The organism is Marinococcus luteus, assembly GCF_034497705.1.
Classification (GTDB): Bacteria; Bacillota; Bacilli; order Bacillales; family Marinococcaceae; genus Marinococcus; species Marinococcus luteus_A.
Genome location: NZ_JAXRUV010000003.1, coordinates 55,934 through 113,604 on the forward strand (window position 1 = coordinate 55,934; position 57,671 = coordinate 113,604).

The 57,671-nt window shown below is 47.6% G+C and carries 56 protein-coding genes, 1 other RNA gene and 1 other annotated feature (2 of these 58 running past the window's edge); of the genes, 41 read left to right on the plus strand and 16 right to left on the minus strand.

Going from position 1 to position 57,671, the window contains the following annotated elements:
- The 6 genes from recJ to aspS all read left to right on the plus strand — a co-directional run.
- Positions 1 to 1,900: the 3' portion of a single-stranded-DNA-specific exonuclease RecJ gene (gene recJ / locus Q9M42_RS06535; RefSeq protein ID WP_322525707.1), read on the plus strand. It extends 464 nt beyond the left edge of the window; 1,900 of the gene's 2,364 nt are visible here — the last part of the coding sequence; its start codon lies off the left edge, out of view; it ends in the stop codon at positions 1,898 to 1,900.
- Complete coding sequence (locus Q9M42_RS06540; RefSeq protein WP_322525708.1) at positions 1,890 to 2,411, plus strand: adenine phosphoribosyltransferase; 522 nt, start codon at positions 1,890 to 1,892, stop codon at positions 2,409 to 2,411. Before recJ ends, Q9M42_RS06540 begins: the two co-directional genes overlap by 11 nt.
- Positions 2,412 to 2,611: 200 nt before the next feature.
- Positions 2,612 to 4,792 (plus strand): RelA/SpoT family protein, encoded by a 2,181-nt coding sequence (locus Q9M42_RS06545; protein WP_322525709.1) that lies wholly within the window; start codon positions 2,612 to 2,614, stop codon positions 4,790 to 4,792.
- 30 nt (positions 4,793 to 4,822) lie between these two features.
- Positions 4,823 to 5,281: a D-aminoacyl-tRNA deacylase gene (gene dtd / locus Q9M42_RS06550; RefSeq protein WP_322525710.1), complete on the plus strand. Its 459-nt coding sequence runs from the start codon at positions 4,823 to 4,825 to the stop codon at positions 5,279 to 5,281.
- A 43-nt stretch (positions 5,282 to 5,324) separates the two neighbouring features.
- Positions 5,325 to 5,550, plus strand: a binding site (T-box leader).
- Positions 5,551 to 5,610: 60 nt separating this feature from the next.
- Positions 5,611 to 6,894: a histidine--tRNA ligase gene (hisS, locus tag Q9M42_RS06555; RefSeq protein WP_322525711.1), complete on the plus strand. Its 1,284-nt coding sequence runs from the start codon at positions 5,611 to 5,613 to the stop codon at positions 6,892 to 6,894.
- Positions 6,891 to 8,678: an aspartate--tRNA ligase gene (aspS, locus tag Q9M42_RS06560; RefSeq protein ID WP_322525712.1), complete on the plus strand. Its 1,788-nt coding sequence runs from the start codon at positions 6,891 to 6,893 to the stop codon at positions 8,676 to 8,678. The genes hisS and aspS overlap by 4 nt, the downstream gene beginning before the upstream one ends.
- 4 nt (positions 8,679 to 8,682) lie before the next feature.
- On the opposite strand, the gene Q9M42_RS06565 is transcribed toward aspS, so the two are convergent.
- Positions 8,683 to 8,979, minus strand: a complete 297-nt coding sequence (locus tag Q9M42_RS06565; protein ID WP_322525713.1) for a hypothetical protein — start codon at positions 8,977 to 8,979, stop codon at positions 8,683 to 8,685.
- Positions 8,980 to 9,076: 97 nt separating this feature from the next.
- Here Q9M42_RS06565 and ssrS point away from each other — a divergent pair.
- Together ssrS and Q9M42_RS06575 are read left to right on the plus strand one after the other, a co-directional pair.
- A non-coding RNA gene (ssrS, locus tag Q9M42_RS06570) (6S RNA) lies at positions 9,077 to 9,259 on the plus strand.
- A 123-nt stretch (positions 9,260 to 9,382) separates the two neighbouring features.
- Entirely contained in the window at positions 9,383 to 11,566 is a 2,184-nt protein-coding gene (locus tag Q9M42_RS06575; protein ID WP_322525714.1) for an ATP-binding protein, read from the plus strand.
- A gap of 66 nt (positions 11,567 to 11,632) precedes the next feature.
- Here Q9M42_RS06575 and Q9M42_RS06580 read toward each other — a convergent pair whose 3' ends face one another.
- Complete coding sequence (locus tag Q9M42_RS06580) at positions 11,633 to 12,916, minus strand: replication-associated recombination protein A (protein WP_322525715.1); 1,284 nt, start codon at positions 12,914 to 12,916, stop codon at positions 11,633 to 11,635.
- Between the two features lie 223 nt (positions 12,917 to 13,139).
- Between Q9M42_RS06580 and cymR the strand changes: the two genes are divergently transcribed.
- The gene (gene cymR, locus Q9M42_RS06585; protein WP_322525936.1) at positions 13,140 to 13,559 is read left to right on the plus strand and encodes a cysteine metabolism transcriptional regulator CymR; all 420 of its coding nucleotides are present in this window, start codon (positions 13,140 to 13,142) and stop codon (positions 13,557 to 13,559) included.
- Between the two features lie 128 nt (positions 13,560 to 13,687).
- On the opposite strand, the gene Q9M42_RS06590 is transcribed toward cymR, so the two are convergent.
- Positions 13,688 to 14,272, minus strand: a complete 585-nt coding sequence (locus tag Q9M42_RS06590; protein WP_322525716.1) for a hypothetical protein — start codon at positions 14,270 to 14,272, stop codon at positions 13,688 to 13,690.
- Positions 14,273 to 14,449: 177 nt separating this feature from the next.
- Between Q9M42_RS06590 and Q9M42_RS06595 the strand changes: the two genes are divergently transcribed.
- From Q9M42_RS06595 to Q9M42_RS06650, 12 genes are all read left to right on the plus strand, one after another.
- Complete coding sequence (locus tag Q9M42_RS06595) at positions 14,450 to 15,604, plus strand: cysteine desulfurase family protein (RefSeq protein WP_322525717.1); 1,155 nt, start codon at positions 14,450 to 14,452, stop codon at positions 15,602 to 15,604.
- Positions 15,601 to 16,698 carry a tRNA 2-thiouridine(34) synthase MnmA gene (gene mnmA / locus Q9M42_RS06600; protein ID WP_322525718.1) on the plus strand — a complete coding sequence of 366 codons (1,098 nt, stop codon included), beginning with the start codon at positions 15,601 to 15,603 and terminating at the stop codon, positions 16,696 to 16,698. Before Q9M42_RS06595 ends, mnmA begins: the two co-directional genes overlap by 4 nt.
- Positions 16,699 to 16,798: 100 nt before the next feature.
- Positions 16,799 to 17,461: a tetratricopeptide repeat protein gene (locus Q9M42_RS06605; RefSeq protein WP_322525719.1), complete on the plus strand. Its 663-nt coding sequence runs from the start codon at positions 16,799 to 16,801 to the stop codon at positions 17,459 to 17,461.
- Between the two features lie 9 nt (positions 17,462 to 17,470).
- A complete protein-coding gene (gene recD2 / locus Q9M42_RS06610) occupies positions 17,471 to 19,765 on the plus strand; it encodes an SF1B family DNA helicase RecD2 (RefSeq protein WP_322525720.1) in 2,295 nt (764 codons plus the stop codon).
- Between the two features lie 306 nt (positions 19,766 to 20,071).
- Positions 20,072 to 22,714, plus strand: coding sequence for an alanine--tRNA ligase (gene alaS / locus Q9M42_RS06615; RefSeq protein WP_322525721.1), 2,643 nt, complete (start codon positions 20,072 to 20,074; stop codon positions 22,712 to 22,714).
- A 138-nt stretch (positions 22,715 to 22,852) separates the two neighbouring features.
- The gene (locus Q9M42_RS06620; protein ID WP_322525937.1) at positions 22,853 to 23,122 is read left to right on the plus strand and encodes an IreB family regulatory phosphoprotein; all 270 of its coding nucleotides are present in this window, start codon (positions 22,853 to 22,855) and stop codon (positions 23,120 to 23,122) included.
- Entirely contained in the window at positions 23,119 to 23,544 is a 426-nt protein-coding gene (gene ruvX / locus Q9M42_RS06625) for a Holliday junction resolvase RuvX (protein WP_091611998.1), read from the plus strand. Before Q9M42_RS06620 ends, ruvX begins: the two co-directional genes overlap by 4 nt.
- A gap of 17 nt (positions 23,545 to 23,561) precedes the next feature.
- Positions 23,562 to 23,852 carry a DUF1292 domain-containing protein gene (locus Q9M42_RS06630; protein WP_091611995.1) on the plus strand — a complete coding sequence of 97 codons (291 nt, stop codon included), beginning with the start codon at positions 23,562 to 23,564 and terminating at the stop codon, positions 23,850 to 23,852.
- 110 nt (positions 23,853 to 23,962) lie between these two features.
- Positions 23,963 to 25,063: an endolytic transglycosylase MltG gene (mltG, locus tag Q9M42_RS06635; protein ID WP_322525722.1), complete on the plus strand. Its 1,101-nt coding sequence runs from the start codon at positions 23,963 to 23,965 to the stop codon at positions 25,061 to 25,063.
- Complete coding sequence (locus tag Q9M42_RS06640) at positions 25,048 to 25,755, plus strand: O-methyltransferase (protein ID WP_322525723.1); 708 nt, start codon at positions 25,048 to 25,050, stop codon at positions 25,753 to 25,755. The genes mltG and Q9M42_RS06640 overlap by 16 nt, the downstream gene beginning before the upstream one ends.
- A 60-nt stretch (positions 25,756 to 25,815) precedes the next feature.
- The gene (gene greA, locus Q9M42_RS06645; RefSeq protein WP_298788016.1) at positions 25,816 to 26,292 is read left to right on the plus strand and encodes a transcription elongation factor GreA; all 477 of its coding nucleotides are present in this window, start codon (positions 25,816 to 25,818) and stop codon (positions 26,290 to 26,292) included.
- A gap of 184 nt (positions 26,293 to 26,476) precedes the next feature.
- Positions 26,477 to 27,295 carry a YrrS family protein gene (locus Q9M42_RS06650; protein WP_322525724.1) on the plus strand — a complete coding sequence of 273 codons (819 nt, stop codon included), beginning with the start codon at positions 26,477 to 26,479 and terminating at the stop codon, positions 27,293 to 27,295.
- Positions 27,296 to 27,353: 58 nt separating this feature from the next.
- Here the strand turns inward: Q9M42_RS06650 and Q9M42_RS06655 are convergent, their stop codons facing one another.
- Entirely contained in the window at positions 27,354 to 27,569 is a 216-nt protein-coding gene (locus tag Q9M42_RS06655; RefSeq protein ID WP_322525725.1) for a DUF2536 family protein, read from the minus strand.
- Positions 27,570 to 27,649: 80 nt separating this feature from the next.
- On the opposite strand from Q9M42_RS06655, the gene mtnN reads away from it, so the two are divergent.
- Positions 27,650 to 28,339 carry a 5'-methylthioadenosine/S-adenosylhomocysteine nucleosidase gene (mtnN, locus tag Q9M42_RS06660; RefSeq protein ID WP_322525726.1) on the plus strand — a complete coding sequence of 230 codons (690 nt, stop codon included), beginning with the start codon at positions 27,650 to 27,652 and terminating at the stop codon, positions 28,337 to 28,339.
- A gap of 16 nt (positions 28,340 to 28,355) precedes the next feature.
- On the opposite strand, the gene Q9M42_RS06665 is transcribed toward mtnN, so the two are convergent.
- Positions 28,356 to 28,973 carry an NUDIX hydrolase gene (locus Q9M42_RS06665; protein WP_322525727.1) on the minus strand — a complete coding sequence of 206 codons (618 nt, stop codon included), beginning with the start codon at positions 28,971 to 28,973 and terminating at the stop codon, positions 28,356 to 28,358.
- An 88-nt stretch (positions 28,974 to 29,061) separates the two neighbouring features.
- Between Q9M42_RS06665 and Q9M42_RS06670 the strand changes: the two genes are divergently transcribed.
- The gene (locus Q9M42_RS06670) at positions 29,062 to 29,259 is read left to right on the plus strand and encodes a hypothetical protein (RefSeq protein WP_322525728.1); all 198 of its coding nucleotides are present in this window, start codon (positions 29,062 to 29,064) and stop codon (positions 29,257 to 29,259) included.
- A gap of 81 nt (positions 29,260 to 29,340) precedes the next feature.
- On the opposite strand, the gene Q9M42_RS06675 is transcribed toward Q9M42_RS06670, so the two are convergent.
- The 10 genes from Q9M42_RS06675 to Q9M42_RS06720 form a co-directional block, all read right to left on the minus strand.
- Entirely contained in the window at positions 29,341 to 31,323 is a 1,983-nt protein-coding gene (locus Q9M42_RS06675) for a S9 family peptidase (protein WP_322525938.1), read from the minus strand.
- Between the two features lie 446 nt (positions 31,324 to 31,769).
- Positions 31,770 to 32,075 (minus strand): HesB/YadR/YfhF family protein, encoded by a 306-nt coding sequence (locus tag Q9M42_RS06680; protein WP_322525729.1) that lies wholly within the window; start codon positions 32,073 to 32,075, stop codon positions 31,770 to 31,772.
- Positions 32,076 to 32,196: 121 nt separating this feature from the next.
- On the minus strand, positions 32,197 to 32,469 hold the full coding sequence (locus Q9M42_RS06685) for an HU family DNA-binding protein (protein ID WP_022793829.1): 273 nt from the start codon (positions 32,467 to 32,469) through the stop codon (positions 32,197 to 32,199).
- 268 nt (positions 32,470 to 32,737) lie between these two features.
- Positions 32,738 to 33,121, minus strand: coding sequence for a monovalent cation/H(+) antiporter subunit G (gene mnhG, locus Q9M42_RS06690; protein WP_322525730.1), 384 nt, complete (start codon positions 33,119 to 33,121; stop codon positions 32,738 to 32,740).
- A complete protein-coding gene (locus tag Q9M42_RS06695; RefSeq protein WP_322525731.1) occupies positions 33,105 to 33,392 on the minus strand; it encodes a Na(+)/H(+) antiporter subunit F1 in 288 nt (95 codons plus the stop codon). Before Q9M42_RS06695 ends, mnhG begins: the two co-directional genes overlap by 17 nt.
- Positions 33,392 to 33,868: a Na+/H+ antiporter subunit E gene (locus tag Q9M42_RS06700; protein WP_322525732.1), complete on the minus strand. Its 477-nt coding sequence runs from the start codon at positions 33,866 to 33,868 to the stop codon at positions 33,392 to 33,394. The genes Q9M42_RS06695 and Q9M42_RS06700 overlap by 1 nt, the downstream gene beginning before the upstream one ends.
- On the minus strand, positions 33,868 to 35,355 hold the full coding sequence (locus tag Q9M42_RS06705) for a Na+/H+ antiporter subunit D (RefSeq protein ID WP_322525733.1): 1,488 nt from the start codon (positions 35,353 to 35,355) through the stop codon (positions 33,868 to 33,870). Before Q9M42_RS06705 ends, Q9M42_RS06700 begins: the two co-directional genes overlap by 1 nt.
- Complete coding sequence (locus tag Q9M42_RS06710) at positions 35,348 to 35,689, minus strand: Na(+)/H(+) antiporter subunit C (RefSeq protein ID WP_022793834.1); 342 nt, start codon at positions 35,687 to 35,689, stop codon at positions 35,348 to 35,350. Before Q9M42_RS06710 ends, Q9M42_RS06705 begins: the two co-directional genes overlap by 8 nt.
- Entirely contained in the window at positions 35,689 to 36,111 is a 423-nt protein-coding gene (locus Q9M42_RS06715; RefSeq protein ID WP_322525734.1) for a Na(+)/H(+) antiporter subunit B, read from the minus strand. Before Q9M42_RS06715 ends, Q9M42_RS06710 begins: the two co-directional genes overlap by 1 nt.
- Positions 36,108 to 38,513: a Na+/H+ antiporter subunit A gene (locus Q9M42_RS06720; protein WP_322525735.1), complete on the minus strand. Its 2,406-nt coding sequence runs from the start codon at positions 38,511 to 38,513 to the stop codon at positions 36,108 to 36,110. Before Q9M42_RS06720 ends, Q9M42_RS06715 begins: the two co-directional genes overlap by 4 nt.
- 366 nt (positions 38,514 to 38,879) lie before the next feature.
- Here Q9M42_RS06720 and Q9M42_RS06725 point away from each other — a divergent pair, with 366 nt between their 5' ends.
- The 12 genes from Q9M42_RS06725 (at position 38,880) to holA (ending at position 49,598) form a co-directional block, all read left to right on the plus strand.
- Complete coding sequence (locus Q9M42_RS06725; RefSeq protein ID WP_322525939.1) at positions 38,880 to 39,398, plus strand: YqeG family HAD IIIA-type phosphatase; 519 nt, start codon at positions 38,880 to 38,882, stop codon at positions 39,396 to 39,398.
- Positions 39,395 to 40,498: a ribosome biogenesis GTPase YqeH gene (gene yqeH, locus Q9M42_RS06730; protein WP_322525736.1), complete on the plus strand. Its 1,104-nt coding sequence runs from the start codon at positions 39,395 to 39,397 to the stop codon at positions 40,496 to 40,498. Before Q9M42_RS06725 ends, yqeH begins: the two co-directional genes overlap by 4 nt.
- Positions 40,499 to 41,353 (plus strand): shikimate dehydrogenase, encoded by an 855-nt coding sequence (gene aroE / locus Q9M42_RS06735; protein WP_322525737.1) that lies wholly within the window; start codon positions 40,499 to 40,501, stop codon positions 41,351 to 41,353.
- On the plus strand, positions 41,343 to 41,636 hold the full coding sequence (gene yhbY, locus Q9M42_RS06740; protein WP_322525738.1) for a ribosome assembly RNA-binding protein YhbY: 294 nt from the start codon (positions 41,343 to 41,345) through the stop codon (positions 41,634 to 41,636). Before aroE ends, yhbY begins: the two co-directional genes overlap by 11 nt.
- A 16-nt stretch (positions 41,637 to 41,652) precedes the next feature.
- Positions 41,653 to 42,228, plus strand: coding sequence for a nicotinate-nucleotide adenylyltransferase (locus Q9M42_RS06745; protein ID WP_322525739.1), 576 nt, complete (start codon positions 41,653 to 41,655; stop codon positions 42,226 to 42,228).
- Positions 42,215 to 42,778: a bis(5'-nucleosyl)-tetraphosphatase (symmetrical) YqeK gene (yqeK, locus tag Q9M42_RS06750; RefSeq protein WP_322525740.1), complete on the plus strand. Its 564-nt coding sequence runs from the start codon at positions 42,215 to 42,217 to the stop codon at positions 42,776 to 42,778. Before Q9M42_RS06745 ends, yqeK begins: the two co-directional genes overlap by 14 nt.
- Positions 42,779 to 42,791: 13 nt before the next feature.
- The gene (rsfS, locus tag Q9M42_RS06755) at positions 42,792 to 43,148 is read left to right on the plus strand and encodes a ribosome silencing factor (RefSeq protein ID WP_322525741.1); all 357 of its coding nucleotides are present in this window, start codon (positions 42,792 to 42,794) and stop codon (positions 43,146 to 43,148) included.
- A 66-nt stretch (positions 43,149 to 43,214) separates the two neighbouring features.
- Complete coding sequence (locus tag Q9M42_RS06760) at positions 43,215 to 43,964, plus strand: class I SAM-dependent DNA methyltransferase (protein ID WP_322525742.1); 750 nt, start codon at positions 43,215 to 43,217, stop codon at positions 43,962 to 43,964.
- 127 nt (positions 43,965 to 44,091) lie between these two features.
- Positions 44,092 to 44,715 (plus strand): helix-hairpin-helix domain-containing protein, encoded by a 624-nt coding sequence (locus Q9M42_RS06765; RefSeq protein WP_322525743.1) that lies wholly within the window; start codon positions 44,092 to 44,094, stop codon positions 44,713 to 44,715.
- Between the two features lie 72 nt (positions 44,716 to 44,787).
- The gene (locus tag Q9M42_RS06770) at positions 44,788 to 46,077 is read left to right on the plus strand and encodes a homocysteine synthase (RefSeq protein WP_322525744.1); all 1,290 of its coding nucleotides are present in this window, start codon (positions 44,788 to 44,790) and stop codon (positions 46,075 to 46,077) included.
- 113 nt (positions 46,078 to 46,190) lie between these two features.
- Complete coding sequence (locus tag Q9M42_RS06775; RefSeq protein ID WP_322525745.1) at positions 46,191 to 48,488, plus strand: DNA internalization-related competence protein ComEC/Rec2; 2,298 nt, start codon at positions 46,191 to 46,193, stop codon at positions 48,486 to 48,488.
- A 75-nt stretch (positions 48,489 to 48,563) separates the two neighbouring features.
- Positions 48,564 to 49,598 carry a DNA polymerase III subunit delta gene (holA, locus tag Q9M42_RS06780; protein WP_322525746.1) on the plus strand — a complete coding sequence of 345 codons (1,035 nt, stop codon included), beginning with the start codon at positions 48,564 to 48,566 and terminating at the stop codon, positions 49,596 to 49,598.
- Between the two features lie 31 nt (positions 49,599 to 49,629).
- On the opposite strand, the gene rpsT is transcribed toward holA, so the two are convergent.
- Entirely contained in the window at positions 49,630 to 49,896 is a 267-nt protein-coding gene (gene rpsT, locus Q9M42_RS06785) for a 30S ribosomal protein S20 (protein WP_091611924.1), read from the minus strand.
- Positions 49,897 to 50,129: 233 nt separating this feature from the next.
- Here rpsT and lepA point away from each other — a divergent pair, with 233 nt between their 5' ends.
- From lepA to dnaJ, 6 genes are all read left to right on the plus strand, one after another.
- Positions 50,130 to 51,953, plus strand: a complete 1,824-nt coding sequence (gene lepA, locus Q9M42_RS06790; protein ID WP_322525747.1) for a translation elongation factor 4 — start codon at positions 50,130 to 50,132, stop codon at positions 51,951 to 51,953.
- A gap of 59 nt (positions 51,954 to 52,012) precedes the next feature.
- Positions 52,013 to 53,155, plus strand: a complete 1,143-nt coding sequence (hemW, locus tag Q9M42_RS06795; RefSeq protein WP_322525748.1) for a radical SAM family heme chaperone HemW — start codon at positions 52,013 to 52,015, stop codon at positions 53,153 to 53,155.
- A gap of 79 nt (positions 53,156 to 53,234) precedes the next feature.
- Positions 53,235 to 54,269 carry a heat-inducible transcriptional repressor HrcA gene (gene hrcA / locus Q9M42_RS06800; RefSeq protein ID WP_322525749.1) on the plus strand — a complete coding sequence of 345 codons (1,035 nt, stop codon included), beginning with the start codon at positions 53,235 to 53,237 and terminating at the stop codon, positions 54,267 to 54,269.
- A gap of 93 nt (positions 54,270 to 54,362) precedes the next feature.
- On the plus strand, positions 54,363 to 54,947 hold the full coding sequence (gene grpE / locus Q9M42_RS06805; RefSeq protein WP_322525750.1) for a nucleotide exchange factor GrpE: 585 nt from the start codon (positions 54,363 to 54,365) through the stop codon (positions 54,945 to 54,947).
- A gap of 37 nt (positions 54,948 to 54,984) precedes the next feature.
- Positions 54,985 to 56,832 carry a molecular chaperone DnaK gene (dnaK, locus tag Q9M42_RS06810; RefSeq protein ID WP_322525751.1) on the plus strand — a complete coding sequence of 616 codons (1,848 nt, stop codon included), beginning with the start codon at positions 54,985 to 54,987 and terminating at the stop codon, positions 56,830 to 56,832.
- A 171-nt stretch (positions 56,833 to 57,003) separates the two neighbouring features.
- On the plus strand, positions 57,004 to 57,671 hold the 5' portion of the coding sequence (dnaJ, locus tag Q9M42_RS06815; RefSeq protein WP_322525752.1) for a molecular chaperone DnaJ. Its footprint extends 457 nt past the window's final position; 668 of the gene's 1,125 nt are visible here — the first part of the coding sequence; the start codon lies at positions 57,004 to 57,006; its stop codon lies beyond the right edge, outside the window.

Genomic DNA, 57,671 nt, shown 5'->3' on the forward strand with positions numbered 1-57,671 from the left:
GGCAGCCAATGATTTAGGTATGGATGTTATTATTACAGACCACCACGAACCACCTCCGGAGCTACCGCCTGCGTACGCAATCATTAACCCGAAGAAACCAGGATGCACGTATCCTTTTAAAGAGCTTGCGGGGGTCGGGGTCGGCTATAAGTTAGCCCATGCTCTTCTTACCGCGGAGCCTGTTCACTGGCTCGATATTGTCACGCTTGGCACGATCAGTGACCTTGTACCGCTCGTGGAGGAAAATCGGCTGTTCGTGCAGCACGGGCTCGACCTTTTGACGAACAGCAAACTTCCCGGCATTCAGGCGTTAAAACGAATATGCAGCATTGAAGGGGAACATCTTGAAGAAGACCATGTCGGCTTTGCAATGGGGCCGCGCTTGAATGCAGCCGGCCGCATGGAAGAAGCAGATCCTGCTGTGCATCTTCTGACTGCAGCTACGCTTGATGAAGCGGAATCGTGGGCGGAAATGATCGATGACCTGAATAATGAACGCAAATCGCTTGTTGAAAGCATGACCAAAGAAGCGGTGGAAGAAGTGGAAACGAACTTTCCTGTGGAAGACAATCCATTCATTATTGTCGCAGGGGAAGGATGGAACGCCGGCGTAATTGGCATCGTGGCAAGTCGTCTGGTGGAGAGGTATTACCGCCCGGTAATCGTTATGAGTATTGATGCTGCAAGCGGGGAAGCCAAAGGCTCGGCAAGAAGCATTGAAGGCTTCGATATGTTCAAGGAGCTTTCGAAAAACCGCGACGTGCTTCAAAAGTTCGGAGGGCACCCAATGGCGGCCGGCATGTCTTTGGACCCTGCTGATATCGACACCCTGAGAACCCGCATGGTCATCCAGGCAAAAGAAACGCTGAGCAGCGAACTGCTTGTTCCGGCTACGCACATTGACGTGCATGTTTCAGTAAGTGACATTACGATTGAGGCGGTCGAGGACCTGCGAAACCTTGCGCCGTTTGGCGTTGGTAATCCAAAGCCGGTTTTCCGGATTGAAAAAACGGTTCTCGAATCAGTGAAAACAATAGGCGCATCGAAAAATCACTTGAAGATGGCGCTGGCTGCCGGTGGAAAAAAACTTGATTGTGTCGGATTTCATCTCGGGTATTTATCGGAAAGCCTGACAGAAAATGAAGAGGTGTCCGTCGTCGGGGAGCTGAGTATCAATGAATGGAACGGCTTCCGCAAGCCACAGCTATTTTTAAAGGATGCAAAGGTGGAGCAGATTCAAATATTTGACCGCAGAAAAGAAAAGCGGGTGATGTTTTCGGACAGTACAGACACAGCAGTTCTGGCTTTCACAGAAGAACAGCGGAAAGAACTGGCGGCATCTGCGGGACATGCTGCCATTCTTAACGGGGCCGATATGGAAGGCCGGACGCATCATGCGGCTAATGTAGTGATAGCGGATATGCCGGCCTCTCTTGATACGCTGAAGCAGGCACTTGCGGTGTTCCCGCAGGCGGCGAACATTTATGTTTACTTTCAGGGAAGAGAAAAAGCGTATTTTCATTCGATGCCTTCACGAGAGCAGTTTAAATGGTATTACGCTTTCCTGAAAAAGCGCGGTTCGTTTGATCTGAACAGTCAGGGCAGGAAACTGGCCGAATATAAACAGTGGAAGACGGAAGATTTGTTTTTTATGAGCCAAGTGTTTTTTGAATTAGGTTTTGTTAAAATGAAGGATGCGGTTGTCTCGGCAGAGGATAAGCCTGCGAAAAAGGATTTAACTGACTCCTCCTCCTACCAGGAAAAAATGGAGGCGAGAAATGTCGAGCAGGAATTGATGTTTACTCCGTTTCCGCAATTAAAAAAACGGCTCCTTTCCTGGCTGCCGGAAAAGGAAGAAACTATATTAGATATTAGGAAGAAGGTAAACCATGGACTTTAAAGATTACATAACAGTGATCGAAGATTATCCTGAAAAGGGAATCCGGTTTAAGGATATTACAACCCTTATGCAGAACGGCCCGGTGTACCGGCAGGCCATCGACAATATGATCGAATTTGCCGGGAAGCATGATGTTGATGTAATTGTCGGACCGGAGGCAAGAGGGTTTGTAGTCGGATGTCCGGTTGCTTATGCAATGAAAAAAGCATTTGTACCGATCCGCAAGGAAGGTAAGCTGCCACGGGAAACTATTACGGAGGATTACGGCCTGGAATACGGGGAAGCGAGCCTGTCGATCCATACAGACGCCATTAAGCCCGGCCAGCGGGTGCTTATCACCGATGACCTGCTTGCTACTGGAGGCACCGTAAGAGCTACTGTGCAGCTGGTGGAAAAGCTGGGGGGAGTTGTGGCAGGCCTTGCATTCTTTATTGAGCTTTCCTATCTGGAGGCAAGAAACAACAAAGAATTGAATGACTACAATATCTATTCTCTAGTCACGTTTGATTAATAAAAATATTTGTCTTAAGCCCCCTGCCAACCAGTGGTTCGGGGGTTATTATTATACCTGAAAGAGTCTGCGGCGGAAAAAAGGCTTGAGGGTTGAAATTAGAGTCAATTAGCGTTATATTTCTTCATATTCAGATATTTATGTCCGGTAATTGTACCGTGTATCTATTATAAGGTGGAAAGGCGAATAAGGGTGATTCCATGACGATTGATGAAGTAATGGAAAAAGCGGGCGTTTATTTATCCGAAGCGAATGTCGCTTTTTTGGATAAAGCTTATCATTATGCAGAAAAAGCCCATCAGGAACAATACCGGAAGTCAGGCGAGCCTTATATCCTGCACCCTATTCAGGTAGCCGGTATTCTAATAGAACTGCAGTTGGATCCTGATACGATCGCGGCTGCTTTTATGCATGATGTGGTTGAAGACACAGAAGTGACCGTCGAAGATCTCGAACGGGAATTTAACAGCGAAGTTGCCATGCTTGTCGATGGTGTCACGAAGCTGAAAAAAATTAAATACAAATCGAAGGAACAGCAGCAGGCGGAAAACCACCGCAAGATGGTGGTTGCAATGGCCAAGGATATCCGGGTGATCCTGATTAAGCTTGCAGACCGCCTGCATAACATGCGGACCCTGAAGCATCTTCCACCGGAAAAACAGCGCCGCATTTCTAACGAAACATTGGAAATTTTTGCCCCGCTTGCTCATCGATTAGGTATTTCCACAATCAAATGGGAGCTTGAGGACACGGCGCTCCGTTACCTCGAGCCCCAGCAGTATTATCGCATTGTGAATTTGATGAAACAAAAGCGCGCCGAACGGGAAGAATACATTGATCAGGTGATTGATAACATTCAGGAAAACGTGAATGATTTAAAAATCAATGCCGAAATGTACGGGCGGCCGAAGCATATTTACAGCATTTACCGAAAAATGGTGAAGGATAAAAAGCAGTTTAATGAAATTTATGACCTGCTGGCTGTACGTATTATTGTTGATAGTATCAAAGACTGTTACGCTGTGCTTGGAATCATTCACACCTGTTGGAAGCCGATGCCGGGCCGGTTCAAGGACTATATCGCCATGCCGAAGGCGAATATGTACCAGTCCCTTCATACGACCGTCATCGGGCCGAACGGTGAGCCTCTTGAAGTACAGATACGCTCCAGGGAAATGCACCGTATCGCCGAATTTGGTGTAGCAGCTCACTGGGCGTATAAGGAAGGCAAAGACGCGCAGAACAAACAGTCCCTTGAAGACAAGCTCACCTGGTTCCGTGAAATTCTGGAATGGCAGGATGATACGCCGGATGCCCAGGAGTTTATGGAATCGCTCAAGATCGACTTATTTTCCGACATGGTATTTGTGTTCACGCCAAAGGGCGATGTCATTGAGCTTCCGCGGGGGTCAGTCCCGATTGATTTCGCCTACCGGATTCATACGGAGATCGGCAACCGGTCGATTGGGGCAAAGGTGAATGGCAAAATGGTGCCGCTCGATCATGAGCTGACCACCGGTGACATTGTAGAAATGCTTACGTCCAAGCATTCCTACGGACCAAGCCAGGATTGGCTGAAGCTGACGAAAAGCTCTCATGCCAAAAACAAAATTAAACAGTTTTTCAAAAAAGAACGGCGTGAAGAAAATATTCAAAAAGGCCGTGAAATGGTGGAGCGCGAGCTGCGGGCGCAAAATTACGAGCCAAAAGAGATATTAAACGAAGAGAACCGGCAGGAAACAGCCGACAAATTCAGCTTTTCCAACGATGAAGATATGTTTGCGGCAGTAGGGTATAACGGGGTCAGTCCGAAGCAGATCGTTACAAGGCTGACTGACCGGGCCCGCCAGGAGCAGGAACAGGCGGCTGAACAAAAGTCTGTAGCTGAAGCTGTCAAAGACGTACAGCCGGCAACGCCGACGAGAAAGACTGGCGCCGGAGTGAGAGTGAAAGGCGTCGATAATCTGCTCGTGCGCCTGTCGCGGTGCTGTAACCCGGTTCCCGGTGATGAAATTGTAGGCTTTATTACGAAAGGTAGGGGCGTTTCCGTGCACCGGAGCGACTGTCCAAATATTAAAAACGAAGATTCAGAACCGCGTCTATTGTCTGTGGAATGGGAAGGTGCGGCTGAGAAGTCGAAAAACTATAATGTGGATATTGAAGTGACCGGCTATGACCGGCGCGGGCTTTTAAACGCTGTGCTCCAGGCGGTGACTGAAACGAAAACCAACATGAGCGCTGTCAGCGGCAAAGCAGATAAGAACAAAATGGCTATTATTCACGTGACAGTAAATATCAGCAATACCGATCATCTGCGCCGGGTCGTGGATAAAATTAAGGGGCTCCCTGACATTTATTCCGTACGGCGGGTGATGCATTAACGATTTGCAGGAAAGAAAGGGTCGTTCATCGTGAAAGTGGTACTGCAGAGAAGCAAAGAGGCGGCGTGCCGAGTTGGGGATGAAGTAACAGGGGAAATATCTTCAGGACTGGTGCTTTTTGTAGGCATTCACGGAGAAGATACGGAAAAGGACCTGGCGTGGATGGCCGAGAAGGTGAGCAATCTCCGTGTATTTGAAGACGAAGCGGGGAAAATGAACCGGTCTGTGCTCGACGCGGGCGGCCGCGTGTTATCTATTCCGCAGTTTACGCTCTATGGTAATACGCAGAAAGGACGCCGGCCGAACTTTATGGAGGCGGCCTCGCCAGAGCAGGCCAAAGCGTACTACCTCCAGTTTAACGATCTTCTCGCAGAACAAAGTGTTCACGTGGAAACAGGTGTATTCGGCGCGGATATGGATATATCTCTTACGAATGACGGCCCGGTGACACTCATACTGGATTCCCCGAAAAGCCAGGGAAATGGTTGACAATCCCCGGGAAGATTCGTAAGATTGTTTTACAGAAGAACAGCTAAAGCCGATGATAAAGAAAGTAAACAGCGCGGCAGAATGCCAGAGAGGAAGGACCTGAGGCTGGAAGTCCTTCTCTTTCTCCCCTGTTGAAAGACACTTTGTAGGTTTTATTTCGAATGCTGACGAGCAGCCGGTAGGAATAAACGTACGCCTTCGTTACAGGCATAAAGTGGAAACGAGTGTCGTTTCAATTAGGGTGGCAACGCGGATTAACCGTCCCTCATGATTCATGAGGGACGGTTTTTTTATGTGGAAAGACTGAACATATTAAGGGAGGAAAGAGCATGGCTTATCGAATTCCAAGAGGGACCCAGGATATACTGCCGGGTGAGTCGGAAAAATGGCAGTTTATTGAACAAAAAATAGACGATATCTGCAGCCGGTTCAACTACAGTGAAATAAGAACCCCTGTTTTTGAACAAACCGAGCTGTTTGCACGGGGAGTGGGGGACTCCACGGATATTGTACAAAAGGAAATGTATACGTTCGAAGACAAAGGCGGAAGACAGCTCACACTCCGCCCGGAAAATACGGCTTCCATCGTGCGTTCCTACGTAGAAAACAAAATGTATGGCTGGCCCGGACAACCGGTCAAACTGTATTACACTGGGCCGATGTTCCGCTATGAGCGTCCGCAGTCCGGGCGCATGAGGCAGTTTGTGCAATTCGGCGTGGAAGCAATCGGAAGTGCGGATCCTGCGATTGATGCAGAAGTTATCGGTCTTGCCATGCAGTTTTATGAAGAAATGAATCTCAAGGGCCTTAAGCTGGTTGTCAATAGCCTGGGGGACAAGGAGAGCCGGGCGGCTCACCGCGCGGCGCTTGTTTCTCATTTTGAGCCCCGTATCGGAGAATTCTGCAGTGACTGCCAGGAGCGCCTGCACACCAATCCGCTCCGGATTCTGGACTGCAAAAAGGATAAAGACCACCCGCTGATGGCGGATGCGCCTTCTATTCTTGATCACTTAAATGAAGAGTCAAGCAGCTATTTCAACCAGGTGAAAACAATGCTTGATGAAATGGGCATTCCTTACGAGGTGGATGCGAACCTTGTACGCGGTCTTGATTATTACACCCACACGGCCTTCGAAATTATGATTGAGGGAGAAGGCTTTGGTGCGATTACAACGCTTATGGGCGGTGGCCGTTACAATGGGCTGATCGAGGATATTGGCGGCCCGGACACGCCTGGCATCGGCTTTGCGCTTAGCATCGAGCGTCTGCTGATGGCGCTCAATACCCAGAACGTAGAGCTGCCGGCAGAAAAAAACCTGGACTGCTACATTGTGGCAATGGGGGAGGAAGCCAAAAAGCGCTCCGTTTCCCTGGTGCACGAGCTCCGGAGGGCAGGCATCAAAGCCGATAAGGATTACATGGACCGTAAAACAAAAGCCCAGTTTAAAGCCGCGGACCGTACGAACAGTACCTTCACCGTTGTCATTGGCGACGATGAGCTGGAAGCAGAAGCAGTTAACATTAAAAATATGGAAACCGGCACGCAGGAAGAAGTGCCGCTGTCGGCATTTATTACTACTATGCAGGAACGTACAGGGAGGAAAGCACAATGATAGGACGGACGCATCATTGCGGAGACATTCAGGAAGCACTGATAGGCGAAAAAGTACGATTGAAGGGCTGGGCCCAGACCCGCCGGGATTTGGGCCAGGTGGTATTTATTGATCTCAGGGACCGTTCGGGGATCGTGCAGGTAGTAGCGACTCCGGAACAGTCCCAGGAGGCACTGAACGCAGCGGAAAGGGTCCGCAGTGAATACGTGCTCGATGTAGAAGGAATTGTCGTACAGCGCGATGAAGAAACGTACAATGAAAAAATTCCGACCGGAAAGGTGGAAGTCCGGGTTGATAAGCTTTCAATTATGAATGCCTCAAAGCCACTGCCGTTTCAAATTGAAGCAGATACTAATGTTTCTGAAGATGTCCGGCTCCGCTACCGCTACCTTGATCTTCGGCGGCCGGATATGCAGGAGACGTTCAAACTCCGGCATCAGACAACCAAGTTTATCCGCCGTTTTCTCGATGACCGTGATTTTTTCGATATGGAAACACCGATGCTCACCAAAAGCACGCCTGAGGGTGCACGAGACTATCTGGTGCCAAGCCGGGTCCACCCCGGGGAATTTTATGCTCTGCCACAGTCCCCGCAGCTGTTTAAACAGCTTTTAATGGTCTCGGGATTTGAGCGTTATTACCAGATTGTACGTTGTTTCCGGGACGAGGACCTGCGGGCTGACCGGCAGCCAGAATTTACCCAGGTGGACATTGAAACAGCCTTTTTGGAGACAGAGGACCTTTTCTCCATGATGGAAACAATGATGGCCGGGCTGTTGAAGGAAACGCGCGGGGTCGACATTGAAACACCATTCCCGCGTATGACGTATTATGAAGCGATGAACCGGTACGGATCCGACAAGCCGGAAACAAGATTTGGCATGGAGCTTGTAGAGCTGACCGATGTTTTAAAGGACAGTGATTTTAAAGTATTTAAAAATGCTGCGGCTTCGGGAGGCATCATTAAAGGGCTGAACGTCAAAGGTGTGGCTAACCAGATGTCACGGAAGGAAATTGACGATCTGGCAGAATTTGTGGCTGCATACGGGGCGAAAGGGCTCGCCTGGCTGAAGGTAGAGGAAAATGAACTGAAAGGCCCGGTTGCGAAATTCTTAAGCGATGAAGAAACAGTATCGCTCCGGGAAGCGATGGGAGCAGAAGCAGAAGACCTGCTGTTCTTTGGAGCAGACAGCCACCAGGTGGTATGGGATTCTCTTGGCGCTCTGCGCCTAAAATTCGGAAAAGAGCTCGACATGATTGACCGCAGCACCTTTAATTTCCTTTGGGTTACAGAATTTCCGCTGATGGAGTATAACAAGGACGAAGACCGCTATGTAGCGATGCACCATCCGTTTACACGGCCAGTGGAGGGCGATACCCACCTGCTTGAAAAAAAGCCGGAAGATATCAGAGCGGAGGCTTACGACCTCGTGTTGAATGGTTATGAAATTGGCGGGGGATCGCAGCGTATTTATGAAAAAGATCTGCAGGAAAGAATGTTTACGGCTCTTGGATTTAATAAAGAAGAGGCGAAAGAACAGTTCGATTTTCTTATGGAAGCCTTTGATTACGGTGCACCGCCACACGGCGGCATAGCGTTTGGCCTTGACCGGATTGTTATGATCCTCGCAGGCAGAAATAATCTGAGAGATACGATCGCCTTCCCGAAAACGGCGAGCGCAACTGATCCATTGACTCAGGCGCCTGGGAAAGTCAGCAGCAGACAGCTTGATGAACTGCATCTTAAGCTCGATGTGTTTGAAAAAGAAGATGCAGACGAATAAAAAGCTATAAATGGTCAAGCTGATGAAACTGCTCAACAAAAGCACCGGGGTCTGAATTAATCTGAAAAGTGCGGATGCCCTGAATCGTGTGAATGTAAAGAAAACCTATTTTTCCAGGTTCATAGCGGTAGGAAACGTCGAGCACTTCCTTGAGAGGATAAGAAATTTCCTGATCGTGGCCGTAAGAGATTTGATCTTCTTTTAAGCAAAGGGGAATTTCCACAGGGACCCTTTTTTTCTGAAAATCCTCAATTACGTGTTCTGTATACGTTGCATTAAGCCTGGCTAATGTTTCTGTCATCATCGGCTCCTTTTAAGGCTCTGTGCACCTTAGAATGTTGTAGTAACGTTCTTGACCGAATTATACGAAAGTGCTAATATATAATCAAACAATGTGAAGAGTCCTGAGGTGTTCGTGAAGCACTGATCGTTTTGAGCCAACACATTCACATTGGGAGCCTGTCGTCTTGTTCTGGATTACAAGCCTCAATGTTTGGGGAAGTATGAACGAACAAGCAAGGCACCCACCTGCCATGAGCAGGTTCAAAAACAAGTTCGTTTGACGGCACATTGGGACTCTTCCTGTTTTATTTAAATTGTTATGCATCCTCCGGCGCGTGAATAGTGCACCGGAGGTTTTTTACATAAACCCGGCGAAACTAATGAACTGTTATGGCAGTAAGAGAAACGCAGGTGAACATACATTGAGAAAACTCCGTTCTAAGCTTCTGGTAATCACCTTGATCATAACAGCGCTTCCGCTGTTAATCTTTGGGGTGGTTTTGTTCGAATCCCAGCGTTCAGAAATGGAATCCCAGCTTGAGGGTTCTTTATTTTCGTTATCCAATAATCTGTCATTAACGATGGAGAGCGTTCTTTCGGAACGAATGAACGACCTGGACATGATGACGATGAATCCTGTTTTGCAGGATGAGAATGCAGAGCCTTCCGATATACGAAACGAGCTTGAACAAATGGTGGACGCGGAAAGTTTATATATGGGTATTGTTTACATAGATACGAATGGAGATATTGTTACGTCCACCCGGGATGAAGTGATAGGCAAAAACGTCTCCGACCGAGTATGGTACCAGAAGGCACGGGAGGGCAATCCAACGCTTGAAGAAGCGTTTATAGATCCAATTTTAAAGCAGCCAATTATTCCTCTCGCAGGACCGGTGGAAAATGATGCAGGAAATGTGATGGCTGTCATTTCTCCCTCGATTAATGAAAATGCGCTGTGGGAAGTGCTCTGGCAGCGCCTGAATAAAATGGGCGAGCATGAACGTTTTTCCGGGCAGGCCTTTGTCGTTAATAATGAAGGGGAGTATATTGCATACCCGAACTCGGGCTATGTGCTCGAGGAAAGCTTTCTTGAAGAGCAGGGAATGGAAGAAAATTCTATTGAAGAACTGATCGCAGGGAAGGAGGATCAGCTGATTGAGCACGGAAATGATGTTTCCGTAGTTACGCCGGTGGAGAATGTAGGGAGCCTGGCAAATGAATGGTACGTCGGCTATACGGTGCCCAAAAGCGGATTCTATGCGAATCTCCGGCAGCTCGTATATAGCTACTTGTTTGTTTTCAGCATTGTTTTAATCATTACGGTGTTTGCCGTTTTTAAGCTGTCCAAATATATCGTGCATCCTGTCGAGCGCCTTGCAGAAGCGACAAGCCGTTTTGCAATAGGCAAAAAGGTGTTTCCGCTGCAGACCAACGCTTATGAAGAAGTGGATGTGCTGACTAAAACATTTAATCATATGTCAGAGCAGCTTGAAGAAAGAGAGCGGGGGCACCGCCAGTCCACGATGATTCTGGAAACGACAGATAATGGAGTAATAGCTGTCTCCAGAGATTTTACGAATATTACTACGTTCAACGCGATGTGCGAAAAGCTGTTTGGAATTGACCGGAAAGAAGCGCTTGGCCACTCCGTGCAGCAGGTAATGGAAAAATCTGAAGACTTCCGCATGTTCGCCCGGGAAATAGAAGCACACCGTCTGAATGACATGCAGCTTGAGATGAAAGAAATCGAAGCGCCTATCAACGGGAAAAAACGTACCTTTCTAGTGAACATGACCATTCTCCCTCCCATGGACGCCCGGGAGTCCTCTGAGGGCATTGTACTTATATTTAACGATATTACTGAAAAGAAAGACATGGAAAATGAGCTTGTCCGAAGCGAAAAGCTGAAAATGGTAGGGCAGCTGTCTGCAGGCTTTGCACATGAAATCAGGAATCCACTCACAACTATTAAAGGGTTCGTGCAGCTGTTCCGCCAGTCGGCAAAGAAAGAAAAGGATATTCAGCATTACGATTTAGTACTGAATGAAATTGACCGAATGAATAGCATTGTGGAGGATCTGCTTGGTCTTGCCAGACCTACAAGCTCCGGAGATGAAGACGGTATTCAGGTAAATAGTCTGCTTGAAGAACTGCTCGAGCTGTACAGTCAGCAGGCTGTAAAAAACAAAACATTCATTTATACGAATTTTGATGATCTTCCGGAAATAATCGGAGATCGAAAGAAATTATCCCAGGTGTTTGTGAATCTGATCAAAAACGGTCTGGAAGCGATGCCGGAGGGAGGCGTGCTGCGGGTGGAAACATCCATGCACTGGACCGAAGAGCCGTATTATGAAGTGAAAATAAAGGATACTGGGAGCGGTATGAGTGAAGAGCAGCTGCAGAAAATCGGAAATCCTTTTTATACGACCAAATCAAATGGAACTGGTCTCGGGCTGATGACCGTGTTTCAAATTGTGGAGGATTTCAAAGGGACGCTGGAGGTCGATTCCGCTCCTGGCAACGGAACCGAATTTAACGTGCGACTCCCGGCACACCTGGCCGGAGAAACGATGAGCAGTGACAGCCAAAATGCAAATTAAAGACGCCTCCACTTAAGGCGTCTTTTTTGTGTAAACCCCGTTTTGACAGGCAGCATCGCAGGTGGCTTATGTTTTCTTCTTTGCGGGTTTGATTTGACGGTACACGTCCGCCAGCGCTTTTTCAAATTTGCTGTTGTTTTTCGGTTCGTAATACTGCTCGTTTTTAAGCTTGTCCGGCAGGTACTGCTGCGGCACCCATCCCCGTTCGTCATTATGCGGGTACTCATACTCGTTGCCGCGGCCAAGAGCCCCGGCCCCTTTGTAATGGGAATCCCGAAGGTGCGAGGGAACGCCCGGCGTGCCTGCTTTCAGCATCGCCTCCCGTGCTGCGTCAAGCGCTTTATAAGCGCTGTTTGATTTAGGGGAGAGGCAGAGCTCTATAACGGCATCTGCGAGCGGTATTCTTCCTTCCGGAAAACCCAGCCGTTCGGCAGCTTCAACAGCAGCAAGAGCTCTCGGACCGGCCTGGGGGTTGGCCAGCCCGATGTCCTCATAGGCGGTGACGATAAGCCGGCGGCCGATGCTGATTAAGTCCCCTGCTTCAATTAAACGGGCGAGGTAATGGAGCGCGGCATCAGGATCACTGCCCCGAATGGATTTTTGAAAGGCGGAAAGTACATCGTAGTGGTGGTCGCCATCTTTATCATGAGTGAAACGCTTCTGTTGAATGCACTCCTCAGCGACACTCTGAGTAAGGCGAATGATGCCGTCATCGTCCGGCTTCGTGCTGAGTACGGCAAGCTCAAGCGCGTTAAGCGCAGCACGCACATCGCCGCCGCCAGCTTCAGCCAGATGCGTTTGTGCCTCCGTGGTTATTTCTGTCCGGTACGCGCCCATCCCATTCTGCGTATCACGGAGACTACGTTCGATTAGCTGCTTCATTTCTGGTATGGAAAGAGGCAGCACCTCAAATATATGTGTGCGGCTGCGTATTGCCGGGTTAATAGCATGGTAGGGATTGGCAGTAGTGGCTCCAATCATGATAATTAATCCGCTCTCAAGGTAGGGAAGCAGAAAATCCTGTTTTGTTTTATCAAGCCGATGCACTTCATCCATAATGACAATCAGCTGGTCTGACATTTTGGCTTCCTGCACGGCGAGTTCCATATCCTTTTTATTGTTCATAACGGCGTTCATTTTTTTATAGGCAATATCTGTACTTCCTGCGATGGCAGAGGCAATCGATGTTTTTCCTGTGCCCGGGGGCCCGTATAAAATCATGGAGGAAAGTTTCTTTGTTTCCACCATACGAGCAATCATTTTGCCTTCCCCGAGAATATGCTCCTGACCGGCGACTTCTTCGATAGAGCCAGGACGCATCCGGTAGGCAAGAGGCTGTTTGGATGACATGTAGTTTCTCCTTTCGTAAACAGTTCACGTTGAAATTGTATCACGTTTTCTCTTATATGAGGATGAACAGCAGACTGCAGGTATGATATACTGACATTAATTCCAACTGTTTTTATCAGCATTAGAAGCTGGACAGCCAAATGACAAAGCAACTAACCAATCAACGCAGGATCATTGAAGATGTAACAGGTACTCACAGGCCTGACAGGAAGGGATGATGGCATTGAAAATTTCAACTAAAGGCAGATACGGATTGACGATTATGATGGCGCTTGCGAGAAAGCATGGGAGCGGCCCTACATCCCTGAAATCCATCGCACGGGATCATAATCTTTCCGAGCATTATTTGGAGCAGCTGATTGCTCCGCTTCGAAACGCAAGCCTCGTTAAAAGCGTCAGGGGGGCCTACGGCGGCTATATGCTTTCTAAAGAACCGGCCGAAATCACGGCGGGTGATATTATACGTGTCCTTGAGGGCCCAATCAGCCCGGTCGAGGTCCTCGATGACGAAGAGCCGGCTAAACGGGACCTGTGGCTGAAAATCCGGGATGCTGTGAAGGACGTCCTCGACAGTACTACGCTTGATTATCTGGCGGAGTATCAGGGCGACGAAGAACAGGAAAATTATATGTTTTATATTTAAGCTCTGAAGCCCGAGCGTATATATACGAAATCTCCATGCTGCGTAAGAGCATGGAGATTTTTATGAGCATATTTTAGAATGGGTGACTGGATGATTTTTTATTGCAATGTAAAATGCTTCCGGCAGGGTTAAAGATCGTATTTAAGCGCAAGCTCAGCCGCCCGGAGCCTGGTATCGACTGTTTGATGATCTTCAAGCATCTCCCTGACCGTTTCAATCGCTTTTCCTTTCAGAACGCCGCCGCTGATAAACGCTACATCAAATATGATTTCATTCAGCACATCGAGGTGATGGGTTAAGTCTGTGATAGTTTTTGGCGAGCGCAGGGAGGCCTGCAGCTCTTTACTGAAATCATTACGGTTAAGCGGCTCTTTGTTGAAAAACCAGCTGACGGTCTTCTGATGGGGATAGCCGAGGCCCTTTTTCTGATTATCAACGTTTGGCACATAAATATACTGCGAGGTGACTGTGCAGAAATATACGTCACGGTTATTGTCGTCCGGCACAATCACGAGGTCGTCTATCTTCATCTGGGAAATAAAATTATACACATTCGTGGCGCCTTCATCCATATCAAAGCGGGCTAGTTCCTTTTTGACCTTTTCGTAGCTGAGGCCATTCAGGGATTTGCCAATAGGATAGCCAATAGCGATAAAGTCATATTCCAAAAAATTATGCAGCTGGTTGGTGCCGTTAGGTAAAGGCCGGAGCATCCAAACATTTTTCACTCACACATCCCGCACTTTCATAAAATAATAGGAAACAAAATACATATTACACGGGAAACGAAAGCATAGGCAAGGAAATAGACAAAAAAACTCCTATTTGTTAATGTAAAAAATAATGTTATTCCGATTATATGAAATAACTCCATTAGGAGGAGAAGAAATATGCCTGCTATTTACGCAGATCATGCAGCCACGACGCCGCTTCATCCAGAAGTGGCAGAAGCTATGATCGATTCCATGAAAAAGCCGCCTGGAAACTCTTCGAGTGTCCACGAGTACGGGCGGAGGGCCAGAAAAAGACTCGACGGGGCCCGCCGTACGGTGGCGTCCTCCATAAATGCAAGTCCGAAAGAGATCGTATGGACGAGCGGAGGCACAGAGAGCAATAATCTGGCGCTCCGCGGTTTTATGCACGCCAACCAGGAGAAAGGGAACCACCTGGTAACAAGTGCCATTGAGCACCATGCTGTATTGCATACGGCCCAGGCGCTTGAGAAAGAAGGATTTCAGGTCACATACGTCCATCCCGATGAGCAGGGCATCGTTTCGGCGGAAAAAATTATGGCAGCAGTGACTGAGGAGACGGTACTGGTTTCATTAATGTATATAAACAATGAAACAGGAGTGGTACAGCCGGTCCATGAAGCTGCTGAAAAGCTTTCGGAAAAAGGTATTGCCTTCCATACCGATATGGTGCAGGCTTACGGACAGCTGCTGTTTGACGTGAAGGAAACACCGGTGACGATGGCAACAATGACGGCCCATAAAATTAACGGTCCTGCAGGAGCAGGAGGTTTATTCGTTCGTCAGGGCACCAAAATTCGTCCGGAATTAACGGGCGGGGAACAGGAAAGAAAACGTCGGGCAGGCACGGAAAATGTCGCTGCCGTCGAAGGCTTCGCCAAAGCTGCTGAGCTGCAGATGAACAGTCTGGAGAAACGCCGGCAGGAGCTCGAATCGCTCAGGGCGGCATTTTTAGCCGAGATTGACCGCAGCGGGATCTTTTATCAAATTAACGGCGAGTATGCAGAAAAAAGTCCGCATATTGTAAATGTGTATTTCCCTGGAATTCAGCTCGAATCATTTCTTGTGCAGATGGATATGGAAGGTGTAGCTGTTTCAAGCGGGTCGGCATGCACGGCTGGGACTGTAGAACCGTCTCACGTCCTTGAAGCAATGTACGGCAAAGACGCACGTATCTATGAATCTGTCCGGTTCAGCTTTGGGTATGGAAACACCGTGGAAGATATGAAAACCGCGGCGCACACGGCAGTGAAAATATGCCGGAAAATGGAGAAAAAGGAGGCTTTGAAATGACCAGTGAAGATACACGGATTGTTGTAGGAATGTCCGGGGGAGTGGACTCCTCCGTTACGGCCGCTCTATTAAAAGAGCAGGGCTATGAAGTGATCGGTATTTTTATGAAAAATTGGGATGACACAGATGAGTCGGGGATGTGTACGGCAACGGAAGACTATGAAGACGTAATTGCGGTATGCAACCAATTGGATATCCCCTACTACGCTGTGAATTTTGAAAAAGAATACTGGGACCGGGTCTTTACGTACTTTCTGGAAGAATACAAAGCCGGCCGTACCCCGAATCCTGACGTGATGTGCAACAAAGAAATTAAGTTTCGAGCTTTTATTGACCACGCGTTTAATCTCGGGGCAGATTACGTCGCGACCGGGCACTACGCACGTGTCGAACACACCGAAAGCGGGACGTATCTTCTGCGCGGAGTGGACAACAACAAGGACCAGACGTATTTTTTAAATCAGTTAAGCGAAGAGCAGCTGAGCCGCGTGCTGTTTCCACTCGGAGAGTATGATAAGTCTGAAGTACGGAAAATGGCGGAGGAGCGGGATCTTGAAACGGCTGGGAAAAAAGACAGCACTGGAATCTGCTTTATTGGAGAGCGGAATTTCAAGGATTTCCTGCAGGAGTACCTTCCAGCCCAGCCAGGTAATATGGAAAGTCCTGAAGGAGAAGTGAAGGGCCGCCACGATGGTTTGATGTACTACACGCTCGGCCAGCGCCAGGGGCTTGGTATCGGCGGCTCCGGTGAACCATGGTTTGTCGTGGACAAAGACATGGAACGTAACGTTTTGATTGTCGGGCAGGGCGGCAATCATAAGCGATTGTATTCCGAGCAGCTGACTGCCTCTGAACCTAACTGGATTCATGAGCCGGAAGTTTTTCCATTTTCCTGCACTGCGAAATTCCGGTACCGCCAGAAAGACCAGGGCGTTACCGTCCATCAAAAAACAAATGGAGAACTGCTCGTAGAGTTTGATGAACCGCAGCGGGCGGTTACTCCGGGACAGGCTGTAGTCTTTTATGACGGGGATGTATGTCTTGGAGGTGCAACAATAGAAGAAGCGATGATGAAGGAAAGCGTTGCAACGTAACGTTTTCCTTTTTCTTGGTTCTTACTGTTTGCCGGTAAGGCTTTTCAATCACCCGGGAACGTGAAATAATACAGAAACAAGACTTGAAAAGGATGATAGTATGGATAAAAATCAGCAGGCAATGGAGCATTTACAAAACGGGGATTTTGAAGAAGCGGCAAGGCTTTTGAATGAGCAGATGGAAGCGGAGCCGAATGACCCTGTCGCGTACATAAACTTTGGTAACCTTCTCGCCGAAGCTGGGGAAGATGATAAAGCCATCCGTTTTTTCACGAAAGCACTGCAGATAGATGAAACAGCAGCCACAGCCTACTACGGGGCTGGCAACGTATTATATAACCGCGAAGAGTACGCTGAGGCCATTACGATGTATAAAGGAGCCCAGCAGCAGGGGCTTGAAGACTCGAGTCTGTTTTTCATGCTCGGGCTGAGCTACCTGCAGTCCGACCGTCTTCCGTATGCGATTGCTAACTTCAAGCGCTCCGTGGAGCTCGATGAATCGGATGCCGAAGCCAGATATTATTACGCACTGTCGCTTGCCCAGCAGGAGGAAGTCGACCAGGCGGAAGCAGAATTTAAAAAAGTGGTGGAGCAGGATCCGGACCATGCTGATGCCCACTATAATCTGGGAGTGGCTGCTCTGTTTAATGAACGGGTGGAAGAAGCGCTCAGCTTCTTCGAGAAAGCACTTGAAGCAGAGCCTGAACACGCTTTGGCAGAGAACGGCAGACAGCAGGTTCAACAGCTGCTCAGCGAAAAGTGAGGTTGCGCTATGGAGAACGGACACGGTGAACAGGAATTGCTCGAGCCCTACGTCCTCGGAACGGTGCAGCACGTTATATTTCGGAATGAAGAAAACGGCTACACAGTAGCGAAAGTAAAAATTAAAGAATCGATACCTGCTTTTGAAGAAAGCACAACGACCATCGTCGGCATTCTTCCGACGGTGGAAGCAAATGAACGGTATCGTTTTAACGGCGAGATTAAACAGCATCCGCGGTTTGGCACCCAGTATCAGGTCATCTCTTATCAAAAGGAAATACCGACCGAACGCTCAGCGTTAATTGACTATTTATCGAGTGACCGGTTCCCTTACATCGGGCCAAAAACAGCAGAAAAATTGGTCGACCGCTTTGGGGCCAGGGTAATTGATGAGGTTCTCGAACGACCGGAAGCCCTCGAAAAAATTCCCGGACTTAATGAAGAGAAACGCAGACAAATCCGCACCGCCATGCTCGAAAATCAGGGCATGGAGCATGCGATGACGCTTCTCGTACGCTACGGGTTCGGTACGGATCTTGGCGTGAAAATATACAACCAGTACCGTGAGCGGACCCTCGATATTATTCAGCATGATCCCTACCAGCTCGTCTGGGACGTGGACGGGGTCGGATTTACAAAAGCGGACCGGCTCGGGGAAAACACCGGCATTCAAAAAAATGACCCAAGCCGTCTGAAGGCGGGAGTGCTGTTTGAACTGTATGAACGGACGATGCAGGACGGGCATGTGTATATCCCGAAGCAGCAGCTGCTTGACAGTGCGGAGCAGCTGCTTGCAGACCCTGCCGTTACCATCGATCAGCAGGAGCTGAAGCTTGTCCTGCAGGAGCTTGTAAACGAAGAACGAGTGCAGATTGACGACGATCGTGTTTATATTGCTTCTTTGTATTTTGCTGAAAAAGGGTTTGCAGGCAGGGTGCATAAGCTGCAGGAAGAAGCGGAAGAAAAAGAATATTCCCAGGCGGATCTGCTGCAGGCTCTCGGAGAAGTGGAAGAAAAGTTTGATATTGAGTATGCCGAACAGCAGAAGGAAGCGATACAGACGGCGATGGAAGAGCCGGTAATGCTGCTTACAGGCGGACCGGGGACCGGAAAAACCACGATCATCCGGGCTATTGTGGAAGTTTACGCCTCGCTCTATGATGTTTCTCTGGACCCTTCCGAATATTCAGGCAAGAAGCCCTTCCCAGTACTGCTTGCTGCCCCGACCGGCCGGGCGGCGAAGCGGATGAAGGAGTCGACCGGCCTGCGGGCGGTGACGATTCATAAGCTGCTCGGGTTTAGCGGAGAAGGAGAAAACGAGCTTTTTGAAAAGGATGAGTATGAGCCTCTCGAAGGGGAACTGCTGATTGTCGATGAAGTATCGATGGTGGACATGTGGCTCGCCAATCAGCTGATCCGTGCGGTCCCGAAAGGAATGAAGGTCGTGTTCGTTGGGGATGAGGATCAGCTTCCTTCGGTAGGACCGGGCCAGGTGCTTGGAGATTTACTTGAAGCCGGTACTATTCCGACCGTGAGCTTGTCGGTGGTGTACAGGCAGACGAATCAGTCCTCGATTGTAGAGCTGGCCCACGCGATGAAGGAGGGGGGACTGCCGGACGATTTTGAACAGCCGTTTGAAGACCGGCGGTTTTTCCCGTGCACGAAAGCTCAGGTGGCCGATGTAGTGGAGAAAACGTGTGCCGGTGCTATTCGCAAAGGCTACGATCCGATGGACATTCAGGTGCTTGCCCCGATGTACCGGGGAGAGGCAGGGATTCACGCCTTGAATGAACGGCTGCAGGAAATGTTTAACCCCCGGACACCTCAAAAACGAAGTGTAACCTTCGGGGACGCTGTTTATCAGAAGGATGATATCGTTCTTCAGCTTGTAAACAACGGCGAAGAAGGTATATATAACGGGGATAAAGGGGTACTCGAAACGGTCTTTGAAGCAAAAGAAACTGTTGATAAAGAAATGCAGATTGTTTTTTCCTTTGATGAAAAGGAAGTCAGCTACACGCGCCAGGACCTTAAACAAATCACTCTTGCCTATTGCACTTCTATTCACAAGGCGCAGGGAAGTGAATTTCCCATCGTAGTCGTACCGATGCTGATGTCCTACCGGCGGATGCTGCGCCGTAATTTATTGTACACAGCGATAACACGGGCAAAGGACTATTTAATTCTCTGTGGGGAAAAAGAAGCATTTATGTATGCTGTAAAGCAGGAGTCGAAAAATGAACGCTATTCGCATCTTCGGGCACGCCTGAAGAACCGGGAGGAAGATCCGGAGGAGCAGGCTTGACAGAAAATACGGTTTCCTATATAACTGAAACAGAATAACAAAAACAGTGATGGAACGAGTACGGTGGATATATTCTCACAGAGACCGGCAGCAGCGGCTGAAACTGCCGGAGAACAACCCGCCCGAACGCTGCTCCGGAGTGCAGGAAAACCCTGTCGGATCATCCACGTTACGGGTGCTGAGTTGGCCGTGTTTATATGCGGCAACCAGGGTGGTAACGCGAGCACACTCGTCCCTGTTTTCAGGGGCGGGTTTTTTTAATGTGATTTATACGAAATGAAAAAATTCACGGGAGGCTGATCAATAATGCCAGCATTAACATCTACTGAAGTCCGGCGGCGCTTTTTGGACTTTTTTGAGGAAAAAGGACATTCAATTGAGCCGAGCGCCTCGCTCGTTCCGCATGAGGATCCGACGCTTTTATGGATCAACAGCGGGGTAGCTACGATGAAAAAATACTTTGATGGACGGGTGATTCCTGAAAATCCGAGGCTTGCGAATGCCCAAAAGTCCATCCGGACAAACGATATTGAAAATGTTGGAAGAACGACGCGCCATCATACATTTTTTGAAATGCTCGGTAATTTCTCGATTGGCGACTATTTTAAAAAAGAAGCTATCGAATGGGCATGGGAATTTTTAACGTCTGAGCGTTGGATAGGCTTTGATGAAAATAGGCTGTCGGTTACCGTTCATCCCGAGGATGACGAAGCGTACCAGTACTGGAGAGAAATTATCGGCCTTCCGGAGGAACGGGTTATCCGTCTCGAAGAAAACTTCTGGGATATCGGCCAGGGACCGAGTGGGCCAAATACGGAAATCTTTTATGACCGTGGAGACAGCTGGGGGGATGACCCCCGGGATCCGGAGATGTATCCGGGGGGAGAAAATGAGCGTTATTTAGAGGTATGGAACCTCGTATTTTCGCAGTTTAATCATAACGCCGATGATACGTACACCCCGCTTCCGAAGAAAAACATTGATACCGGCATGGGGCTTGAACGGCTCGTCACCCTCGTTCAGGACGTACCGACAAATTTTGATACCGATCTTTTCCGGCCAATAATCCGGAAGGTAGAAGAAGTATCCGGAAGAACGTACGGGGAAAATGAAGAGCAGGATATTGCTTTTCGTCTGATTGCCGATCACGTCCGGACTGTCAGCTTCTCCATCGGGGATGGGGCACTTCCATCCAATGAAGGGCGTGGTTACATTCTGCGCCGTCTGCTCCGCCGTGCGGTACGTTATGCCGGCTGGCTCGGTCAGGAGGAGCCGTTCATGCACAGGCTGATAGGGGTCGTGGGCGAAATTATGGAAGACTATTATCCAGAAGTCCGTGAAAAGCAATCCTTTATTGAACGTGTGGTAAAAACCGAAGAAGAACGTTTTCATGAAACGCTCACTGACGGGCTGAAAATGCTGAGGCAGGTGACAGAAAAAGCCCGTAACGAAGGGGAAACAGTCATTTCCGGTAAAGATGTTTTCCGCCTGTATGATACGTATGGATTCCCACCTGACTTAACGGCGGAATACGTAGTAGACGAAGGTTTCGCGGTAGACAATGAAGAGTTCGAAGTGGAAATGGAAGCCCAGCGGAGCCGGGCGCGTGCGGCGAGAAAAGATAGTGGTTCGATGCAGACTCAGGACTCACTTCTGACCGATATCGATACAGAGAGTACGTTCGTCGGCTACGAGCATTTTGACGTAGAAACAAGCGTTCAGATGCTGATTCACAATAAAGAACTCGTGGATACAGTCGGCGCCGGGGAACAGGTGCAGCTTATCCTGGAAAAAACCCCGTTTTATGCGGAAAGCGGCGGCCAGGTGGCAGACCGCGGCACGATCGTAAATGAAGCAGCGGAAATGCAAGCAGTAGTGGAAGATGTCCAGAAAGCTCCGAACGGCCAGCATCTTCATACGGTACGAATTGAAAAAGGCTCGCTTCGCAAGGGGATGCATGTAAGAGCGTCCATCGAAGAAAATACTCGAAGAAGCATCATTAAAAACCATACGGCAACTCACCTGCTGCATCAGGCCCTTAAAGATGTGCTGGGTGAGCATGTCAATCAGGCAGGGTCGATTGTGACAGATAACCGCCTCCGTTTTGACTTTTCCCATTTCGGACAGGTCACTGAGGAGGAAATAAAGCGGATCGAGTACCTTGTAAACGAAAAAGTGTGGTCCAACGTGTCGGTGCTGATTGAAGAAAAAGGAATCAATGAAGCGAAGCAGATGGGAGCCACTGCATTATTTGGTGAAAAATACGGGGAAAGAGTGCGCGTAGTCCAGATCGGCGACTACAGTATTGAACTGTGCGGCGGCTGCCATGTCGGCAGCACCTCCGAAGTCGGGGTGTTCAAGATTACAGGAGAATCCGGAATTGGCGCTGGTACCCGACGCATCGAAGCTGTTACCGGCCAGTATGCGTATGAATACTTTGAAAGCAGAATGCAGCTGCTTGAAGAAACAGGAAGCATCGTCCGGGCCCGTGCCATCGAAGATATCCCGCAGCGTGCAGAAGCTCTGCAGGAGCAGATCAGAAGCCTTCAAAAGGAAAATGAATCGCTGTCGCAGAAGCTGAGTAATCTTGAAGCCGGGGATCTTGCAGACGCGGCAGAAGAAATAAATGGTATTCCGGTGATTGCCAAAGAACTTCCAGGAGCAGATAAAGATACACTGCGGCAGACAGTAGATGAACTCAAACAGAAGCTTGGAAGCGGTATTGTCGTGCTTGGAACATCGGAAGGGGAAAAAGTACAGCTTATTGCCGGAGTAACGAAAGATCTGACTGAACGGTACAAAGCAGGGGACATTGTGAAAAAAGCAGCGGAAGTATGCGGAGGCGGCGGAGGCGGCCGCCCGGATATGGCTCAGGCAGGAGGGAAACAGCCTGAGAAGCTTGGAGAAGCATTAGAAGAAGCGAAGAACTTTATCTTAACCCTTTCCTAAATACCCCTATCTCATGTACAATATAATCGTCTATACAGTAATCGTATTAATTACTGCAGTATAGGAAGGGAGCTTCTCCTCCCTTCTGCTTTTTATGAAATGACATTTCATGAAAAGTCATCTGAGGAGGTGGAGGAATTGGATACGAACGACCGGACTGTACGTTTTAACCGAGAAGAAGATTCTTCCGACCCTAAGGCCGAAGAAGTTCTGCTTAGTGTGTATGAAGCGCTTGAGGAAAAAGGGTATAATCCAATCAACCAAATCGTGGGATATTTGCTTTCAGGCGATCCAGCCTATATCCCCCGTCATAAAGAAGCAAGAACGATCATCCGACAGCTCGAGCGGGATGAATTAATCGAAGAATTAATTCGACACTATTTGAAGGACCACCAATCATCCTCGTGAAAAGAGCGCTTGGTATCGATGTCGGAAAAAAAAGAATCGGGATTGCCATCTCCGACGCGCTGGGCTGGACCGCCCAGGGTGTAGAAACGATTCATTTAAAAACGACAGAGCCGGACGAAGCTTTTCCGCGTATTCTTGAGCTGGTTAAAGAAAATGAAATCGAGCAGCTTGTGGTCGGTCTTCCTAAAAATATGGACGGGACGATTGGGGGCAGGGGGAAAGAATGTCAGGCATTCGCAGAGAACCTTGAAGAATTTTCCTCACTGCCTGTAGCCATGTATGATGAACGATTGACAACGAAGGCGGCAGAACGCACACTGTTACAAGCAGATGTCAGCAGAAAAAAGCGCAAAAAAGTCGTAGACAAAATGGCAGCTGTGATGATTTTGCAGAGTTATTTGGACCATCAATCAAACTTATAGTAAAGAGGTGAAATAAAATGGCTGAAGAAGAAGAAAAAGAAAGAATTGTCATACCCGATGAGGACGGCAATGAACATTTATTTGACATCTTGTTTACATTCGACGCGGATGAGAGTGAGCAGTCCTACATTGTAGTGGTTCCATCAAGTGAAGCCGACAATGACGAAGTGGAGGTTTTTGCTTTCCGCTACGAGGAAGAAGGCGAAGGGGACGAGTCGGATATAAACCTTTTCCCAATCGAATCTGACGAAGAATGGGAAATGGTCGAAGAAATGGTGAACACTTACAGTGCTAACGAGATGGAGTAGAACCTGTTCTAACCGTAAAGGAAGCACACCGGATCTTCTTCCGGTGTTTTTCTTTATTATTATACCTGCCCTGCAGCTAAGTGAGGCAGTTAAGAGGAGAACATCCATTCATGAAAACGCTCATATATTCATATGCCGGGCGCCGCAACTCTAAAAAGAAAAAAGGAAAGGCGGCCCTTTATTTCCTGGGGATTATATTTCTGATGAGTGCCGCTGCAGCTCTCATATATGTGCTGTACATGCTTTTTCCGGCGGCGGAAAATGACCGGGAAAAACAGACCGTTGTTATTGAACAGGGAACCTCCACGGAAGCTGCGGCTGAATATTTGGAAAAACGGCAGCTGATTAAGAATTCTGTGGTGTTTCAATACTACAGTTACTTACGGCCAGACAGTCTGAAAGCCGGTACATACCGGCTTTCTGCTTCGATGAGTGCCGGAGAAATTGCTCGTACACTTGAAGCCGGGCAGCAGGCACAGGAACCGGTAGTTTCCATCACTATTCCGGAAGGCCGGTCTTTGGAGCAGATAGCACGAATCAGTGCGAAAAATGCTGATTTTTCAGAAGAAAAGTTTATGGAAACCGTCACAGATGACGCGTTCATTCGCTCCCTGAGTGAATCTTATTCATTTATCAGGGAGTCAAATAACGAAAATGGCGTGCGCTACACACTGGAAGGTTATTTATCCCCAGAGACGTATGAATATTATGGTGACTCCCCGAGTCCCGAAGCAGTAGTGAAGGATATGATTGAACGAACAAACGAAACTATGGTAGAATTTTCGAATCAAATCACCAACAGTCCGTGGACCGCCCGTGAAATATGGACCATTGCTTCTATTGTAGAACGGGAGGCCGGACGACCAGAAGACCGGGCTCCGATTGCCGGAGTGATTGAAAACCGGCTTGGGAATAATATGCGTCTTGAGATGGACCCTACGGTGGCATATGCTCTCGGTGAACACAGGCTTCGTACTTCCTTCAACGACCTGCAGGTGACTTCGCCGTACAACACCTACCGGAACAGGGGACTGCCGCCTGGTCCGATTGCAAGCCCGGGCCTGCAGTCGATCGAGGCAGCTTTGAATCCTGAAAATACGGAGGCTTTATATTTTTATGCCCGCCCGAACGGAGAAGTTATTTACAATGAAACGTACGAGCAGCATACACGCACCCAGAGAAGGTATGAAAGCGAATGGGAGAATCAATAGCTAAGAAAGCGGGCGAAAGAATGCCGGACATAAACAACCACTTTAATGAGTACCGGAAAGAGTTGGGTATCGGGCCGCCGCCGTGGTTTGAAGAAATGATTGAAGAAGCAAAACGCGACCGTGTACCGATCATGGAGGAAGAGGCACTGCAGTTTATGATCGAAATTCTTCATTTAAAAAGACCGGAATCGGTTCTGGAGATTGGCACGGCGATTGGTTATTCTGCTTTGCGAATGGCAGCTGCCCTTCCCGAAACGTCTATAGTATCGGTGGAAAAAGATGAAGAACGCTACAGGCGTGCGGCATATTACCGGTCTAAAAGCCCGTGGCAGCAGCAAACTACGTTTGTGCTTGGCGATGCTTTAAACCTGCAGGAAGAATTTTCAGACAAAACGGCGTTTGATGCGGTATTTATAGACGCTTCCAAAGGCCAGTATCAGCAGTATTTTCAGTTGTGTGAGCAGCTGCTGGCCCCGGGGGGGCTTATTATTAGTGATAACGTATTATTCCGCGGCTTGGTCGCTGACCCGGAAGCAGAGGTCCCTGAACGATTACAGCCGATGGTGAAAAAAATTCGGGCGTACAACCGCTGGCTCGTGGAAAGAAAAGACTTTCGCACCAATATTTTTCCGGTCGGTGACGGCGTCGCAGTAAGTGCCCGGCTTTCGGAAGCAACCGTTAGTATAACGTAAAATACTATAAAAACGAGCCAATATATGATACATTTTTATACTGAATAGAGGAGTGAAAATATGCCAGAAGAAAAACAGCATTTTATGACAGAAGAAGGCAGAAAGAAGCTTGAAGAGGAACTGGAATATTTAAAAACGGAGCGGCGCCAGGAAGTCGTAGAGCGTATAAAAATTGCAAGAAGCTTTGGCGATTTGTCTGAAAACTCGGAGTATGATGCTGCCAAGGATGAGCAGGCCTTTGTAGAAGGACGTGTAAGCCAGATTGAGCAGATGCTTAAAAATGCGGCTATCATTGAAGAAGACACAAGTAATAACTCCGTGGTGTCGCTCGGAAAGTCAGTACGGTTTAAAGAACTGCCAAACGGTGATGAAGAAAGCTACACTATTGTCGGAAGTGCAGAGTCTGATCCGCTTGAAGGAAAAATTTCCAACGATTCGCCGATGGCCCAAAGCCTGCTCGGACGCCAGATTGGTGAACAGGTGACGGTTTCGACACCGGGCGGCGACATTGAAGTCGAGATTATTGAAATCGCCTAAAAGCCGTTCAACAGTAATGAAAACTTAAGCATGGCGCCCTGCTTTTGAGGATGTAAATCATAGGTCTATATTCCCTCGTTTTCCGGAAAAATTTCCTTTATGATAAAACATGTTACGTTCTCTCAGCAGGGCGTGTTTTTGTACTACAAAGCAATACATACGATAGGGGCAGGTGAATCATAAGATGTCGAACAACAATTATAACGACGACTCCGGCTCGCGCTTTCAAAAGAAAAGAAAAAAGCGGATGAATAATGTTTTAAATGCTGCTATTGGAATTGTAGCAGTGCTTATTCTGTTCTTTGGTATTCTGTTATTGTTTTTTAACAATAATAATGAACAGGCTGAAGATAACGGGGAAGAGATGGCAGATTCAACTAATACCGAAGAAGAGCAGAATGAAAGCGGACCGGAGGACAATCCGGACACTTCTTCTACAGAAGAAACTTCGGAAAATAATGCAGATGAAGAAGGTACAGAAGAAGAAACTTCAGAAGAAGCAGAAGAAACCTCTGAATCTGATTCTTCCTCTGAGTCCGATTCCTCTACAGAAGAAGATCCGGCAGCTTCTTCAAACGAAGAAGCCGAAGATGACTCTTCGGAGGAAACCACTACGGGTGAAGACTCTTCAGAAGAAGAAAACAGCGGTACTTCTGAATCAGAAGGCAGCGAAAGCGCTGAAACGGAAACAAATCAGGAAGACGGAGAATACGAACCGGTAGGCACTGAACAGGAAAACTTTACAGCTGACTTCAGTGAAGGCGGCCAGAACTGGGAAGAAATGGAGAATGCTGTAGAGGCTGCCACCGGGCTGAGAGCAACAGAAGGCAACAGCACGGTGCTCTGGAGACTCGAAAACGGTGGCTCGCAGGATACTGCAAGAGCAGTTATCAGTGAAGACGCCAACAGTGAAAATCCATACGAAGTACGCATGGAGTGGGTAGACGGCGAAGGCTGGAAACCAACAAGCGTTGAACGTCTCGACAGCAATCCCTACAACTAATAAATGACCGGCTTCCAATATGATGGAGGCCGGTTTTCTTTATATTATTCTGATGAAATTAAGGGGTAGGGACAGCGCGGAAATGAACGACAGCGGTGTAAATTGAACGCCCGTTCTCTGAACGGGTGTGAACATGGTGCTGCACGTGATGAACCCCGAGCATCAGAGCTTCGTTTTGTTCGATCTTTTTTTGAATATCTGCTTCAAGCTGTTCAAGGGAGGACGATTCAAAAAATTCGACCTTGTCCCGGATTGTTTGCAGGTTTAAGGACATATGTATTCTCCTTTGCGTTATAATGTACAGGGTAGTTTTACCAGTAATTATAATTGTAAATGATAAAGGTGGGTCCGCCAATGCGTTTAGGCATTATTGGAGCAATGGAAGAAGAAGTGGAATATTTAAAAAGCTTAATGGAAGACATAGAAGAAAAGGAAACCGGCGGCTGTTTTTTTTCTTTTGGGCGCTTAAACGGCCATGAGGTCATTCTTTTGCAGTCGGGTATTGGAAAAGTGAATGCAGCTATCGCCACCTCGCTTTTAATCGGACTGTATAAGCCTGAAGCTGTAATTAACACAGGCTCAGCCGGAGGATTCAACCCGGACCTTTCTGTTGGCGATGTGGTGATATCCACAGAGGTTCGTTATAACGACGTGGATGCGACAGTGTTCGGATATGAATTCGGGCAGGTGCCAAATATGCCAGCAGCTTATCCTGCAAGCCGTGAATGGATAGAGAAAGCAGAAGCCGCCGCTTTGCAGGTGGACCTGAACACGCGGACGGGATTGATTTTGTCCGGAGACTCGTTTATGAGTAAGACGGAGCAAGTGGACGCTTTAAAAGCTCACTTTGACGAACCGCAGTGTGCGGAAATGGAGGCAGGGGCAATTGCCCAGGTATGCTATCGGTTTTCCTGCCCATTTGTAGTTATCCGTTCGCTCAGCGATATTGCAGGTAAAGAAGCAAAGCAGTCCTACGAGGAATTTTTAAAGCATGCTTCGAAGCAGTCAGCTGACATGGTGATTGCTCTTCTGGCACAGGCATAGATCCACCGGAGGGCGGTTAACGAAGAAGAGATACGGTGTGGCGGATAATTTGTGCCGTCAGTCCCCAAATAACAACATCCCCATAGTGATAAACAAACTGGGGAAGCGTTGTAGTGTTTGTACGGTACGTTTCTTCATTTGGTATTAATGAAGTAGGGAACGTGTCTGAAAAACGCATGCCCATGTAAACATTATGCTTTTCGGGTTCGTTCTTTAAAAAGAAATCAAGCGGCACGGTGAACAGTTCATCCACCTCAGACGTATTAGGGGAAAAATCACCAGCGTAGTCAACTTCTCCAATGTAAGGGTAGACTATTCGTTGAAATGGCTGGACAACAACGTCCAAAGCTCCCCATACATCCATCGCTTGAGACGGAATGCCGGTTTCTTCTTCGAATTCGCGAAGGCCTGCAGCAAGAGGAGTAGGATCGGAGGCATCGATTTTTCCGCCCGGAAAACATATTTCTCCCGGCTGGGACTGCAGCGACCATGCTCTGCGCTCAAACATTAAATGATATTCATCGTTCAATGGAAGCAGGGGTACTACTACCGCTGCTTTTCGCATATTCTCTTCGCCCATTATAGCAGCGGAACGGGTGCGAATTCTATTCTTCCAATAGCGGGCGTTGTTCATAGTATCCTCCTTCTGGGGTATCGTTGTTTTTTCTTCTCTCGAACGTGGTATATATATTCACAGGTACTATATTACAGGAGGGATAAAGATGTCAGAATCAGAACGTCTTAAAAATAAAGTAAAAAAAGAAAAAAATCAGGAACCGGATAAAAAGCCGGGGAAAGAAGAGCCGCCAACGAGCAGTGAAGATCCAATTCCGCTGGCAGATATGAAATACGAAGAAGAAGAAAACAGAAAAAAACACCATACTAAGAAGCGCTCCGGCAGTGAAGACAAAGATGGATGACGCTGACCGGCGTGTAAATGAAATCCCGCTTCTACTGAAGCGGGATCATTTTATGCTGCACTGTGCCGAAAGACTGAAATATTATTTTTCGATATAGTGGTTAAACCAGTCGATCATATGGACCAGCCGTTCAATCCTCAGAGCGGGAGGGCCGGAGCGGCTTAGTTCGTGATTGGCTCCTGGAAAACGGAGAAAGGAGACCGTTTTGTTTAAATATTTCATGTTAATAAACAGCTGTTCAGCCTGTTCAATTGGACAGCGGTAATCGTTTTCGCTGTGCATGATCAGCAAAGGCGTATGGATATCTTTGACGTAGCGGAGAGGAGAATGGTGCCAGAGCTTTTCCGGGTCCTGGTGGAGTGGTACGCCAATCTCCCAGTCTGTAAAGAAAAAGCCAATATCACTCACCCCGTAAAAGCTGAGCCAGTTGGAAATGGAACGTTGGGTAACGGCTGCTTTAAAGCGGTCGGTATGGCTGATCATCCAGTTTGTCATGAAGCCGCCATAGCTTCCCCCGGTTACTCCCAGCCGATTGCGGTCGACAAATTCATAGCTGTCGACTGCATAGTCCAGAATTGCGAGCAGATCCCCGAAATCCTTTCCGCCATAGTCCCGGCGGCAGGCATCGGCGAAAGCCTGGCCATAGCCGTGGCTGCCCCGTGGATTGCTGAACAGAACGCCATAGCCCTCCGCAGCAAGCAGCTGAAATTCGTGAAAGAACGTGTGACCGTACATAGCGTGAGGGCCTCCGTGGATTTCCAGAATCAGCGGGAAGGTCTGTCCTTCTTCGTAATCAACAGGATACATAATCCACCCGTGCACGTCCCAATGATCGGCGGTACGGACGGAAAGGGTTTCGGGGAGGGAAAGATCTATCTCTTTCAAAAAGCTGGCGTTTACGTCTGTGAGCCGCACACGGCGTTTATCCTCAAGTCGCCGGCTGTAGAAATCACCCGGGTTGGAAGGATCGCTGATGCCGAGCACAAACTGCTCGTTTTTAGGATGAAAGGAGAACGAAAAGACGTGGTTGTCTTCGTCATGAACAGCGGTAATTTCATTATGCATATCCATTTGATACAAGCCGACTTTTCCGTTTTCGCTCGCCAAAAAGTAAATGTGCTCCTGATCGTTCGACCATACCGGCTTATCAGAGGTGTGGCCGGTTCTGATATCGCCGATCATGTAGTCACCTATTTGGACGTCCCACTTTAACGTCATTCCTTTTCGTTCTTTTGTTAATGGATTGATCAGCCAGATTTGATTAATTGTAGCGCTTTTATATTCCAATTCGTGACCAGTGCATGCTATCCAGGAGCCGTCCGGCGACCAGCTGGCATTAGTAAACGTACCGGCAGAATCCGTCAGCCTGGAAATTTCTTTTGTCTCAATATTAAGTGTATACAGGTCCTGTACCGGAGAAATGTCTTCATCGCTGTTTCTGTTTGCCGTAAACACGATAAACTGACTGTCAGGAGACCAGTCAGGAGAGTGGTGATCGTAGCTGCCATTAGTGAGTAAGGAAGTGTCTTTCCGGTCGAATCGGAACAAACCAATGTGGGCGCGTCTGCCGTAGTGAAAGCCCCGGCTGTCTGATTTATAGCGGAGGCGGTCGATTTTCACAGCAGAAGGGGGATTGGTCGAAGAGTTCACCTCCGTGGTGAAGATGTCTTCTTCAGAGGCCTGTTCCGTTTCAAACAGCAGTTTTTGGCTGTCCGGTGACCATACTGGATTAGAGGCACCGTGTTTGACGAAAGTAATCTGTTTTGGTTCTCCTCCTGAAGTACTCATCATCCAAATTTGGTTAAGGCCGGAGCGGTCAGACACAAAAGCAAGGCTGGAGCCGTCCGGAGACCACCGAGGCGAAAAATTTGTATAAGATCCAAACGTCCACTGAACAGGAACGTCGTCTGTTAAGTATTGCGTGTATATATTTGAATAGTAGCTGCCCGTATCACTCTGAATAGACTTTTGTACAAAAGCATACCGCTCGCCGTCCGAAGAAAGGCGGGCATCATCAACAACGTGAATACGTTCTAAATCTGCTGCAGTTAAAGGTCTTTTCATAGACAAGGTAATGTCCTCCTCGTAATATACCTGTGAGCCTGTTCGTTATGGAAAGGTTTCACGTATGTAGGGTGCTTTTTTAGTATAGTAAAACGTTTCGCAAAAAACAATCAAACTGCGGAAGGAAAGCTTCAGGAAAAAAGAGTGGAAGAACATCTGACATACATAATGAAAACCCTGCAATAACTATGTACACTAATAAATAACAGGAGGCAGATGCTTCGTTCCAACATTTACATTGTTGCCTTTCGCAGGAACAATCGAAATGGATCAGCCGGTATGGCTTTTCATTTTGGAGCAAGTCATTTCCTGTAAGCCGTGAATAACAGGCTCTCCTTTAGGCATCACTCTCTCTCCCTTTGAAGCTGCGGGCATTTATGCCTGCAGCTCTTTTTTATGATCAGGGTCTTTAGTGGAAAGTAAGGACAAAAAACGCAGAGTAGGAATTACTCTGCGTCACTGCTTTCGTTGTATTCAAATATAATCGTATCGTTTTTTCGGCTGAAACTGACATGCAGGTTATGCGCGCGCAAATACCAGCTGTCTGCGTCCTCCACAAAAAAAGTGAGGCCTTCTTCCTCTGTCGATACTGCAGGATTCTCGGGTCTATCAAGAGCAATGCCCATAGAAAAGCCGGGATAGAGCTGCGGAGAACCTCCATAACGAACATAAAATCTTACAGTATCGCCGCTCTCAATATTGAGTTCTTCTTTCATCCATTTAACCGCGGGACGGGTAATTGTTATATCCATACACAAGCTCCTTCAAAGAATGATATATAATTGTTCCCTTATTCGCATTGGAAGAAACACCAAAGAACATTAAGAAAAAGCAGCCCTTCTAAATTAGAAAGGCTGCTTTTAAATATTTATGTTAGTTTACAGCGTCTTTCAGCTGTTTGCCTGGGCGAAATGCAGGGTTTTTCGTGGAAGGAATCTTGATTTCTGCACCCGTTTGTGGATTACGCCCTTTACGAGCGGCACGCTCGCGTACTTCAAAGCTTCCAAATCCAACTAACTGGATTTTGTCGCCTTTTTTCAAAGTTTCTGTGATGCTGTCGAATACAGCGTCTACAGCTTTGGAAGCGTCTTTTTTCGAAAGCTCAGCCTGGTCTGAAACTGCGTTGATTAAATCCGTCTTGTTCATGAAAATACTCCCTTTCATTCCATAAATTTAGAGTCTTTCATACCAAATTAACTCATGAAAAGCCCGGTATGTCAACCCTTCCATTTATTTTAGTAGGTTTCTAAGAAGAAAAGCCAGAAATAAAGCAAATATATTTTAAAAATACTTCCATTATTCTGGTTTTTTTCTTAAACCCTATCATAACAAGGGTTTGATAAGAATTCCAGTATTTATGAGAAAAAGATTAAATATCAAAAAAACTGGACCAGATAAACGGTCCAGCTTTTTCTTAATGGTCATTATCTGTTTTTTCTTCGTGGTAGGACCGGTTCTTTTCCCTGGAGCGGCTGAGAGCATCCTGCGAGCTTCCCTCTGCCAGCGGAACGCCGGCATTATACGCTGCTCTTGCGATCAGGTGGCCACCTACAGGTGCAGTCACAAATACAAATACTAGGGTCAGCACGAAGCGGAGACTGAAGGTTTGTGTGTGTACCATGAAAAACAAAAAGGCACCAAGAACAACGCACAGCACTCCTAAAGTAGCCGCCTTTGTGGCAGCGTGAGAGCGTGTGAAAATATCCGGCAGGCGAATCAGACCGACAGCGCTTATGATGCTGAAGGCCGCTCCAAAAAGGGCGAGCAGTGCTACAATCCAGTCAACGATCTCGGTCATGCTCAATCACAACACCTTTTTCAATATATTTGGCGAAGGCTACCGTACCGATGAAGGCCAGGATTGCAAGCAGCAGCATAACTTCAATGAACGCTGTCGTATTCAAAATAATGCAGAAGAGAGCTGTTAGACTAATCAGCTGAATACCGATAACGTCGAGAGCAATAACGCGGTCCGGCATCGACGGCCCTTTAAACACCCGGTACAGTGTGACCAGAATGGATATGGTGACGAGCGTTGCTGCTGTGATATAAATCGCATTTAATATCATTATCTGCTGACCTCCCTAATCGCTTTTTCGAATGAATTGCGAATTTCTTCTTGAGCCGCTTCCACGCTCTGCAGGTCCATCGCATGGATAAACAATGAACGGTTATCCGGAGCAACTTCGACTACCAGCGTTCCTGGCGTAAGAGTAATTAAAAGCGACAGCAGTGTTATTTCCCATTCTTGCTCCAGAGTGGTTTCCATTTCAAAGATCCCGGGACTGATGTTTAATTTAGGACTCAGGATCTGTCGGGCGACAGAGAAACTGGAAAGAATTAATTCCTTAAAAAAGATGAGCACTAGCACCAGGGCCGCATAGACCCGGTGGAAATACAGTCTCTCCCGGAAAAAGCCCCGCATGAAATACAGGACGAGAAGGCCAAGAAAAAAGCCGCTGATAAAGGATGCAAACGACCATGCATCATTAATAATCATCCAGAGCAGAGCCATAACAATATTGATCATAATCTGAAACGACATTATGAATTCCCCCCTAACACAGCTTCAACATAGGCACGGGGATTGATCAGCGTTTCTGCTGCGCTTTCCACAAAAGGATACATAATTTCGGCACCAAAGCCCATGAATGCAGACAGCGCTACGAGAAAGACGATTGAAGGCATCTGTGCTTTAATACTGCCGTGCTGCTTTGCATGGGTAAGCACCGGCTCCCCTAAAAAGCCCTGGAGGAAAATGCGTATTACAGAATACAGTACGAGCAGACTTGCAACCATCATGACGGCTACGACAATATAATGACCGGCTTCGGCACCGCCGACAACAAGCATCAGCTTACCGGGAAAGCCGCCAAGAGGAGGAACGCCGGCGAGGGCAAGGGCGGAAATGAAAAACATCCACGTGAGAAGCGGGTGGTGCTTAATAATTCCCCCCATACCTGAGAGCTTACTGGTTCCGGCTGCAGTAATCAGAGCCCCAATAATCAGAAACAGTGCTGCTTTAATAACGATATCGTGCAGCAGGTAATATATGGCCCCTACAAACGCATCGCTGTTTAATGAAGCGACACCGAAGAGGATAAACCCGACAGCTACAATAACATTGTATACTAAAATCAATTTAACATCCCTGTAAGCAATTGCACCGATAACACCGATAATCATCGTCACTGCTGAAAGGACGAGAAGAATGGTGTGTGTAACGGCCGTATCTTCGTTAAAGATAACAGAGTAGGTTCTAAAAATGCTGTAGATGCCGACCTTGGTCAAAAGAGCAGCAAATATCGCCCCGATGGCTGTTGGAGGCACTGAATATGATCCCGGCAGCCAGAAGTACAGAGGGAATAACGCTCCTTTTAATCCAAACACGATTAAAAACAAAATGGCAATAACCGTGATAATCGGTTCAGAGCCTGCTTCACTGACCCGCTCGCTGAGCTGGGCCATGTTCAGCGTGCCTGTAACGGCGTACAGGTACGCCACGCCAATAACGAAAAAAGCGGAGGAAACGACGTTTACAATAACGTAGTTAAACGATTCCTTCAGCTGTGTTTTTGTACCGCCGTGGCCGATTAAAGCGTAGGAGGCTAATAGAAGAACCTCGAAACAGACAAACAGGTTGAAAATATCGCCAGTCAGAAAAGCCCCGGACACCCCAGCGATTAAAAACTGGAAAAAGGCGTAGTAATAATATTTTTCCCGCTCCACTCCTATGGTGCTGAAGGAGAAATAAATAATGGGAAGCGCCACAAGGGCCGTAGTCGTCGTTAAAAGCACGGCTAACGAATCCCCTACCAGAACAATGCCAAACGGAGCTTCCCAGCCGCCGAGCTCAAGAGTCATGATTCCGTTGGCCAATATGTACGTAAGCAAAAAGATATTGACGCCAATCAAGATCAGGCTCGTAATAAATGCCCAGGTACGCTGAGCGGTGACATGCTTTGGAAAAAACAATGCCACAATCCCTGCGATGAGAGGGATAAGGACCGGAAGGATCAGCCAATTACTCATCAGTATCAGTTCCTCTCAGTTGGTCAGTCTCAGCCGCCCCGGTCACTTTGTACGTACGGTATCCTAAAACGAGAATAAAAGACGTTACTCCAAAGCTGATAACGATAGCTGTCAATATCAGCGCCTGAGGGAGCGGGTCTACATAAGTGTCAGCTTCAAGACCAAGCAGTGGGGGGGCCCCAGTCTTCAGCCCCGCCATGGTCAAAAGCAGCAAATGGGCTCCGTGGCTTAAAACTGAGCTGCCAATAATAATGCGGATTAAGTTTTTCGTCAGTATTAAATACAAACCGACAGTAAATAAGAAGCCGGCAAGGATAGACATAATTATTTCCACTATTTATCCTCTCCGATCGTTTGAATAATAGTCATAGCCGTTCCAATAACGACCAGATAAACACCCAGGTCGAAGGCGAGGGTGGTCGTCAGTTCCAGTTCGCCCAGTACGGGAAAATGAAAATAACCGAAGGTCTGTGAAAGAAACGGTACCGAGAAGAAAAACGAGCCTACGCCGGTACCAACAGCAAATACAAGGCCGACCGCTGTCATTATTTTGTAATCAATCGGGAGAGCCCGGCGGATCGTTTCCATATCGAAGGCGAGAAGCAGAAGAACTAAAGCAGCGCTTGTCATCAGCCCCCCGATAAAGCCGCCTCCAGGCTCCTGATGGCCGTTGAAAAAGATATAGACTGCAAACAGAAAGATGAGAAATGAAATGAATTTCGTTACTGTCTGCAAAATGATGTCGTTGTACTTCATTTATTCTCGCCTCCTGCCAGCCGTAATTTAATTAAGGAGTATACCCCTAGGGAGGCAATACCTAATACGAGAATTTCAAGCAGGGTATCAAATCCCCGGAAATCCACTAGAATAACGTTTACGACGTTGTTGCCGCCTGCCTCTTTATAGCTGTTTTCCAGAAAGAAGTCAGAGATCGATGGAAACAGTCTGGTGCCGCTGGCGGAAAGCCCTATTAATGTGACAGTGAGTCCGACTGCAGCTGAGATGACAAGGTTGACCGCATGAAATTTCGTTTCCTTCAAAGCATCGAAAATTTGAGGGAAATGATAGAAACAAAGTAAAAATAACGTCACCGAAACGGTCTCAATCGTCAGCTGAGTCAATGCCAGATCCGGCGCCCGAAACAATACGAAGAACAGGGCCACCGTATAGCCGAGCACGCCCAGGGAAATGATCGCCTTCAACCGGGACCGGGTAAACATAAGAATAAGGGAGGACCCTATCAGCACAAGTGAGAGAACGGCTTCATAAGGGCTGACCGGAACCATATTTTCGACATCGATGGTAAATGCTCCAGTACCGAAAAGTGAGAAAAGGAGCAGCACCACGGTGAAAGAGAAAATATATATAAAGTAATCTCTTACGAGCCCGGTCATATGCCAGGACATTAAGGCGTGAGAAGAGCGGTCAAGCCCTTCAAGAGAGCGATTGTACGCCTGGTTAAACAGACGGTTTTCCGGAAAGATGGCGTGCATTTTATTCCACTTTTGCAGCGCCAGAAATATGACCGTACCAAGCAGAACGACGCCGATAGTCATAAACAGTTCAAGGGAAAAGCCGTGCCAGAAGTAAATGTCCACCCCAAATGACCCTGTCTGGGCAAGTTCAGGCATAATAGACGCCATTGCCGGTTCGATAATCGTTGGCACAAGTGTGTTCGGGAAAAAGCCGATAAACAACACAAGAGCTACGAGAATAAGGGGAGACAAAAGCATGCCAAGCGGAGCTTCGTGTGGTTTGGTTGGAAGCTTTTCCTTCTGGAGCTTCCCGGTAAAGGTCCGGAAAATGATCATCATGGAGTAAACGAAAGTGAAAATACTCGCTGCCCAGGCAACGATTGGAAGCAAAATACCAATGGAATCTGCACTGTACTGCGGGAAGTGAGTAATTTCCACCATGGACATGAAAAACATTTCTTTACTTAAAAATCCGTTAAACGGTGGCAGGCCAGCCATTGAAAATCCGACGATAACGGCAATGGTAAAGGAAATTGGCATTAACGTCATGAGACCGCCAAGCCGCCGGATGTCCCGGGTGCCTGTTTCGTGATCAATGATACCTACCATCATAAACAGGCTTCCTTTGTAGGTGGCATGGTTAATTAAGTGAAAAATGGCAGCTGCCACCGCAATCGTGTAGGCATTGTTGTCGATACTGTCATAGTGAAGCGCTGCAGCCCCGGCGCCGAGCATCGATAAAATCATTCCGAGCTGACTGACCGTGGAGTACGCGAGGATACCTTTTAAATCGGTCTGGCGTATTGCAGAAAGGGACCCCCATATGAGAGTAAGAAGCCCGAAGCCGGTGACAAGCCAGAACCAATAGGCACTGACCGCAAACAGGGGGGTCATGCGGGCAACTAAATAAATGCCCGCTTTAACCATTGTCGCGGAGTGCAGGTAGGCACTAACTGGCGTCGGCGCTTCCATTGCGTCCGGCAGCCAGATGTGAAACGGAAACTGTGCGGACTTTGTAAACGCCCCAAGCAGAATCAAAAGCATGGCCGGCAGAAAAAGCGGGCTGTCGGCGAGCTGGTCCGAAGCTTCCAGGATGCCGCGAATGCTGTAGGTGCCGGTTACAGAAGCGATAAGCACAAAACCAACCAAAAGGGCAAAGCCGCCCATAACGGTAATGAGCAGAGATTTTAACGCACCGTAGCGAGATTTTTCCTTCGTATACCAATAAGAAATCAAGAGAAATGATGAAATGCTCGTTATTTCCCAGAAGGTATATAAAACGATTAAATTATCTGACAACGTAAGGCCCAGCATGGCCCCCATAAAAAGCATCAAATATGTATAAAAATTATTTAACTGCTCCTTATGCTTATCCAGGTAATAGATGGAATAGAGAACTACAAGAGCCCCGATCCCTGTAATCAGCAGTGCAAATAAAAGGCCGAGACCGTCTACATAGGCAATATAATCAACGCCTAAGGAAGGGATCCATTCGAATGTTTTCATGACGGAGCCCGTGCCGGAAACGTCCGGAAGGTAGCTTAAAAAGTAGCTGAAAAGAATAATAGGAACAATAAGAACAAACCATCCTGTATGTATACGCGGAATAAATTTATACAGAAGAGGCACCAGCACAGCAGCCAAAAATGGTGCAATGATGGCTAGGTGTAAAATAGTAAACATGAAGAACCTCCTTGTTAGTTTCGATCGCCACTGAATTCTTTTCACATTATAGCGTATATCTAAACGCCTTGCATTAGAAGCGAATCCCGGAAACAGCAATCATTTCAAACACATATATAGGAAGAGATGGGGGCTCTTTTCACAATTTTTTTTTCAATCTTGTATAACGTCTCTAAAGAAAATTGAAAAAAAAGCTTCTGACGGTTATACTTGCTGTTTGTACGGCTTATGACGGAAAACAACGCCAGATTATTGCGATATTTGAATAAGGGTTTGTTAAAATAGAAGAAATAAGTGTTTTTTATATTACAGTCAACTGCAGGCCGGAAGTTAAAGCAGGTCTGCTTGAAGGGAGACGGGATTTTGATTAAACGATTTATGCCCAATGAATACTTGCCGAGTGTTTTAGATCTCGATTTAGAACACCTGCGTGAAAATAATATTAAAGGTATTATCACTGATTTGGATAATACTCTGGTAGAATGGGACCGGCCGGATATAACAAACGAGCTTGATGATTGGTTTTTCTTTTTACAGGAGCAGGGTTTTCAGGTAACTATTGTTTCCAACAACTCGGAGCACCGTGTGCGCTCATTTTCAGAGCCAAACGGCATTCATTTCATTCATTCGGCCAAAAAACCGATGAGCCGGGCGTTTCGAAAAGCAACCAGACGGATGGGACTCAAAAAGCGTGAAGTGGTTGTAGTCGGTGACCAGGTCCTGACGGATGTATTCGGAGGAAACCGGGCAGGATTTTACACTGTGTTGGTTGTGCCGGTGGCCCAAAGCGATGGCTTTCTGACAAAAATTAACCGGAAGATAGAACGCCGGTTAATGAAGCGCTTAAAAGACAGAGGATTAATTCAATGGGAGGATACACAATGACCGAAGAGCTGTACTGCGCCGGATGTGGGGCGCCTATTCAAAATGAGGATAAAAATAAAGCCGGGTACGTCCCGACATCAGCGCTAGTAGACAGAGCGACAGTGATCTGCCAGCGTTGTTTTCGTTTGAAGCATTATAATGAAGTTCAGGACGTGGACATGGAAGATCAGGACTTCCGTGATAAGCTGCATGAGCTTGGCAGAAAAAAAGCGCTTATTGTAAAAATTGTTGATGTGTTTGATTTTGAAGGCAGCTGGATTCCGGGATTTCAAAGATATGTCGGAGATAACCCGGTGCTTTTGATGGTCAACAAAACGGATCTGCTGCCGCATTCTTTAAATGAAAATAAGCTTCTCCACTGGATTCGCCGTCAGGCAAAGCATCAGGGATTAAAACCAAAGGACGTTGTTTTGCTGAGTGCCAAAAATAAACAGGGGATCCAGGAAGCCGCTTCAAGCATTGAAGAGCTGAGAAACGGCAGAGACGTTTACGTCACCGGGTGTACCAACGTTGGTAAATCTACATTTATTAATGCACTGATTGCTGAATTTGGTGAAAATGAAGAACAGGACATCACTACTTCTCATTTTCCGGGAACGACGCTTGACATGATTGAAGTTCCTTTAGATGAAGAGGCGAGTCTGTACGATACTCCCGGACTTATCAACGATAAGCAGTTTGGGCGCAAACGGAGTCTAAAGGAGCGAAAAGAGTTTATTCCTGAAAAGGAATTAAAGCCAAAAGTGTACCAGCTTGAAAGTGGACAGACGATATTTATCGGCGGTTATGTGCGCATGGATTTTGTCGAAGGCGACCCTAATTCATTTGTTGTATTCATGTCCAACCGGCTTCCTGTGCACCGCACCAAGCAGGATAACGCTGACCGCCTCCATCCGGACAGGGTCGGAGACGTATTAAAGCCGCCGTACAGCGTGGAGGATGCGCCGGAATTAACGAAGCACCGAATTGAAATTAAAGAGGAAAAGACAGATATTGTTGTGCAGGGGCTCGGATGGATTACGGTAACAAACCCCCGTGCTTCCGTGGATATTTACGTGCCGGTCGGCACAGGAGTATCAAAACGGGAGGCGGTGATTTAATTGCCAAAAACGCTGCTTGGCTTAATCGGCCATCCGCTCGGTCATTCGCTATCACCGCAAATGCATAATGAGCAGTTCGGAAAGCTCGGCATAGACGGTTACTACCATTTGTTCGATATGCCGGAAGAAGAACTGCAAAAGGGCGTACAGGCGCTTCGGCAGCTCGGGGCTGCCGGATTCAACATCACCATTCCCCACAAAGTGCGGATAAGGGACTATATCGATAAGCTTGACCCATCAGCTGAAAGAATCGGAGCGGTGAATACAGTCGTAAGGGAAAATGATGAGCTTGTCGGATATAATACGGACGGGGAAGGCTATCTGGAATCTTTACTGGCTGTACGTTCATTGGATCAAATCAAAAATGCAAACATTCTTGTGATTGGAGCAGGCGGGGCAGCGAGGGCCGTATGCTACGCGTTGAGTCTCCGAAGCCCTGAAAGCATTACTGTTGTGAATCGTACGCAGGAAAAAGCAGAACAGCTGAAAAATCACCTGAAAGATATAGCGGCTATCAAAGTAGCGGCCAAAGAAGAAGCAGAAAGCAGGAACCACGAGTACGATATACTGATTAACACTACTTCGATTGGGATGAGCCCTGAGATAAACAATTTCCCCTGGAGCCTCGAAAATGTAAAATCTTCTGCATTATGCAGTGATCTTATCTATAACCCCTGGGAAACCAGGTGGTTAAAGGATGCCCGGGAGGCAGGGATCGACACGTTGAATGGAAGTGGAATGTTTGTTAACCAGGGAGCGCTGGCGTTTAAGTACTGGACGGGAATGGAACCAGACCGTAAAGCAATGCAGGCACTTGTTGAAGATCACCTAAAAGGAGAAAATAATGCTGAATAATAAACAAAAGCGTACCTTGCGCAGAGAAGCACATTCGTTAAAGCCTCTTTTTCAAATTGGAAAAGAAGGCATGAACGAACAAATTATTACCCATGTAGACGAAGCGATAGAGAAAAGAGAAATTCTGAAAGTGAACCTTCTGCAGAACTGCATGGAGGATAAACATGAAGTGGCGTCTGAGCTTGCCGAAGGTACCGGCTCTGAAGTGGTGCAGGTAATTGGAAACACAATCGTACTGTACCGGAGATCGAAAGACAATCCTGGGATTGAACTTCCAAAGTAAACAAGGAGAAGCTATTATGAATGAACGTATCGGCCTGTTCGGAGGCACATTTGATCCGCCGCATTTAGCTCATCTGATTATGGCGGAAGAGGCAAAAAATGCATTAAATCTGGATGAAGTCTGGTTTATCCCAGTGCACACACCACCACATAAGCAAAGGGAGAATATGATTTCCGGGGAAGAACGTCTGAGTCTCGTAGAAGCAGCGATTGAGGATAATCCCGGATTTCGCACATCCTCCGTGGAAATCGAACGTGGCGGACCTTCGTATACAATTGATACAGTACGTTACTTTAAGCAGCAGGCGTCGGAAACGGAGTTTTTCTTTTTGATCGGCGGCGACATGGCAGACCAGATGGATAACTGGAAGGATATCGAAAAGCTGCGCAGGCTGGTTGAGTTTGTATTTGTGAACCGGCCCGGCTATAATGGCCGCAAGCCTTCGTGGCTGACCCAGGTGGAAGCTCCTGTGATGCACGTTTCTTCTTCAATGATACGACGCCGGCTCAGGGACGGCGAAACCGTCCGCTATATTGTGCCGGGTAATGTATTAAAAGAGATTGAGAGGAAAAAACTGTATGGACAAAAATGAAGCTCTTCAAATCGTTAAAAAACAGTTGACGGAAAACAGATACAAGCATACGCTCGGTGTCCGGGAGACCGCTTTATATTTGGCAGAACGGTTTGATATCGATTATAATAAAGTAGAGATAGCAGCTATTTTGCATGACTATGCTAAATACCGTCCTGTCGAAGAGATGCGTGAACTGCTCCGCGGAAAAGAAGAAGCCGGCAGGTTTATCGCCTATGGGGACGAACTGCTTCACGCCCCGGCTGGTGCTTATTTCATTCAGACAGAAGCCGGGATTGCAGATGCGGATATTGTTTCTTCAATTTACTGGCATACGACCGGAAAACCCAATATGACAGCTTATGAAAAGGTGCTGTTTTTAGCGGATTATATAGAGCCAAACCGCACATTCCCTGGAGTGGAAGAAGTCCGGGAGGCGGCAGAATCAGATATAGACGCTGCCCTCATCATGGCTCTTGGAAACACGATTCAATTTTTAATTTCAAAAAATGTTCCTGTATTTCCAGATACACTCGGCGCTTACAACGATCTGGTGATGGAACGCAAATAATGGAGGCCTGTAGATGAACGAAAAGGAACTGCTTGAATTAGCGGTACAAACTGCTGACAGCAAGAATGCACATGATATCGTAGCACTTGATATGAGAGGGGTTTCGCCGGTGGCAGATTATTTTGTTATCGGCCACGGCACTTCTGAAAAGCAGGTACAGGCGATTGCCACAGAACTGAAAAAGGCTGCTCACAAGCAGGGTATCGATGTACAGAGGCTTGAAGGCTATAACGAAGCAAAATGGGTGCTGATCGATCTCGGGGAGGTCGTCGTACACATTTTTCATGAAGACGAAAGAAATTATTACAACCTTGAAAAATTATGGGGAGATGCCGCATACGTGGAACTCGAAACGGTGCTTTCCCAGTAACAATGCAAGCCTGAAAGGCCTGAAAAATCAGGCCTTTTTCTAATTTAAAATGAAGGGAAGTGCAGAATGGCCCACTCAATGTATAACGGCTTTGCCGAAGTGTATGACCGGCTGATGGCTGACGCTCCGTATGACGCCTGGAAAGAAGCTGTCATAAAAGAAGCCCCTGCCAATAATCCGAAAATGCTTGAACTTGGATGCGGAACCGGAGAAATCATGAAACGTCTCTATAACGAAGGCTTTCACGCGGACGGCATGGATCTTTCAGCAGACATGCTTGCAGTGGCAGCGCAGAAATGGAGTGCTTCACGGGAAAGACCTGGATTGTTCCATCAGGATATGAGGTTTTTGGACGCGCCGGATACGTACCAGCTCATTTTTTGTTTTTGTGATTCCCTGAACTATTTAACGAAGCCGGAGGATGTTAAAGCCACCTTTGCCGGTGTGTATAACCATCTCGAAGCTGGTGGCGCTTTTATGTTCGACGTTCATTCCATTCACTACATAGAGGATATTTTGTCTGAGGTTTCCTATGCAGACAATGACGAAGAGATTTCTTTTATATGGGATGTGTATCCTTCAGAACAAATCTGGGAGGTCGAGCACGAGCTGACTATTTTTTCAAAAAATGCAGACGGCACCTACAGCCGGTATGATGAAGATCATGTACAGAGAACATTTGCTGTTAATGAATACAAAGAGTGGCTCGAGGAAGCGGGTTTTTCGACGGTCCATATCACAGCTGACTTCACAGCGGATTTTCCGGATGAAGAAAGCGAGCGCATATTCTTTTTGGCGAAAAAAACAGACAAATAGTGTAAAATATTGTAATATATAGAAGTGAATACTCTCCTCTTTAATATGGGGGTCCTGCTCCCTTCCCCTCCCGAATTTTCCCTTTACTAATTAAACAAATAAAAAGAATCTGGAGTTGATGCTTTCTTTGACGAGCCGTTGGAAATTAATTGCAGTAAGCGCCGGTGGAGCCGTGTGCCTTGGAATTATGTTTCTATTATTTTGGAGCGGACTACCCGGGGGACAGGCGGAACAGCAGGAATCTGTTCCATGGGAAAATCAGCCGGACGAAACAGTGCAGGAAGAAGCCTCCGGAGGTGGTTCTGATCAGGAAAACGAGGAGACTGGCGGGGAGGTCCGGGTCGATGTGAAAGGCGAAGTGCATGCCCCCGGCGTTTATACACTTCAGTCAGATAAGAGAGTCGAAGAAGCGATCCAGAAGGCGGGCGGAATTACGGACAAAGCGGATATGCTTCAGGTAAATCTTGCAGAAAGAATAGAGGATGAGATGGTTATTCATATACCTGGGGAAGGGGAGGAAACAATTACTGGCCCGCCTGAAGAAGGCAGTGGGGAAGGGCCTGTGGTCAATGTGAATGAGGCGGAGCAGGTGGATTTGGAAACCATACCTGGGATTGGCCCGGCAAAAGCCGCAGCTATTTTAAGCTACCGGGAAGATAACGGTGCCTTTGAAACAATAGAAGACTTATCCAATGTGAGCGGAATTGGGGAAAAGACAGTAGAACAGCTGCGGGACTACATTTCTCTCTAATATTTACTTTTCGAAATAGTCTGATAAAGTTAAGAAAGAAATACTATTGCTTTAAGAGAAAGGAGCTTTCCTGTGGAAGAACATAAAGACTGGAAACTTGAAACACTTTCTGTGCATGCGGGCCAAACCCCCGATCCGGCCACTAACGCAAGAGCGGTGCCTATTTACCAGACAACGTCCTATGAGTTTAATGATACCGACCATGCCGCTGATTTATTCGGCCTTCAGGAATTTGGGAATATTTACACCCGAATCATGAACCCGACCTCTGATGTGTTTGAAAAACGAATGGCTGCGTTGGATGGAGGTGTCGGAGCGCTTGCCACTGCAAGCGGCAGCTCCGCTATTCATATTGCCGTATTAAACATTTGCAGCGCCGGAGATGAAATTGTTGCTTCGAGCGGCTTGTACGGCGGGACGTACAATATGTTTATGCATACGCTTCCGAAAATGGGCATCCAGGTTCATCTGGTGGATGGCACGGACCCAGGGGCGTATGAGGAAAAGATAAATGAAAATACAAAATTAATATTCAGCGAAATTATTGGAAATCCCAACGGCAATGTACTTGATATCGAAAAAATTGCCGGGGTGGCTCACGATAACGGGCTGCCTTTAATAGTAGACGCTACGACAGTTACACCTATTCTATGTCGCCCCATTGACCACGGCGCGGATATCGTCGTACATTCAGCAACAAAATTTATCGGCGGACACGGCACGACGATTGGCGGCGTAATTGTAGACAGTGGAAAATTCAACTGGGATAACGGTAAATTCCCCGGGCTTACAGAGCCGGACCCGAGTTATCACGGTGTCGTATTTACCGAAGCGGTTGGAGAAATGGCCTATATTTTAAAGGCACGTGTACAGCTGCTGCGTGATTTAGGGCCGGCTATTTCTCCAATGAACTCATTTTTGCTTCTCCAGGGGCTTGAAACGCTTCATCTGAGAATGGAGCGCCATTGTGAAAACGCCGAAAAGACAGCTTCATTTCTGGAGCAGCATGAGCTGGTGGACTGGGTGAACTACCCCGGACTTTCCTCACATGAGACGTATGCTACAGCGGAAAAATATCTACCGAAAGGAAAAGGAGCCATTCTGACCTTTGGCATCAAAGGTGGTCTTGCCGAAGGGAAAAAATTTATCGAAGCCTGCAATCTGCATTCACACGTAGCGAATGTCGGAGACGCAAAGTCGTTAGTTATTCATCCGGCAAGCACAACGCATCAGCAGCTCTCTGAGGAAGATCAGCGTGCAGCAGGAGTATCAGCAGACCTTATACGGGTTTCCGTTGGCATCGAACATATAGACGACATTCTCCGCGATTTAGAAGAAGCCCTCCAGAAAAGCCAGAAATAAACCACGAGCGATAAAGCCTGCCTCGCTGGGCAGGCCCTTTCTTTTTATTTTTCCTATCTTAATATTTAACAATGGGGGTGAACACGATCCCCGTCCTTTGGATACTTATATCTATGACAGCCCCGGTCGGAATGCTGCTTCGCGGAGATTTCTGGATGTGGGGGATTATTTGGCTTTGCTTCGGCGCCGGTTTCATTATATTGCGGCGCTTCCGGGTATTTGCTGCCGGTGCAGCATTGATGCTGGTCTTTGCCGGAAGCTCCTGGTACTGGATGGAACACAACGATTCATTATTCAACGGCACCGAATCAGAAATTACCGGTACTGTAGCTTCCCCTCTAACGTATGATGGCGGAAGAGCCCGTTTTGAACTGCGTACAGAGACGGGGGAATACATACCGGTTACATGGTGGTTTGACACTGAAGAAGAAATGCAGCAAAGCAAAAGTCTCCTTCCGGGAGAACAGTGTCGGTGGAGCGGAGAAATGAAGGCACCCTCGGCCGCTGGCAATCCCGGTGGATTCAGCTACGAGACTTACCTGTACTGGGAAAAAATACATTGGCTGTTTACGGTGGAAAACAGCCAGAGTGTTGAATGCTTTGCACGCTCAATGGGAGCTGTTGACAGCCTCCAGCGGACCCGGGCCCAGGAGATGCAGCGGATTGAAAGGTTCTTTCCTGAACAGGCCGAGGGGCTGGCGGGCTCTCTGCTGTTTGGGGACCGTACGTCAATGGCCGGCGAGGTGGAGGAAGCATACCGATCCCTTGGTCTTGTGCACGTGCTCGTCGTTTCGGGCATGCATGTTGCCATTATCAGCGGTGCCTTATTTTTTCTGCTGAAGCGAATCGGGGTGACGAAAGAACGGTCCTATACGGTGGTCCTATGCCTTTTGCCCGTATATGCTGTTCTGACCGGTGGAGCTCCCTCAGTGCTTCGTGCGGCCCTTGCTGCAGGATTTTTCATCGGCTGGCAGAAATGGGGGCCTCGCGGGCGGCATTTGGATCCGGTGATTATTCTTTTGACGGTGATGGGGGTTATGCTCCTCCTCAGCCCGGGCTATCTTTTTCATATCGGTTTTCAGCTCTCCTTTTTACTAAGCGGGCATCTGCTTCTGTGCAGAAAAAGGATGGCGGCAGCCGGGAAATGGGTGAATATGGGCTGGATCGCCGGTTCATCGATGCTTGTATCCCTCCCTGTAATACTATGGAATTTTTATCAATTTTCCCTTTGGAATGTATTAATTAATTTTCTGTTCACTCCGGTTCTTCTATTCCTCGTTCTCCCCTTTGTATTTTTGAATTACCTTCTCTCCTTTTTTATTGCTTCTCCTCCCGGAATCTTTTCTTTGGTTTTCGCTGGAATCGACTGGATGCACGAACTTTTTATCTATCTGGGTGGCATGGCGTGGTCCACGGTACTTCTCGGAAAACCGGGTCTTGTTTTCACTGTCGTATATGCGGCAGGATGCGCAGCGTTTATTACAGCGTGGAACAAAAACATGCGAAAAACAGCCATGTATCTATCAGCAGCAGTCATGCTTGCGGCAGCAGTCTGGCAGTGGACGGCTCCTTATACAGACGCCCGCGGAAGAGTAACCTACCTCGACGTCGGACAGGGGGACAGTACAGTCATTGAACTGCCTTACCGGCAGGGCGTGATGGTTGTTGATGGAGGAGGGCGGGTAAGCTTTAACGACGAAGAGTGGAAGGAGCAGGAGTCTCCCTTTGATCCCGGTGAAGCCGTCGTTGCTGAATATTTAAAATACCGGGGGATCCGCAAATTGGACACGGTGGTGGCAACGCACGGGGACACTGACCATGTGGGCGGCCTGAAGTATGTGGTGGAGCATGTGCCGACAGACGAACTGTGGTATGGCAGAAGCGCCCAGTATGAGGCTGGGGAAAAAGAGCTTTTGGCAACATTTGATGAGCATACAGATATTAAGCTCGTCGAAGGCGGGGAAAGTCACCATATTGGGGATACGTCCTTTTATGTCCTGCATCCTAAAGGTGAATGGGAAGACAAAAACGATCGTTCTGTTGTTTTGTATTTTGAGCTTGGCGGAAAGCGCTGGCTGCTGACCGGAGACGTCTCCGCCGAACAGGAAAAACAGATAGTGCAGACTTATCCAGGGCTGCAGGCTGACGTTTTAAAAACGGGCCATCACGGCAGCAGAACATCCACGGACAGTGATTTTGTGGCAGCAATTCAGCCAGAGCATGCGGTTATATCAGCAGGCTACTGCAACCGCTTTGGTCACCCTCATCCAGAGCCTCTCGAAATACTGGAAGAAGCGGGAGTGAACGTATGGCGTACGGATCTTCAGGGAGCTGTCCAGTTTATTACTTCTTCCCGGGAGAATTCCGACATACTTACGGCAAGAGAGGAAATGCTTCCGGCGTGCAATTAAGTCATGGTTTCTCGTAGGAATCAAAAAGAAAATAAGATAAAATAGAAGGAGAATACGTTCGGAAAGTGTGAGCAGATGGATTATATAACGATGGAAAAGCAGATACAGCAGGAGGACGTACAGCCGTTCTACCTTTTGCAGGGTGAAGAGGGCTATATGATTCAGGATATTCAGCAGAAGATTATTGGAAAAGCATTGGCAGAAGAGGAGAGAGAATTCAATCTGTCTACATTCGACATGCGTGAAACACCGGTGGAAATTGCTGTGGAGGAGGCAGAAACTCTCCCTTTTTTCGGAGAGCGGCGGGTGATCGTGCTTAAAAACTGCTACTTTTTAACGGGGGCAAAAGAGAAAGAGAAGGTGGAGCATAAAATCGAAGCGCTTGAAACATATGCCAGGAAGCCGAATCCTACCACTGTGTTAATACTGTCCGCGCCTTATGAAAAGCTCGATGCCCGGAAAAAGGTAGTTAAAGAAATTAAAAAACAGGCTGTCGTACTCGAAGCAGCAGCCGCCGGCGAAGAGACGATGAAAAAATGGATGCAGCAGTTTAATCAGGCCCACCAGCTCACAATGAGCCGTGAAGTCATGGACCGTTTTATTGTTCTTGCCGGCAAAGACCTTCTGATGCTAGCTGAAGAGGCGAAAAAACTGCAGCTTTATACGGGCAGCGGGGAAGTGACGATGGAAACGGTGGATAAACTGGTGCCGCGCTCCCTTGAGGACAACGTGTTTGAACTAGTGGATGCCGTAGTCAAAGGTCAGGCAAAAACGATGTTGCGCATATATTACGACCTGCTTAAGCAGGGAGAAGAGCCAATCAAGATTCTGGCGCTGCTTGCCCGTCAGATCCGTATTATTTATCATGTAAAAAACTTAAAGCAGCAGGGCTATTCGCGAAAGCGCATGGCCAGTTCGATTAAAGTCCATCCGTATGCGGTACAGCTTGCTGAAAAGCCGGCAGCGGCATTTTCACATTCGTACCTTCAGGAGGCCTTGAAGCTACTCAGTACCACAGACTATCAGATGAAAGCCGGGAAAATGGACAAGCAGCTCGCCCTCGAGCTCTGTTTTATGAAGCTTGCCTCGGGCCAGAAAATTGGACAATAAAAAAACGACTCGGGCCCGAGTCGTTTTATCCTTATTGTGCTACTGCGCTTAGGCGCTTGTGCATTCTGGATTTAGCGCGGTTGGCCGCGTTTTTGTGAATCATGTTTTTGCTGGCTGCTTTGTCTACTTTCTTCATCGCGAGCGCGTAGGAATTCTTCGCAGCATCAACGTTGTTTGCATCGATGTTTTTGTCGAATTCTTTAATAGCCGAACGCATGGAAGAACGGAAAGCCTGCTGCTTCACGCGTTGATTTTCGTTAATAATCACGCGCTTTTTTGCGGATTTAATATTTGCCATGGTGGTCACCTCCTTTAGTTACCGGTCATTTCTTTTATCAGCACAAAAGGATTCTATCAAAAATCACGACTGAGCGCAAGATTCAGCAGGAAAGAGTTAAATGGATGAAATTTTCAGAATTAAAGCGAAGCGAACGCGAACATTGAAGGAAGGGCGGGGCATTGCTATAATAGACGTTAGTCTCTGCGAACGGAACGCACGGCAAAGTAGTAATAACAGGAGTGATCGAATCAATGAAAGAGCAGGAAAAAATTGAGCGCCAGAAGCGCATTCGTAACTTTTCGATCATCGCCCATATTGATCACGGGAAATCGACGCTTGCTGACCGGATTTTAGAATCGACCAGTGCGTTGACCCAGCGTGAAATGAAAGACCAGATGCTGGACGCGATGGATTTAGAAAGAGAACGCGGTATTACGATTAAACTTAATTCTGTACAGCTGAAATATACACATACAGACGGAGTGGAGTACATTTTTCACTTGATTGACACTCCGGGGCACGTCGACTTTTCCTATGAAGTGTCGCGGAGCCTGGCAGCCTGTGAGGGGGCTCTTCTGATTGTAGATGCCGCTCAGGGCATTGAAGCCCAGACGCTCGCCAATGTGTATCTTGCCCTCGATAACGACCTGGAAATCCTGCCTATTATCAATAAGGTGGATCTGCCGAGCGCAGAGCCTGAACGGGTAAAACAGGAAGTCGAGGATGTCATTGGCCTGGACGCTTCGGAGGCAGTACTTGCCTCCGCGAAGGATGGGATAGGCACAGACGAAATTTTAAGACAGATTGTTGAAAAGGTGCCGCCTCCGCAGGGCGATCCTTCAGCTCCGCTGCAGGGAATGATTTTCGACTCTGTATATGATACGTACCGCGGAGTTATCGCCTATATCCGGATTAAAGAAGGAACGGTCAAGCCGGGGGAGAAAATCCGGATGATGCAGACTGGAAAAGAATTCGAAGTATCGGACGTCGGCGTGTTTAATCCAAAGCCGGTCTCCTGCGATGAACTGACAGTGGGGGACGTTGGATTTATTATTGCCGGTATTAAAAACGTTGGCGATTCGAGAGTCGGCGATACGATTACAAACGCCCATAATCCGGCCGCCGAGCCGCTGCCGGGTTACAAACGCATGAATCCGATGGTTTTCTGTGGCCTGTTCCCGACAGATGCAAGCAAGTATAACGCGCTCCGGGACGCACTTGAACGGCTGGAGCTTAACGACAGCTCGCTGCAGTTTGAAGCAGAAACGTCCCAGGCACTCGGCTTCGGTTTCCGCTGTGGGTTCCTTGGTCTGCTTCATATGGAAATTATTCAGGAGCGCATTGAGCGTGAGTATAATATCGAGCTGATCACCACTGCGCCGAGCGTTATTTATCACGTGCAGATGGTAGACGCCGAAATGAAAGAGATCGACAACCCTTCCAATATGCCGGATGCCCAGCAGGTGGAATGGGTGGAGGAGCCGTTCGTAAAAGCGACTGTCATGGTGCCAAATGATTACGTAGGTGCCGTTATGGAGCTGTGCCAGGCTAAGCGCGGCGAATTTAAAGACATGAAGTATATGGATGATACACGTGTGAATATCGTCTACGATCTTCCGTTAACCGAAATTGTCTACGACTTTTTCGACCAGCTGAAGTCACAGACAAAAGGATATGCTTCATTTGATTATGAGTTTATCGGCTTTAAAGAAAGCAATCTCGTAAAGATGGATATTTTGTTAAACGGGGAAAGCGTGGATGCGCTGTCCGTTATTGTCCACCGGGACGTAGCCTATGAACGCGGGAAAGCTATCGTTGAAAAATTAAAAGATTTAATTCCGCGCCAACAGTTTGAAGTGCCGGTGCAGGCAACAATTGGAAAAAGCGTTATTGCCCGTTCGACTATTAAAGCCATGAGGAAAAACGTTTTGTCTAAATGCTACGGCGGCGACATTACGCGGAAGCGTAAGCTGCTTGAAAAGCAGAAGGAAGGTAAAAAACGCATGAAAAGCGTTGGAAAAGTAGATGTTCCACAGGAAGCATTTATGTCTGTATTAAAGATGGATAAAGATTAAGCAAAGCGGGCTGCCTTCCGGGCGGCCTTTGCTTTTTCCATAAAGAAGGAGAGAAAAGCGTGGCAAAAGGATTGTACGTCCACATCCCTTTTTGCGAATACATTTGTTATTACTGTGATTTTAATAAATTTCTCATTAACAACCAGCCCGTCGATGAGTATTTAGAAGCACTGGAGCGGGAACTCGCCTCCTACACGATGGACCAGCTGCAGACGGTTTATATCGGAGGGGGGACGCCGACGGCTCTTTCGGCTGTACAGGTGGAGAAGCTGATGCAGATCATGAACCGGCACGTTCCGGTAGGCCAGCTTGAGGAATATACGGTAGAGGTAAATCCGGGAGATGTAGGTAAGGAGAAGCTGTCGCTGCTGAAGGCAGGCGGAGTGGACCGGTTGAGTATTGGTGTTCAGACGTTTCATGATTCCCAGTTAAACAGTATCGGCCGGGGACATTCCGCAAACGAAGCGAAAGAAACAGTTCAGGCCGCCAGACAGGCCGGCTTTGATAACATCTCAATTGATTTAATGTTTGGGCTGCCGGGCCAGACGATGAAGGACTGGGAAGAGACGCTTGATGAAGCGATGGCGCTTGCCCCACCGCACGTGTCGGCTTATTCATTGAAGATCGAAAAGCAGACCCGGTTTTATAATTGGTGGCGTGAAGGAAGAATCGCTCCGCTGCCGGAGGAAGAGGAAGCGGATATGTACGAGCTGCTTGTGGATCGTCTCGAAAGCCATGGGCTTGATGCTTATGAGATCAGTAACTTTGCAAGTGCCGGGTACAGCAGCCGTCACAACCGGATATACTGGCAGAATGAAGAATATATTGGTGCTGGTGCCGGCGCTCACGGGTACACCGACGGCGTGCGATATGCCAACATTAAACCGTTGAACCATTATATCCAAGCCGTTCAGGAAAAAGGCAGTCCAGTGCAAACGACGCATCCGGTAACAAGAAAAGAACAGATCGAAGAGGAAATGTTTCTTGGGCTTCGGTTATATGAAGGTGTATCTACGGAGCGTTTTTATCAGAAATACGGCTGTGCCGTGGAAGACATATATCCGGAAAGCATTCAGGAAGCGAAGCGGAAGGAGTGGCTCACAGAAGCAGAGGGCCGTTTGTTTTTAACAGAAGAAGGAAAGCTGCTCGGTAATGAAGTGTTTGCTTTATTTTTATTGGACGATGAGCCTGAAAATAATTGACAAAGCAAAAATCCTTTGATAGCTTATAAAATAGATTTAGCACTCGGATAAAACGAGTGCTAACAGAGGAGAATGTGTAATGCTTACCGATCGACAATTACTCATTTTGCAATCGATCATTGAAGATTATATTCAATCGGCCGAACCTGTAGGTTCAAGAAGCATCTCCAAAAAAAACAGCATTACGTTCAGTCCGGCCACCATCCGTAACGATATGGCGGATTTGGAAGAGCATGGTTTTTTGGAAAAAACCCACAGTTCGTCCGGACGCATTCCTTCCCAAAAAGCTTACCGGCTGTATGTGGACCGCCTGCTGCTGCCGTACCGCTTCAGTGAACTTGAGATGAACAACATTCAATCGCTTTTTGCCGGTAAAATACTCGAAGCTGAAGAAGCAGTAAAGGAAACAGCCGGCATTTTGTCTGAATTGACGAGCTATGCCTCTATTGTGCTTGGCCCGGAAATGTTTGAATCGAGACTCAGGCAGATTCAGATTGTTCCTATTGGAAAAGAAGCAGCTGTTGCTGTCATCGTGACAGATACAGGATATGTGGAAAACCATACGGTAGCTCTTCCCCCGACGCTTGAAGCAGGGGAGCTCGAACAAATCACGAACATTTTAAACGAGCGGCTGCGGGGGATTCCGCTTTATCAGCTGCAGCGGGCGCTTTTTTCTGAAGTGAGAGACGTTTTAAAGAGGTACGTGCTCAACTACGAAGCAGCTCTTTCGTTTACGGAGGAAGCTCTCCGGAAATCGCGGCATGAAAAGATTTTTTACGGAGGCAAAACCAACCTGCTCAACCAGCCGGAATTCAAAGACGTAGACCGTGTCCGGGCGCTGCTCGAATTAATGGAGGAGGAGCATCTGATTCACGAGCTCTTAAAACCAACCATTAACGGCATGACGATTAGAATTGGGCAGGAAAACACCAATGAAGCGTTTGAGCACTGCAGCATCATTTCTGCCACGTATTCCCTGGCTGGGAAGCCGGTGGGGACCATTGGCATTGTAGGACCGACAAGAATGGAATACCAAAAAGTTATCAGCCTGGTTAATCATCTTTCTTATGGTCTTTCAAATGTGTTAGATGACTTGTACCGGAGAGACTCTTAATGATAGTATTTGTTATTGGTTGAGGAACTTAATAAAGAGTCGGATATAGCGTGGCTTTGAACGATAGCAACAGCATTTATGGAGGTGGCGCAGGTGAGCGAAAAAAACAAACAGCAGGAAGAGGAAAAAAAGGATCAGGAAGCACCAAATGAAGAAGAAGTAACCGAAGAAGACGTCGAAATCCTTGAGCCGGAAGATGTTGAAGAGGATGAACTTGAAGAGGAATCCGGTTCTCGTGAAGCAGAACTCGAAAAAGAAATAAACGAATGGAAAGACCGCGCTCTCCGTGCTCAGGCGGATTTAGAGAATGTGCGCCGCAGAGCAAAAGCGGAAAAAGAGGAAGACGCCAAATACCGGGTCCAGCCTCTAGCAGAGGAGCTTCTGCCGGTAATGGACAATTTTGAAAGAGCGATGCAGACCAAGCCGGATAATGAAAGTGCCCAGTCATTTATTGACGGCATGGCTATGGTCTATAATCAATTCAAATCTGCACTCGAACAGCAGGGTGTGGAAGAAATCCCGGCACAGGGCGAATACTTTGACCCAACCATTCACCAGGCTGTCATGCAGGCTGATGAAGAAGGGTTTGAGTCCAATCAGATTGTGGAAGAAATGCAGAAGGGATACAGACTGAAAGATCGTGTGCTGCGCCCTTCAATGGTAAAAGTGAACAACTAATAATTCAGATATAGAGTACTGTATAGGAGGAAGAAAAATGAGTAGAACAATTGGCATTGACTTAGGTACAACAAACTCTTGTGTAGCCGTTATGGAAGGCGGGGAAGCACAGGTTATTCCGAACCCTGAAGGCAACCGCACAACTCCTTCCGTTGTAGCATTTAAGGACGGGGAGCGTCAGGTTGGGGAAGTGGCTAAGCGCCAGTCTATCACAAACCCTAATACCATCAGCTCCATCAAGCGTCACATGGGAACAGACTACAAGGTGGAAATCGAAGGCAAAGAATACAATCCGCAGGAAGTTTCTGCGATTATTCTTCAAAAATTAAAGTCGGACGCTGAAAGCTATCTTGGCGAGACTGTTACAAACGCAGTTATCACAGTGCCTGCGTACTTTAACGACTCCCAGCGTCAGGCAACAAAAGACGCTGGCCGTGTTGCGGGTCTTGAAGTAGACCGTATTGTAAACGAGCCGACAGCTGCGGCACTTGCCTACGGCCTAGAAAAAGAAGAGGATCAGACTATCCTTGTATTTGACCTCGGCGGCGGTACATTTGACGTATCTATTCTCGAGCTTGGCGAAGGCTTTTTCGAAGTTCGTTCCACGTCCGGCGACAATAAGCTTGGCGGTGACGACTTTGACCAGGTGATTATCGATCATTTAGTGGATGAGTTCCGCAAAGAAAACGGCATTGACCTTTCCCAGGATAAAATGGCTGTGCAGCGCTTGAAGGATGCAGCAGAAAAAGCGAAAAAAGACCTGTCCGGTGTTACGCAGACACAGATTTCCCTGCCGTTTATCACAGCAGATCAGAGCGGACCGAAGCACCTTGAGCTTACACTGACACGTGCTAAGTTTGATGAGCTTTCCTCGAAGCTGGTTGAGCGCACAATGGGGCCTACAAGACAGGCAATGAAAGACGCCGGCCTCAGTGCTTCCGAAGTTGATAAAGTCATCCTTGTTGGTGGTTCCACACGTATTCCTGCTGTTCAGGAAGGCATTAAAAACTTAACTGGTAAAGAACCACACAAAGGTGTTAACCCGGATGAAGTGGTAGCCGTAGGTGCTGCTGTTCAGGCAGGCGTACTAACTGGTGATGTAAAAGACGTTGTATTGCTCGACGTTACACCACTTTCCCTTGGTATCGAAACGATGGGCGGAGTAACAACTAAATTAATCGACCGGAATACTACAATTCCGACAAGCAAATCCCAGACGTTCTCAACAGCAGCTGACAATCAGCCTTCTGTGGATATTCATGTGCTCCAGGGCGAGCGTGAAATGGCCGCAGACAACAAAACTCTTGGCCGTTTTCAGCTGACCGATATCCCACCAGCTCCGCGCGGCGTACCTCAAATCGAAGTCACCTTCGATATTGATGCCAACGGCATTGTGAACGTACGTGCGAAGGATCTTGGCACCAACAAAGAGCAGTCTATTACCATCACTTCTTCCTCCGGTCTTTCCGAAGAAGAAATTGAAAAAATGGTAAAAGATGCTGAAGAAAACGCAGAAGAAGACAAAAAGCGTAAAGAAGAAGTAGAAGTGCGCAACGAAGCGGATCAGCTCGTCTTCACGACAGAAAAAACGCTGAACGACCTCGGCGAAAACGTAACAGAAGAAGAAAAGCAGCAGGCTGAGGACGCAAAAGAAAAAGTGAAAACAGCACTTGAAGGCGAAGATGTTGAAGCCATTCGTACGGCAAAGGACGAGCTTCAGGAAATCGTTCAGCAGCTCACCACAAAAATGTATGAACAGGCAGCGCAGCAGGCTCAGCAGGAGCAGGGCGAAGCTGGCGGTGAAAGCAGTGACGATACTGTAGACGCTGACTATGAAGACGTTAAAGATGACAATGGTAACAGTGATAACAACAAAAACAGCTAACGATCTGTAGCGCTGACGAATGGGGCTGTCCCGAATAGTGGTCACTTGACTGCTTCTATTCAAGGGGATGGCCCCTTCTTTCTGTAATGAATATGTTTTTCAGATTGAAGCGTCTTCTTGTAGAATGATAAGATAACACGTATGGACAAGAGCGAGGAGTGAAGATGAACGATGAGTAAACGCGATTATTACGATGTGCTTGGCGTCAGCAAAGACGCAGACGAGCAGGAAATAAAAAAAGCATATAGAAAACTGGCACGCCAGTATCACCCAGACGTCAACAAGGAAGACGACGCCGAAGAAAAATTTATTGAAATCAAAGATGCCTATGATACATTAAGCGATCCCCAGAAGCGCTCGAATTACGATCGTTTCGGCCATGAAGATCCGAACCAGGGCTTTGGCGGCGGCGGAGCCGGAGCTGGCGGTTTCGGAGGCGGCTTTGGCGATATTTTCGATATGTTTTTCGGCGGCGGTGCTTCAAGAGATCCAAACGCTCCGAGACAGGGGGCGGATCTGCAGTATACGATGACGCTTACCTTTAAGGAAGCAGCCTTCGGCAAAGATACAGAGATCGAAATTCCAAAAGAAGAAAATTGTGAAACGTGCGGTGGCGACGGCGCAAAGCCGGGTACAGAAAAAAGAACATGCCGCCAGTGCGGCGGGCAGGGCCAGATGAACGTAGAACAGAATACACCGTTTGGCCGTGTCGTGAACCGGCGTGTGTGTGACCGCTGCAGCGGCTCGGGCGTCGAAGTGGAAGAAAAATGTCCTACATGTAACGGAAACGGACGCATCCGCCGGAACAAAAAGATCAATATTCATATTCCGGAAGGCGT

Coding starts and splice junctions, on each gene's coding strand:
- dnaK (WP_322525751.1), top strand. CDS start 54,985: ATGAGTAGAACAATTGGCATTGACTTAGGTACAACAAACTCTTGTGTA.
- Q9M42_RS06650 (WP_322525724.1), top strand. CDS start 26,477: ATGTCGAACAACAATTATAACGACGACTCCGGCTCGCGCTTTCAAAAG.
- Q9M42_RS06700 (WP_322525732.1), bottom strand. CDS start 33,868: ATGTCGTTTCAGATTATGATCAATATTGTTATGGCTCTGCTCTGGATG.
- yqeK (WP_322525740.1), top strand. CDS start 42,215: ATGGACAAAAATGAAGCTCTTCAAATCGTTAAAAAACAGTTGACGGAA.
- Q9M42_RS06760 (WP_322525742.1), top strand. CDS start 43,215: ATGGCCCACTCAATGTATAACGGCTTTGCCGAAGTGTATGACCGGCTG.
- Q9M42_RS06605 (WP_322525719.1), top strand. CDS start 16,799: ATGGATAAAAATCAGCAGGCAATGGAGCATTTACAAAACGGGGATTTT.
- alaS (WP_322525721.1), top strand. CDS start 20,072: ATGCCAGCATTAACATCTACTGAAGTCCGGCGGCGCTTTTTGGACTTT.
- greA (WP_298788016.1), top strand. CDS start 25,816: ATGCCAGAAGAAAAACAGCATTTTATGACAGAAGAAGGCAGAAAGAAG.
- recD2 (WP_322525720.1), top strand. CDS start 17,471: ATGGAGAACGGACACGGTGAACAGGAATTGCTCGAGCCCTACGTCCTC.
- Q9M42_RS06655 (WP_322525725.1), bottom strand. CDS start 27,569: ATGTCCTTAAACCTGCAAACAATCCGGGACAAGGTCGAATTTTTTGAA.
- mltG (WP_322525722.1), top strand. CDS start 23,963: ATGAAAACGCTCATATATTCATATGCCGGGCGCCGCAACTCTAAAAAG.
- yqeH (WP_322525736.1), top strand. CDS start 39,395: ATGACCGAAGAGCTGTACTGCGCCGGATGTGGGGCGCCTATTCAAAAT.
- Q9M42_RS06675 (WP_322525938.1), bottom strand. CDS start 31,323: ATGAAAAGACCTTTAACTGCAGCAGATTTAGAACGTATTCACGTTGTT.
- Q9M42_RS06640 (WP_322525723.1), top strand. CDS start 25,048: ATGGGAGAATCAATAGCTAAGAAAGCGGGCGAAAGAATGCCGGACATA.
- yhbY (WP_322525738.1), top strand. CDS start 41,343: ATGCTGAATAATAAACAAAAGCGTACCTTGCGCAGAGAAGCACATTCG.
- hrcA (WP_322525749.1), top strand. CDS start 53,235: ATGCTTACCGATCGACAATTACTCATTTTGCAATCGATCATTGAAGAT.
- Q9M42_RS06670 (WP_322525728.1), top strand. CDS start 29,062: ATGTCAGAATCAGAACGTCTTAAAAATAAAGTAAAAAAAGAAAAAAAT.
- Q9M42_RS06685 (WP_022793829.1), bottom strand. CDS start 32,469: ATGAACAAGACGGATTTAATCAACGCAGTTTCAGACCAGGCTGAGCTT.
- Q9M42_RS06695 (WP_322525731.1), bottom strand. CDS start 33,392: ATGATATTAAATGCGATTTATATCACAGCAGCAACGCTCGTCACCATA.
- Q9M42_RS06590 (WP_322525716.1), bottom strand. CDS start 14,272: ATGCTCCGGCCTTTACCTAACGGCACCAACCAGCTGCATAATTTTTTG.
- mnhG (WP_322525730.1), bottom strand. CDS start 33,121: ATGACCGAGATCGTTGACTGGATTGTAGCACTGCTCGCCCTTTTTGGA.
- Q9M42_RS06540 (WP_322525708.1), top strand. CDS start 1,890: ATGGACTTTAAAGATTACATAACAGTGATCGAAGATTATCCTGAAAAG.
- Q9M42_RS06565 (WP_322525713.1), bottom strand. CDS start 8,979: ATGACAGAAACATTAGCCAGGCTTAATGCAACGTATACAGAACACGTA.
- Q9M42_RS06775 (WP_322525745.1), top strand. CDS start 46,191: ATGACAGCCCCGGTCGGAATGCTGCTTCGCGGAGATTTCTGGATGTGG.
- Q9M42_RS06705 (WP_322525733.1), bottom strand. CDS start 35,355: ATGAGTAATTGGCTGATCCTTCCGGTCCTTATCCCTCTCATCGCAGGG.
- Q9M42_RS06630 (WP_091611995.1), top strand. CDS start 23,562: ATGGCTGAAGAAGAAGAAAAAGAAAGAATTGTCATACCCGATGAGGAC.
- Q9M42_RS06595 (WP_322525717.1), top strand. CDS start 14,450: ATGCCTGCTATTTACGCAGATCATGCAGCCACGACGCCGCTTCATCCA.
- Q9M42_RS06580 (WP_322525715.1), bottom strand. CDS start 12,916: ATGTCATCCAAACAGCCTCTTGCCTACCGGATGCGTCCTGGCTCTATC.
- Q9M42_RS06745 (WP_322525739.1), top strand. CDS start 41,653: ATGAATGAACGTATCGGCCTGTTCGGAGGCACATTTGATCCGCCGCAT.
- aspS (WP_322525712.1), top strand. CDS start 6,891: ATGATAGGACGGACGCATCATTGCGGAGACATTCAGGAAGCACTGATA.
- lepA (WP_322525747.1), top strand. CDS start 50,130: ATGAAAGAGCAGGAAAAAATTGAGCGCCAGAAGCGCATTCGTAACTTT.
- Q9M42_RS06715 (WP_322525734.1), bottom strand. CDS start 36,111: ATGAAGTACAACGACATCATTTTGCAGACAGTAACGAAATTCATTTCA.
- mtnN (WP_322525726.1), top strand. CDS start 27,650: ATGCGTTTAGGCATTATTGGAGCAATGGAAGAAGAAGTGGAATATTTA.
- Q9M42_RS06545 (WP_322525709.1), top strand. CDS start 2,612: ATGACGATTGATGAAGTAATGGAAAAAGCGGGCGTTTATTTATCCGAA.
- Q9M42_RS06665 (WP_322525727.1), bottom strand. CDS start 28,973: ATGAACAACGCCCGCTATTGGAAGAATAGAATTCGCACCCGTTCCGCT.
- Q9M42_RS06680 (WP_322525729.1), bottom strand. CDS start 32,075: ATGGATATAACAATTACCCGTCCCGCGGTTAAATGGATGAAAGAAGAA.
- mnmA (WP_322525718.1), top strand. CDS start 15,601: ATGACCAGTGAAGATACACGGATTGTTGTAGGAATGTCCGGGGGAGTG.
- rpsT (WP_091611924.1), bottom strand. CDS start 49,896: ATGGCAAATATTAAATCCGCAAAAAAGCGCGTGATTATTAACGAAAAT.
- holA (WP_322525746.1), top strand. CDS start 48,564: ATGGATTATATAACGATGGAAAAGCAGATACAGCAGGAGGACGTACAG.
- Q9M42_RS06720 (WP_322525735.1), bottom strand. CDS start 38,513: ATGTTTACTATTTTACACCTAGCCATCATTGCACCATTTTTGGCTGCT.
- rsfS (WP_322525741.1), top strand. CDS start 42,792: ATGAACGAAAAGGAACTGCTTGAATTAGCGGTACAAACTGCTGACAGC.
- hisS (WP_322525711.1), top strand. CDS start 5,611: ATGGCTTATCGAATTCCAAGAGGGACCCAGGATATACTGCCGGGTGAG.